A 57,671-nucleotide genomic window follows, 5' to 3' on the forward strand; every position below is an offset into this window, starting at 1 on the left:
TTGAAGAAATTGCAAAAGAAACACAAAAAGGAAAAACGGAGATTGAGCTATTAATTAAGTTTCATGCATAGCGCCTGTTAAAAACTATATGTAAAATAGTTGCACTTGACAGGGGTATATGATATATTATCTAACGGTGTTAACATTACACACGCATTTCGATGTAGTAAGTGGTGCTCATGTGCGCATGGGTTGCTTGTTATAGATGAAAAATGCGGAGGAAAAAAACCAAACATACTAGGAGGAAACACTCATGTCAGTAATTTCAATGAAACAATTACTTGAAGCTGGTGTACATTTCGGTCACCAAACTCGCCGTTGGAACCCAAAAATGAAGAAATATATCTTCGTTGAGCGTAACGGTATCTACATTATCGATTTACAAAAAACAGTTAAGAAATTAGAAGAAGCTTACGACTTCATGCGCCAAGTTGGCCAAGATGGTGGTAAAGTTCTTTTCGTTGGTACGAAAAAACAAGCTCAAGAAGCTATTAAAGAAGAAGCAGAACGTTCAGGTAACTACTACATCAACCAACGTTGGTTAGGTGGTACTTTAACAAACTTCGGTACAATTCAAAAACGTGTTGCACGTATGAAACAAATCGAAAAAATGGAAGAAGATGGAACTTTTGCAGTTCTTCCTAAAAAAGAAGTTATTCAACTTAAAAAAGAGCACGAGCGTTTAGTGAAATTCTTAGGTGGTATTCGTGACATGGCTGGTATTCCAGACGTAATGTTCGTAGTTGACCCACGTAAAGAGCGTATCGCTGTTGCTGAAGCTCGTAAATTAAACATCCCGATCGTTGGTATTGTTGATACAAACTGTGATCCAGATGAAATCGATTACGTAATCCCAGCAAACGATGATGCTATCCGTGCTGTTAAATTATTAACTGCGAAAATGGCTGATGCATTATTAGAAGCTAAACAAGGTGAATCAGACGCTCCAGCTGTAGAAGAAGTAGTAGCAGCTGAGTAATTTTACCCGTACACAAATGGTGATAAGTGGATGATCCCTCTTATCACCTTTTTTTAAGGTGTGAGATTTAGAGCACAATGCTCCTAAATATATGATTTTCAAAACTCAAGGAGGAAACTCAAATGGCAATTACTGCACAATTAGTAAAAGAACTACGCGAAAAAACTGGCGCAGGTATGATGGACTGTAAGAAAGCGTTAGTACAAACTGAGGGTAACTTAGAAGCTGCTATCGATTTCTTACGTGAAAAAGGCTTAGCTGCTGCTGGTAAGAAAGCGGATCGTATCGCTGCTGAAGGTACAACTTACATTTTAGAACAAGGTAACGAAGCGATTATTTTAGAAGTAAATGCTGAAACGGATTTCGTTGCGAAAAACGATAAATTCCAAGTTTTAGTTGCTTCTTTAGCTGAGCAATTATTAGCTGCTAAACCAGCATCTGTAGAAGCTGCTTTAGAATTAGAAAAAGACGGCGTAAAAATCGCTGATCAAATTTCTACAGCTATCGCGACAATCGGTGAAAAAATCACGCTTCGTCGTTTTGAAATCAAAACAAAAACAGATGCGGATGCTTTCGGTGCTTACTTACACATGGGCGGTAGAATCGGCGTATTAGTTCAATTAAACGGTACTACAGACACAGATGCTGCGAAAGACGTTGCAATGCACATCGCTGCAATCAACCCAACTTACGTATCTCGTGATGAAGTATCTGCTGAAGAAGTAGAGCGCGAGCGTAAAGTATTAACTGAGCAAGCTTTAAACGAAGGTAAGCCAGAAAACATCGTGGCGAAAATGGTTGAAGGTCGTCTTGGTAAATATTTCGAAGACGTTTGTTTACTTGACCAAACTTTCGTTAAAAACTCAGACCAAAAAGTACGTGACTTCGTAAAATCTACTGGTGGTACAGTAGATGGTTTCACTCGTTACGCAGTAGGTGAAGGTATCGAGAAACGTGAAGATAACTTCGCTGAAGAAGTAATGAGCCAAGTTAAAGGTAACTAATTTAAATACTGTACACACATCTGTGTGTTTACGAGTAGGGAACACATCTTTCGTGTTCCCTATTTTTCAAGCAAATAAAAGAAAAATACAATGAAATAGTCAGCTATTTCCTTTTAAATTAATGAGTAACGGAGGTTTACTATGAGTGTGGCACAATACAAACGAGTAGTAATTAAACTAAGTGGCGAAGCATTAGCTGGGGATGCAGGTTTTGGTTTATCGCCTGACATTATTAAATCTGTTGCTGAAGAAGTAAAAGAAGTTGTAGAGCTAGGCGTGGAAGTTGCTGTTGTTGTAGGCGGCGGTAATATTTGGCGCGGTAAAGTTGGTAGCGAAATGGGGATGGAACGTGCCTCAGCTGACTATATGGGAATGCTTGCAACGGTTATGAACTCTTTAGCACTACAAGATGCGCTAGAAAAATTAGACATCGAAACACGTGTACAATCATCAATCGTGATGACGCAAGTGGCCGAGCCTTATATTCGTCGTAAAGCAGTACGTCACCTGGAGAAAAAGCGTGTTGTTATTTTTGCCGCGGGAACAGGTAACCCATTCTTCTCAACAGATACAACGGCTGCATTACGCGCTGCAGAAATTAACGCAGATGCCATTTTAATGGCGAAAAATAATGTAGACGGTGTATACTCAGCAGATCCAAAAGTAGATACTTCTGCAGTGAAGTACGACACACTCACTTATTTAGACGTTATTCAACAAGGGTTGCAAGTAATGGATTCAACTGCTTCCACTTTATGTATGGACAATGATATTCCATTAGTTGTATTCTCAATTATGGAAAAAGGTAATATTAAACGCGCAGTGATGGGCGAAAAAATTGGAACTGTTGTTAGGAGGAATTCGTAATGGCGAAACAAGTTTTAGATCAAGCAAAAGAAAGAATGACGAAATCGCTTGCTGCTTTCAGTCGTGAATTAGCATCTATTCGTGCTGGTCGTGCAAATGCGGCCCTTTTAGACCGTATTACAGTTGATTATTACGGGGCACCAACACCTATTAACCAACTTGCAGGGGTATCTATACCTGAAGCGCGTCTATTAGTGATTACACCTTATGATAAATCTATTTTAGGCGAAATCGAAAAAGCGATTATGAAATCAGATATCGGTATTACACCGACAAATGATGGTAATGTGATTCGTTTAATGATTCCAGCTTTAACAGAAGAACGTCGTAAAGAACTTGTTAAAGTCGTGAAAAAAGAAGCTGAGGAAGCGAAAGTGGCTGTTCGTAACGTACGTCGTGACGCCAACGATGATTTAAAGAAACTAGAGAAAACTAGTGAAATTACAGAGGACGAGTTACGTAGCTACGGTGAAGATGTACAAAAGCTAACGGACGAGTTCATTGCAAAAGTGGACGACGCAGCAAAAGAAAAAGAGCAAGAAATTTTATCAATTTAAAATATTGAATTGAAAGCGAACTAAATGTGGATTAAGACGTCCTAAACTCAGGACGTCTTTTCTATCTTTTACGCAAAAAAGATGAAGTTGAAACATATACATAAAAAGACTGGGTTTTATTTTTAAGAAAAAAAGACATGCATAGCCGTTTTTGATATGATAGACATGCGGTCCTAATGTAAAGCAGTTGGAGGAATTACGATGTTTAACAAGCTATTTGGCAAAAAAATAAATAAGGAAGATAAGATGAATGAGCAAAAGGGCTTAGTTAAGGATGAATGTATCCCTTCACATATTGCGATTATTATGGACGGGAACGGTCGGTGGGCAAAGAAGCGTGCTATGCCCCGTATTAAAGGTCACCATGAAGGTATGAATACGGTGAAAAAAATTGCACGCTATGCGAGTAAATGCGGTGTAAAGGTGCTAACGCTTTATGCGTTTTCTACTGAAAATTGGCGAAGACCAAAAACAGAAGTGGAATTTTTAATGAGTTTACCAGGGCAGTTTTTACAATCATTTTTACCAGAACTCATGGAACTAAATATTAAAGTACAAATGATTGGGGATAAAGCGGAATTGCCGATGCACACGCAAAAAGCGTTAGACGCGGCCATGGAAGCTACGAAAGAAAACACAGGACTGATTTTAAACTTTGCCATGAATTATGGTAGCCGTGATGAAATCGTACGCGCGATGAAAGCCATGATGACAGAAGTACAAGAGGGGAAACTCGTAATTGAGGATATTACGGAAGAACGTGTCACAAACTATTTAATGACAGCACACCTACCAGAACCAGATCTACTCATTCGTACGAGCGGAGAAGTTCGCCTCAGTAATTTTATGCTTTGGCAGCTAGCCTATACAGAATTTTGGTTTACAGATACGCTTTGGCCTGATTTTGACGAGGCCTGCTTCCAGGAAGCCATTGAAGCATATCAAAACCGAAATCGACGGTATGGCGGGCTGAAAGGAGAAGAAACAAAGTGAAGACAAGAATTATAACTGGAATCGTAGCGGCGGCGCTTTTTATCCCGTTTGTTATTTATGGGGAATTGCCGTTTACGGTTTTAGTTTATGCAATAGCAGCTGTAGGTCTATATGAAATACTACGCATGAAAAAAATGACGCTATTCTCAGTGCCAGGCATGTTAGGTTTACTAGCTACATTTGCTATGTTAATGCCCACTCACTGGGAACAACAAGTACAAGTATGGACAAGTTATTCAAAATTAGAATTACTATTTATCGCAGCAATTTTACTATTAATTTATTCTGTTTTAATGAAAAATCGTTTTACATTTGATGATGTCGCATTTGTTGTGTTAAGTACGCTATATGTTGGGATTGGCTTCTATTATTTAATTGCCACACGTGAAGCTGGACTAGCGTATATTATTTTTGCGTTGCTCATTGTTTGGACGACCGATTCAGGTGCATATTTTACGGGGCGTAGCTTTGGGAAAAATAAGCTATGGCCGGAAATTTCGCCAAATAAAACGATTGAAGGATTTGTCGGTGGGATTGTCATTGCCGTCATTGCGGTCATTATTATGCAACTTATTGCGCCGTTTGACGTATCGTGGGTTGCCTTAATACTTGTAGCTATTGTGAGTTCTATCTTTGGGCAAATGGGCGATCTTGTAGAGTCAGCGATTAAACGTCACTATGATGTAAAGGATTCAGGTGCGATTTTGCCTGGTCATGGTGGTATTTTAGACCGCTTTGATAGTTTATTATTCGTTTTGCCATTGTTAAACTTACTGCATTTTGTTAGTTAATAAAGGAGCACATCATGAAGAAAATTAGTTTGCTTGGTGCAACAGGTTCCATTGGTTTGCAAACGATTGATATTATTTTAGCAAACCAGCAAGAATTTCAACTTGTTGCGTTTTCATCAGGAAGAAATATTGAAAAAACGCGAGAAATCATACGACAATTAAAACCAGAAATTGTTTCCGTACAAGAAGAGTCAGATGCATTAGCACTTGTAAAAGAATTTCCAAACGTACAATTTACATACGGTACGAAAGGGTTAATTGATGTAGCAACACATCCTGAAACGACCGTATTAGTGAATGCTGTGCTTGGGAGCGTAGGGCTAGAATCTACACTAGCGGCTATTCGTATGGGGAAAACAATTGCCATTGCCAATAAAGAGACGCTTGTTACAGCGGGGCACTTAGTGATGGCGGAAGCTAAAAAATATAATGCACCGATTTTGCCGGTAGATAGTGAGCATTCTGCGCTTTATCAATCGATGAATGGCGAGAATCCGAAAGCGATTGAACGATTAATTTTAACGGCCTCAGGTGGTTCGTTCCGCGATAAAACACGTGCGCAGTTAGAGGGTGTGACGGTTAAAGATGCACTGAATCATCCAAACTGGTCAATGGGGGCAAAAATTACAATTGACTCGGCTACAATGATGAATAAAGGGTTAGAGGTGATTGAGGCACATGTATTATTTGATATGCCATACGACCACATCGATGTGTTATTGCACCGAGAAAGCATTATTCACTCGATGGTGGAATACCATGATACGAGTGTAATGGCGCAACTTGGTACACCGGACATGCGTGTGCCCATTCAATATGCTCTTACGTATCCAGACCGTATTCCACTAGTAGGCGGGAAGCGTTTAAATTTAGCTGAAATTGGAAAGTTGCATTTCCAAGAGGTTGATTTTGATCGTTACCGCGCTTTAAAGTTAGCTTATGAAGCAGGGCGTACAGGCGGGACGATGTTAACAGCAATGAATGCTGCTAATGAAGCAGCCGTTGCGTTATTTTTACAAGAAAAAATTACATTCCTACAAATTGAGGACTGTATTGAGCGTGTAATGGATGCACATGACAATATATCGCTGCCAGATTTACAGACGATTTTACACGTCGATAGTGAGACGAGAAAAATGGTACAAAACATGGTAAAATGAAGCGCAACTTCAATCAATGGTAGTTCTTCTCTACGCTGTTGATTGTGAGTTGAACGAATTTGGCTTTTCCGGGCAGTTAATCTTTCCATCTCCAGTTGTGTTTTTATGGAGTCTTGTACCTGTCGCTTTACTTTTGGTACAGCTAAATTACTGCCTGTTAGTGCGGGATAAAAGATGTATGTAAATTTGCTCGTGAAGGTGGGATAGTATGCAAACAGTAATTGCATTTATAATCATTTTTGGCGCGCTCGTATTCTTCCATGAGCTCGGTCACTTTATTTTTGCGAAGCGTGCTGGTATTATGGTGCGTGAGTTTGCCATTGGGATGGGGCCGAAAATTTTCGGCATGACAAAAGGCGAGACACTGTACACAATTCGTCTGTTACCAATCGGCGGCTATGTACGTATGGCGGGTGACGATTTAGATAGTATTGAATTACAGCCGGGTTACCGTGTGGCCTTAGTGACAAATGAAGACAATGTCGTGCAGAAGATTATTTTAAATCAGAAAAACAATCATCCAAATGTTGTCTTTTTGGAAGTAGAGCGTGCTGATTTAAATAAAGGCTTATGGATTGAAGGATACGATGAGGATGATGACAGCGAGTACCCGCGCATTGTCCGTTATAAAGTAGCTCGAAATGCAGTCATTTCAGAAAATGGCAATGAAACGATGATTGCCCCTTATGATCGTCAGTTTAATTCAAAAACGGTTAGGCAACGGGCAATGGCGATTTTTGCCGGGCCACTTTTTAACTTTATTTTAGCGTTCTTTATTTTTCTAGCGATTGGTTTACTGCAAGGAAAGCCAACATATGAGCCTATTATTACAGAAGTGACTGATAATGGACCAGCGATGGAAGCGGGCATGCAAGATGGCGATTTAGTCACAGGTATTAATGGTGTTCAAATTACACAGTGGCAGGAATTATCAGCTGCTATTCAAGAAAATCCAGGCAAACCATTAGCGTTTGTTGTGGAGCGGGACGGGGCACCCGTTCATTTAACGGTAACCCCTGATGCTGTAACGGAAAAAGGACAGACGTTTGGGCGCATTGGTGTAATCTATCAAACGCCATTTAAATCAGCGCCATTAGAAGCTATTCCAAACGCAGCTGTCAATACGTATGACGTTACGGTACAAATTTTCAAAATGCTAGGTATGCTTGTAACAGGACAGTTTTCTATTGATGATTTATCGGGTCCAGTAGGGATTTATAAATATACAGAAGTTGTAGCAGAAGACGGTGTATATCAATTAATGCGTTGGGCTGCCGTATTAAGTATTAACTTAGGGATTATGAATTTATTGCCATTACCTGCGCTTGACGGTGGGCGTTTATTATTCTTTGCTTTTGAAGCGGTACGCGGCAAACCGATTAATCGTGAAAAAGAAGGGCTTGTACATTTCGTAGGTATCGTACTATTAATGGTATTAATGGTCGTAGTTACTTGGAACGATATTCAAAAATTCTTCTTCTAAAATAAAAGCTTTGGGCGCATTCTATTATATTTAGTGGCGCTCAAAGCTAAATTTGATTATGCTTATGTTATATTTTTAATTTAAAAGGTGGAGCAACTTTATGAAACAAAGTTTAACTTTCATTCCAACACTTCGTGAAGTACCTTCTGATGCGGAAGTAAAATCGCATCAAGTTCTTCTACGTGCTGGATTCATTCGTCAAAATGCATCAGGTATTTATTCGTACTTACCACTTGCACGCAAAGTATTATCGAAAATTGAGCAAGTCATTCGCGAAGAACTAGAAGCGATTAACGCGCAAGAGTTATTAATGCCAGCAATGCAATCAGCAGAGCTTTGGCAAGAATCAGGGCGCTGGGAAAAATATGGTCCAGAATTAATGCGTTTTAAAGACCGTCATAACCGTGACTTTGCGTTAGGGCCAACACACGAAGAAGTGATTACAACACTTGTACGTGATGAGATTAAATCGTATAAAAAATTACCATTAACGCTGTATCAAATTCAAACAAAATTCCGTGATGAGAAGCGTCCTCGTTTTGGACTGCTACGTGGTCGCGAGTTTATTATGAAAGATGCCTATTCATTCCATGCGTCTCGTGAAAGCTTAGATGCTACATATGAAGATATGTACCGTGCATACTCTAATATTTTCACGCGCCTTGGCTTGAACTTCCGTGCTGTAATCGCTGATGCAGGTTCAATCGGTGGGAAAGGTACACATGAGTTTATGGTACTTTCTGAAATCGGGGAAGATACAATTGCTTACTCTGATTCTTCAGATTACGCAGCAAATATCGAAATGGCAGAAGTGTTAGTAGATTATAAGCTATCTGATGAAGCAATGGTTGAGCTTGAAAAAGTAGCGACACCAGATGCGAAAACAATTGAAGAAGTTTCAAACTTCTTAAACGTACCTGCGTCAAATTGTATTAAATCTTTAGTATTTAAAATTGATGATGAGTTAGTCGTTGTGCTCGCACGTGGGGATCACGAAATCAATGATATTAAATTAAAAAATGCTTTAGATGCAGGTTCTGTTGAACTAGCAGAAGAAGCAGAGATTCAAGCGCTTTTAGGTTGCACAGTTGGTTCAATTGGGCCTATGAAATTACCAGTAAATGTGAAAGTTATTGCGGATAATGCGATTAAATCAATTCGCAATGGTGTCGCAGGAGCAAACGAAGATGGTTTCCACTATGTAAATGTTAATCCAGAGCGTGACTTCGCTATTAATGCTTATGCGGATATTCGCTTTATCCAAGAGGGCGACCCGTCTCCAGATGGACAAGGCATTATCAAATTTGCTGAAGGTATCGAAGTAGGTCATATTTTCAAACTTGGAACGACGTATTCTGCTAAAATGAATGCATTATACTTAGATGAGCAAGGCAAAACACAACCATTTATTATGGGATGCTACGGTATTGGTGTTTCACGTATCCTAGCAGCAGTTGCTGAGCAATGCCAAGATGAAAAAGGTTTTGTATGGCCAAAACAATTAGCGCCTTATGATGTACACTTAGTACCGATCAATACGAAAGACGAGGCACAAGTACAGCTTGCTGATGAATTATATGGGTTACTAAAATCATATCGTTATGATGTGCTATATGATGATCGTGCAGAACGTGCGGGTGTTAAATTTGCTGACGCTGACTTAATCGGTTTACCAGTACGTGTCACAGTTGGTAAAAAGGCAGCAGAAGGTTTAGTGGAAGTAAAATTCCGTGAATCAGGTGAAACATTTGAGTGGGCAAAGGAAGAAGTAATTGATCGTCTGAATGAATTCTTCCGTACAAATATATAATCAAAAGAAGGGGGAAGCGTCTAAATTTGTCGCTTTCCTTTCTTTTTCAGGAACAAGGAGGGAAAAAGGTGACACAACAAGCTACAGAGCGCTTTCGACTTTTACTTCAGCAGCTTGAATTAACGGATGATGTGTATATGTCATTTTTTGAGCGCGGAGAATTATCACGCATGACGGTTCATAAAAAAAAGCGCGTTTGGCAATTTGAAATTACGTTAGAGCAAATTTTACCTTACCAAGTGTATCAAGTAATGCGGATGCGAATGGTCGAGAAATTTGCACATATTGCCCAAGTGTCATTGGCTATTGAAACACGTGCACCACAAATAACGGAACAACTAGTTCACGAATACTGGCTGACGGTCATTGAAGCGATTGATGATATGTCGCCGCCATTACGTCAACAGTTAGCAAAGCAAATTCCTGTTTGGACAGGCAATAAAATCGTTGCGAATGTAGAGCAAGATATTCAACTCATGCAGTTAAAGGCGAAATATGTAGAGCGCATATCAACGGAATATAAATCGTTAGGCTTTCCACATATGCCAATAGACTTTCAGTTAGTGGATCCAAGTGAAGAAATGCTTGCAATGCAAGAAGCATTTTATGAACAACGTAGACAAGAAGAAGAACGACTTTCACAACAAGCGCTGGAAGATTTCCAACGCCGTGAAAAAGAAAAAGCGGCTAATCCAGCAGCTGTTGCCCAAGACCGTCCGTTCCAACTGGGCGGTATGATTAAAAATCCAGAAGTAGCAGAAATTCGTTCTGTTGTTGAAGAAGAAAGCTCAATCATTTTAGAAGGTTTTGTTTTCGCAACTGAAATAAAAATTTTAAAGAGCGGTCGTGCATTACTCGAATTTAAAATGACCGACTATACAGACTCCATGCTTATTAAAATGTTTTCGCGCGGTGATGACGACGTCGGGATGATGGAACAATTGAAAAAAGGAATGTGGGTACGTGTACGTGGCTCGGTGCAATGGGATAATTTTGCGCGTGATATGGTGATGATGGCGCGTGATATCAATGAAATTCATCGAGCGTCACGCAAAGATTTAGCACCTGAGGGTGAAAAGCGTGTAGAGCTTCATATGCATACGCCGATGAGTCAAATGGATGCTGTCACGTCGGTAGATCGTTTAATTGCACAAGCAGCAAAATGGGGGCATTCGGCTGTTGCTGTAACGGATCACGCGGTTGTACAGGCATTTCCAGATGCTTATGCCGCAGGGAAAAAGAACGGCATTAAAGTCATTTATGGGTTAGAGGCTAATCTTGTGGATGATGGCGCGCCAATTGCTTACGCTGAACAGCATATTCAACTAGAAGAAGCGACATTTGTCGTATTTGACGTCGAAACAACAGGTTTCTCCAATGTGTATGATACGATTATTGAGCTTGCTGCAGTCAAAATAAAAAATGGTCAAGTCATTGAACGGTTTGAACGATTTGCCAATCCTCATCGTCCGTTGACGGCTAAAATTATTGAACTCACGCATATTACAGATGATATGCTCGTCGGTCAACCAGAGATTGAACAAGTTGTGCAGGAGTTTTATGAATTTATTGGTGATGCCATTGTTGTTGCCCATAACGCATCGTTTGACCTTGGTTTCTTATATGTCGCCTATAAAAAAGCTGGAATTGAAGGGGTAGAGCATCCTGCAATTGATACAGTTGAACTGTCACGTCTCGTGAATCCAGGCCAAAAAGCGCATAATTTAAAAGCATTAACAAGAAAATACAATATCGAGTTATCGCAACATCACCGTGCCATTTACGATACAGAAGCAACAGGAGAATTATTACTGCATCTATTAAAACAAGCGTTTGATATGGGCATTGCTTATCACGATGAATTTAATGAGCATGTAGGCGGGACGGATGGATATAAGCAAGCACGTCCAAGTCATTGTACGATTTTAGCTGTTGATAATGATGGACTTAAAAATTTATTTAAGCTTGTGTCGATTGCTCACACGCAAACGTTTTACCGTGTACCACGCATTCGTCGCTCGGACTTAACAAAGTTACGACAAGGCTTAATTGTTGGTTCAGGTTGTTCTAATGGTGAGTTGTTTGAAACGATTATGAACAAGACACCCGAAGAGGCTGAAAAAGTAGCGAAGTTTTATGATTATATTGAAGTACAACCTAAGCCGGTTTATTCACCATTAATTGACGGTGGTGTCGTGCATGATGAGTGGAATTTAGAAGATATTATTCGTCGTCTTGTTAAGCTTGGCAAAAAGCTAGATATACCCGTTTGTGCAACAGGCAATGTGCATTACTTAGATGAGACAGATTATAAATTCCGTCAAATTTTAATTGGTTCTATGGGGGGAGCGAATCCACTAAACCGTAATCCCTTGCCAAAGGTGCATTTCCGCACAACAGATGAAATGCTTAAGGAATTTGATTTTTTAGGACCAGAATTAGCGAAAGAAGTTGTTGTAACAAATACACAAAAAGTAGCGGCCATGATCGGTGATGTTAAACCAATTAAAGATGATTTATATACACCGAAAATTGAAGGCTCCGATGAAGAAGTAACCAATTTAACGTATGAAATGGCGCATCGTATTTATGGTGAGGAGCTACCGGAAATTGTACAAGCTCGTATAGAAAAGGAATTAAAATCGATTTTAGGGCACGGATTCGGTGTTATTTACTTAATCTCCGCCAAGCTCGTAAAAAAATCACTCGCAGATGGCTATTTAGTTGGTTCCCGTGGTTCGGTAGGGTCATCGCTCGTTGCGACATTTATGGAAATTACCGAAGTCAATCCATTACCACCGCATTATGTGTGCCCGAACTGTAAGCATTCTGAGTTTATCGCAGATGGTTCCGTTGCGTCAGGCTACGATTTACCGAACAAAGATTGTGTGAACTGTGGCAGTGCCTACAAAAAAGATGGACAAGACATTCCGTTTGAAACATTCCTTGGATTTAAAGGGGATAAGGTACCCGACATCGATTTAAACTTCTCTGGTGAATATCAGCCACAGGCCCATAATTATACGAAAGTATTGTTCGGTGAGGACTATGTTTATCGTGCAGGTACGATTGGTACAGTTGCAGAAAAAACCGCATATGGATATGTAAAAGGGTACGCTAATGATCACAATATGACCTTTAGAAATGCGGAAGTAGACCGGCTTGTACAAGGATGTACGGGGGTTAAACGTACAACAGGTCAGCACCCGGGTGGGATTATTGTAATCCCTGATTATATGGAGGTATATGATTTTACACCAGTACAATATCCTGCAGATGCACAAGATGCGGAATGGAAAACGACACATTTTGATTTCCATTCTATCCACGATAACGTATTGAAATTAGATATTCTTGGACACGATGATCCGACAGTAATTCGTATGTTGCAGGATTTATCAGGGATTGATCCGAAAACGATTCCGACAGATGATCCGGAAGTCATGAAAATATTTAGCTCTCCTGAGTCGCTAGGTGTAACGGCGGAACAAATCGGTACAAAAACAGGGACACTTGGTATTCCTGAGTTTGGTACAAAGTTTGTGCGTCAAATGCTTGAAGATACGAAGCCATCTACATTTAGTGAACTTGTCCAAATTTCAGGACTATCCCACGGTACAGACGTATGGCTGGGGAATGCGCAAGAGCTAATTCATAACGGGATATGCGTCTTATCTGAAGTAATCGGCTGTCGTGATGACATTATGGTGTATTTAATTTACCAGGGACTTGAACCATCCTTTGCATTCAAAATTATGGAGTCGGTACGTAAAGGGAAAGGCTTAACTGAGGAAATGGAAGCCGAAATGAAGGATAAAAAAGTACCGGATTGGTATATTGATTCTTGTAAAAAAATTAAGTATATGTTCCCTAAGGCACACGCTGCTGCTTATGTATTAATGGCAGTGCGTATTGCATGGTTTAAAGTACATTATCCGATTCTTTATTACGCGGCCTATTTTACAGTGCGTGCGGATGATTTTGATTTGATTGCGATGACACAAGGTTCAGCAATGATCCGCCAAAAAATTGATGAAATTGCGATTAAAGGGTTGGAGGCATCGACAAAAGAGAAAAACTTAATGACGGTCCTTGAGATTGCGCTAGAAATGAGTGAGCGCGGGATAAGTATGCAGAAGCCAGATTTATATCGTTCGGAAGCGAGTGAATTTATTATCGAGGGGAATACGCTGATCCCACCATTTGATGCGATTCCGGGTCTAGGCACAAACGTAGCGAAGCAAATTGTTGCAGCACGTGTAGAAGGTGAGTTTTTATCAAAAGAAGACTTGCAGCGCCGTGGACGCGTATCTAAAACGTTAATTGAATATATGGATCAACTGGGTTGTTTGGAAGGGATGCCAGACGCCAACCAATTATCGCTATTCTAAGCAGAGAAATCCTGTTTAAAGCATGTTCGTTTGCATTACGCTATGAGGTATGTTATTCTAATGGTAATAATTTGTTGATAGCATTGCAGCAAAAGAGTGGGTTTCTCCCGCTCTTTTCTATTGTTTATGCCTACATACAAGTTTTTTACTCATAAACAACAGCTGTTGAGACCTCAAATTTCACCACTTGCTGGTGGAATTTGTGTTTTATTAGCGGATACGCCCGTATAAAAGTAGACAAATATCCGCATAAAAAGAATATTATCGCGTCCTAAATGGACCAACTGTGTTTTACGGATGAAAAAACGTGACGTAAGGAGGATACGATGAGCAAAGTTACGTCAATTATTGAAGAACTAGTAACACCGATTACAACAGAGTTAAACTTAGAACTTGTAGATGTCGAGTTCGTGAAGGAAGGTCGCAATTGGTTTTTACGTGTCTATGTTGATACACCAGAAGGTGGAATTGATATTGATCAATGTGCATTAGTAAGTGAACGTTTAAGCTTAATATTAGATGAAAAAGACCCAATTGAGCAAAACTATTATTTAGAAGTGTCTTCGCCTGGTGCTGAGCGTCCACTGAAAAAAGAATCCGACTTTGAAAAAGCGGTTGGCAAATATATTTATGTGAAAACGTATGAGCCAATCAAGGACATGAAAGAATTCGAAGGATACTTAATGGCATATAATGGTGAAGATTTATCGATGACCGTTCGTATTAAAACACGTAAAGTAAATGTAGAAATTCCAAAAGAAAAAGTCGCACAAGCTCGTTATGCGATTGATTTTTCAGATAAGCAAATTTAGGAGTGAAAATAAAAATGAATAGTGAGTTACTAGATGCTTTAACGGCACTGGAGGAGCAGAAGGGCATTTCAAGAGAGGTACTAATTGAGGCAATTGAGGCAGCATTAGTAACTGCTTATAAGCGTAACTTTAACCAAGCACAAAATGTACGCGTTGATCTGAACTTAAATACAGGTTCGATGGTCGTTTACTCTCGCAAAGATGTTGTAGAAGAGGTAGAGGATGATCGTCTGCAAATTTCATTGGAAGATGCCAAAGCAATTAATCCTGTATATGAAGTAGGCGATGTGTTAGAGCAAGAAGTGACACCACGCAACTTTGGACGTATTGCGGCACAAACAGCGAAGCAAGTTGTCACACAACGTGTACGCGAAGCAGAGCGTGGCCGCATCTACGAAGAATACGTAGATTCAGTAGATGACATTGTCGTTGGTACAATTGAACGTCAAGATCAGCGTAATATTTATGTGTCACTTGGTAAAGTAGAGGCAGCTTTACCGACGAATGAACAAATTCAAGGTGAAGTATATAAGCCACAAAGTCGCCTTCGTATGTATATCACGAAAGTAGAGCGTACGACAAAAGGTCCTCAGATTATCGTTTCTCGTACACACCCAGGCTTATTACGTCGCTTATTCGAAATGGAAGTTCCTGAAATTTACGATGGTACAGTAGAAATTAAGTCAATCGCTCGTGAAGCCGGTGATCGCTCGAAGATTTCTGTTTACGCTCATAATGAGGAAGTAGACCCAGTCGGCTCATGTGTAGGGGCAAAGGGAGCGCGCGTACAAACAATTGTTAACGAATTAAACGGAGAGAAAATTGACATCGTAGAATGGTCAGAAGATCCAGTCGTATTCGTCGCAAATGCGTTAAGTCCATCAAAGGTACTTGATGTTCAAGTGAACGAAGAAGAAAAATCGACAACGGTTGTTGTGCCAGATTATCAACTGTCACTTGCGATTGGTAAACGTGGTCAAAACGCACGTCTTGCAGCAAAATTAACAGGGTGGAAAATTGATATTAAGAGTGAAACAGAAGCGCGCGAATTAGGGCTTTATCCTAACGAAGCAAGCACATTTGTTCCGCAACTAGATGATGAAGAACTTGAGTACGATTTATATGCGGATGACGAAGAATAGTGAGTAAATAACAAGAGCGCTGTGCTAGTGTAGACATTGGATTTGGAACATACACAACTAGCATAAAAATTCGACAGCATATTATAAGTTGTTACTTTAGTGAGGTGAATTCTGATGACGACGAATAGGAAGATTCCTTTACGTAAATGTATCGCAACAGGCGAAATGCTTCCAAAAAAAGCGATGATTCGTGTTGTTCGTTCCAAAGAGGGTGAAGTGTCCGTCGATGTAACAGGTAAAAGATCTGGTCGCGGTGCTTACGTATCAAAATCAGAGGAAGCAGTAAATTTAGCGCGTAAAAAAAATATTTTAGAACGTCAATTAGAAGCGAAAATTCCTGATGAAATTTATGAGCAACTCATCACGCTAATTCGCAGGGAGTCGATTTTATGACAAACCAAGCGATTCTGCAACTGTTAGGATTAGCAGCAAGAGCGCGTAAAGTAATTTCTGGTGAAGAATTAGTCATTAAAGAAATTCGTAGTGGCAATGCCAAAATCGTACTCTTAGCATCTGATGCATCAGCGAATACTAGTAAAAAATTGACAGATAAATGTACGTATTACAATGTTGAGTTACATGTGTTTGGCGATCGTTATGATCTCGGACATGCTACAGGAAAAGAAGCTCGTGTCGCGTTAGCGATTACAGATAGCGGGTTTGCAAAGAAAATGTCTAGTCTACTCAACGAAAAATAATCGGGGGTGAGCAGATGAGCAAAGTAAGAGTTCATGAATATGCGAAAAAGGTAAATAAAACGAGTAAAGAAGTAATTGAACAGCTAGGAAAGCTTGACATGCCTGTGAAAAATCATATGGCTGTACTAGAAGCTGATACTGTTTCAAAACTTGATGCAGTCTTTAAGCAAACAGTAGAACGAATAAAAGCAACTCCTTCTAAACAACCTGTAAAAGAGCAGGTGAATAAACAAGACACGCGTTCACAAGCATCACAACAACCAAAAGCAGTAAAGCAACAATCTTCTCAAGCAAGTCAATCATCGTCTACGGGCGAAAAACAAAAGAATAAAGGTAGCCAAAATAGAAATATGACACAAAATAATAATCAAAATCATAACAATCGTAATAAAGGTGGCAATCAACAACGCCGTAAGCCAGGAATTCATGGTGGGAAGCGTCGTACACACAAGCCACAACAGCCGGTGCAAGTAGTACAAAAAGAATTACCAGAAAAAATTACATTCTATGAAAGTCTAACAGTAGCGGAGTTAGCGAAAAAATTACACCGCGAACCATCTGAATTAATCAAAAAGTTATTCATGCTAGGTGTAATGGCCACAATTAACCAAGAGCTAGATAAAGATGCCATTGAGTTAATTTGTGCAGACTATGGTGTAGAAGTAGAAGAAGAAGTACGTGTAGATATTACCGATTTAGAAACGCACTTTGAACAAACAACTGAAATGGATGAAGCATTATTAGAAGAGCGTCCACCAGTTGTAACGATTATGGGTCACGTAGACCATGGTAAAACAACATTACTTGATTCGATTCGTAATACAAAAGTAACTGCTGGAGAAGCAGGTGGGATTACACAACATATCGGTGCTTACCAAGTAGAAGTACAAGATAAGAAAATTTCATTCTTAGATACACCTGGTCACGCTGCGTTTACAACGATGCGTGCACGTGGTGCCAAAGTAACGGATTTAGCGATTATTGTAGTAGCAGCAGATGATGGTGTGATGCCTCAAACAGTGGAAGCGATTAACCACGCAAAAGCAGCAGAAGTGCCAATTATCGTTGCGGTAAACAAAATGGATAAACCTTCAGCAAACCCAGACCGTGTTATGCAAGAGTTAACAGAGCATGGCTTAGTACCTGAAGACTGGGGCGGCGACACAATTTTCGTACCAATCTCTGCATTAAAAGGAGAAGGTATTGAGCAATTGTTAGAAATGATTTTATTAGTTTCTGAAGTAGCAGAATTAAAAGCAAATCCTAACCGTTCAGCAATCGGTACAGTTATTGAAGCACAATTGGATAAAGGTCGCGGTTCTGTGGCAACATTACTAGTACAAGACGGGACATTACGTGTTGGGGATCCAATCGTAGTAGGTCATGCTTACGGTCGTGTTCGTGCGATGGTTAATGACATAGGTCGCCGCGTAAAAGAGGCGGGTCCATCTACACCAGTTGAAATTACAGGTCTGAACGATGTACCACAAGCAGGTGACCGTTTTGTAGTGTTCGAAGATGAGAAAACAGCTCGTCAAGTAGGTGAATCTCGTGCGATGACAGCAATCCAAGCACAGCGTTCTGAAAAGCAACGCGTAACGCTTGATAACTTATTCGAACAAATGAGCCAAGGTGACGTAAAAGAATTAAACTTAATCGTTAAAGCAGACGTACAAGGTACAGTAGAAGCGATGGCTGCATCATTAATGAAAATTGATGTAGAAGGCGTGAACGTGAAAATTATTCATACGGGTGCAGGTGCGATTACAGAATCGGATGTTACACTTGCTGCGGCTTCAAATGCCATTGTGATTGGTTTCAACGTTCGTCCTGATGTCAATGCAAAACGTGCAGCAGAAGCTGAAGGGGTAGACATTCGTTTACATCGTATTATTTACAAAGTAATCGAAGAAATCGAAGCAGCGATGAAAGGTATGTTAGACCCTGAATATGAAGAAAAAATTGTTGGTCAAGCAGAAGTTCGTCAAACAATCAAAGTATCAAAAGTAGGTACAATTGCTGGTTCTTATGTAACAGAAGGTAAAATTGTACGTGATGCAGGTGTACGTATTATCCGCGAAGGTATCGTTGTATTTGAAGGCGAGCTAGACTCATTAAAACGCTTCAAAGACGATGCAAAAGAAGTGGCAAGAGGTTACGAATGTGGTATCACAATTAAAAACTACAACGACATTAAAGAGGGCGACATTATTGAAGCCTTCATTATGGAAGAAATTAAACGCGTCTAATGATTGTCTACGCAGAAGTTGAATTCATTATTCACACTGCCCATTCGTTAAAAGAAAAGCGTGCCGTTTTGCAACGTATGACGATGCGTACGAAGCAAAAATTTAATGTATCTGTTGCGGAAATAGATCATCAAGATGTTTGGCAACGTACACGTCTTGCAGTTGTAACCGTTGCTTCTTCCAAAGAGGCGGCTGATCGTGAGATGAATCATGCATTGCATTATTTGGAGTCAAATCCACAATGGGAAATGCTTGATCGTTGGCGTGAATACTTATAAAGCAATAGGTTCATACCATGTGTAAGATGTGGTATGAATCTTCATGAGATATAGATAAAGGTGGTGACACGTATGTCTCTACGTTCTAACCGCGTAGCTGAGCAAATGAAAAAAGAGCTTGGTGAGATTATTGGTCGTAAAATTAAAGACCCTCGCGTAGGTTTTGTAACAGTAACAGACGTTGATGTAACAGGAGACTTACAACAAGCAACGGTGTATATTACTTCATTAGGAAATGAACGTGAGCGTGCAGAAACGTTGAAAGCATTAGAAAAAGCATCAGGCTTTATTCGCTCAGAAATCGGTTCTCGTATTCGTTTACGTCGTACACCGGAAATTTCCTTCACATTTGATGCTTCAATTGAGTATGGTAACAAAATCGATGAATTGTTACGTTCTCTACATGAAGAGAAGTGAAATTGTACTTGCTTTAGCGCAAAGCATCAACTATTAAAAGCCTGTCGCAATATTGCGCAGGCTTTTTTATTCATTGCAAAAGGAGCCGAAAGATGAACGGGATTTTACCTTTATGGAAAGAGCGCGGCATGACAAGTCATGATTGCGTATTTAAACTGCGGAAAATTTTAAAAACAAAAAAAGTCGGACATACGGGGACGCTTGACCCAGGTGTGGAAGGCGTTTTACCCATTTGTATCGGTCAAGCTACGCGTATCGCGGAATATTTAACGGATGCTGGGAAAACATATGAAGCTATCATATCGATTGGGCGCACTACAACAACAGAAGATGCAGAAGGAGAAACAGTCGAACAACATACGGCCTATAAATCTTTCACACGTGCTCAAATTTTGCAAGCACTGCAAACATTAACAGGTGACATTCAGCAAACACCACCCATGTTTTCAGCTGTCAAAGTAAACGGTAAAAAGCTATATGAATATGCACGCGCTGGTCAAACTGTTGAACGGCCAACACGCCAAGTAACGATTTATACGTTAGAATTGTTAAGTGAAGACGAAATTTTTGAAGGAGAAGAAGTCCGGTTTGCGATTCGCATTCAATGTAGTAAAGGCACATATATCCGTACACTGGCTGTTCAAATTGGTGAGGCGTTAGGGTATCCGGCACATATGCATGAACTCGTTCGTACTTCATCTGGCACATTTACGAAAGAACATTGTCTCACGCTAGCTGAAGTAGCAGCCAAGATGGAACTAGACGATCAAAGCTTCATTTTACCTGTTGAATATGCACTGAGTGATTACCCATATGTTGAAATCGACAATTCCAATCGCAAACAAATTTTTAATGGACAAGTCCTACCAATTCATCCATTATTAAAAGTAAATGAAAAAATTGTGTTTGGGGTTGAAGGGAAGGCATTCGCGGTGTATATCAAGCATCCGACAAAGGACGGTCAAATGAAGCCAGACAAAATGTTCCCTGAAATCGAGTAGGAGGAAATTATGGACGTTATTCATTTAAAATATCCACATCAATTGAAAGCAACAGAAGGACCGTACTCGTTAGCTGTTGGATTTTTTGATGGTGTACATCGTGGACATCAAGTAGTCATTCAGTCTGCTATTGATACGGCGAAAGAAAAAGGGTTAAAAAGCGCAGTCATGACGTTTGACCCACATCCATCAATCGTACTAGGTGGACGCAATGAAAAAGTATTTTATATTACACCGCTTCAGCAAAAGCTAGATACATTAAGTAAACTGGCCATTGACACTGTATTTGTTGTCAACTTTACATCTGATTTTGCGAAGCTTTCACCAGAGGATTTCATCCAATACTTTATTCGTGATTTAAATGTCAAACATGTAACAGCGGGATTTGATTTTTCATTTGGTGCATTTGGTAAAGGGAATATGGAGCTGATGTGCGAACTAGGCGGGCATGATTTCGATGTAACGATTGTTGAGAAGTGTGCGGATACAACGGAAAAAATTAGTTCCACGCGTATTCGTAGAGCGTTGCAAGAAGGCAATATGGAAGAAGCGCGTATGTTACTTGGCCGTGCTTTTGAAGTACCAGGTATTGTTGTACATGGGGATAAGCGCGGGCGTACACTTGGGTTTCCAACGGCCAATGTGCAGCATATGGAAGGTTGCTTCATTCCAGCCACAGGGGTATATGCAGTCAAAATTTTAGTGCAAAATGAATGGCTAGACGGGGTGTGTAATGTTGGCTATAAACCAACATTTAAAGATCCAAATAACAAACAATTAACAATCGAAGTACATATTTTCAACTTCGACAAAAACATTTACGGTGAAGAGGTAATTGTTGGTTGGTATCACCGTATTCGTAGCGAACAAAAATTTAATGGCATTGAAGCACTTGTCGCTCAAATTGAAAAAGATAAACAAGCTGCGATGGATTATTTAAATAAGCAAGCATAATAGTTGCTTGGCTATACAAAATATGTTAAGATTCATTAGTACGAAAAGCGTACGAACCTTAGCTCGGCTTTCCGATTCTCCGACGATTGCTGTGCTAGTGGGGATATTTTACTATTTAGGAGGTCCATTCACATGGCAATTACAAAAGAACGCAAAAACGAAATCATCGCTGAGTACCGCACTCATGAGGGCGACACTGGTTCTCCAGAAGTACAAATCGCTGTATTAACTGCAGAAATCAACGCATTAAACACTCACTTACGTACTCACAAAAAAGACTTCCACTCTGAGCGTGGTCTTTTAAAAATGGTAGGTCGTCGTCGTCACTTATTAAAATATTTACGTGAAAATGACGTACAACGTTACCGTGAACTAATCAACAAACTTGGATTACGTCGCTAATCTATTCGAAAGGCTTCAGCGTGCTCATTTAGCTCTGAAATGGGTAAATTGTGAGCATGTGACAGCTAGACATGACAAAAAGCGGGAATTTTCCCGCTTTTTCTTTATGTTTTAGTGATATAATCGTCTCCTAAATTGTCAACATTAAAATTCAAGTAATTTATTGAAAATATTTAGCATAGAGAAAGCTTTTTTGATACACTAACTATGGTACATAATAAAAGTAACGTAGTGTGTCTCAAAGTAGAAAGGGGTTCATTAGATGAACGACAAAAAAGTCTATTCATACGAATGGGCTGGCCGTCCTTTAGTAATAGAAGTAGGACAGTTAGCAAAACAAGCAAATGGCGCCGCTTTAGTGCGCTATGGCGAAACGGCAGTACTTGCTACTGCAACGATGTCAAAATCACCAAAACCATTAGATTTCTTCCCATTAACAGTGAATTATGAGGAGCGTCTATATGCAGCAGGGAAGATTCCAGGTGGCTTTATTAAACGTGAAGGTCGTCCTTCTGAGCAAGCAGTTTTAACAAGTCGTTTAATCGACCGTCCAATCCGACCAATGTTCCCAGATGGCTTCCGTAACGAAGTACAAGTGATTTCAATGGTTATGTCAAATGACCAAGATTGTCCATCTGATGTGGCAGCAATGTTTGGTTCATCTTTAGCTATTGCTGTTTCTGATATTCCATTTGACGGCCCAATTGCGGGTGTACATGTTGGGTATATTGATGGCGAGTTCGTTGTCAATCCAACGGTGGAGCAAGCGGCACAAAGTACAATTCACCTGACAGTAGCGGGGAATAAAGATGCAATCAACATGGTAGAGGCAGGCGCACTAGAAGTACCTGAAGAAATCATGCTTGAGGCCATTATGTTCGGTCACGAAGAAATTAAAAAATTAATTACGTTCCAAGAACAAATTGTCGCTGAGGTTGGAAAAGAAAAACGACCGATTGAATTATATGAGCTAGATGAAGAATTAACTGCTAAAATTAAAGACGCTTGCGAAGCAGATTTGAATGCTGCGATTCAAACAGTAGATAAGCAAGAGCGTGAAGAAAATATCACTGCCGTAAAACAACGCATCATCGAGGCGTATGAGGCAGAAGAAGTAGACGAAGAAACATTAAAGCAAGTAAAGATGATTTTAGATAAGATGGTGAAAGATGAAGTTCGCCGTTTAATTACAGAAGAAAAAATCCGTCCAGATGGTCGTAAACAAGACGAAATCCGTCCGTTATCATCTGAAGTTGGTTTATTACCACGTACACATGGTTCTGGTCTTTTCACACGTGGTCAAACACAAGCGTTATCCATTTGTACATTAGGTGCTTTAGGCGATGTACAAATTATTGATGGTCTTGGTGTAGAAGAGTCAAAACGTTGGATGCACCACTACAACTTCCCGCAATTCTCAGTAGGGGAGACAGGTCCAATGCGTGGTCCTGGTCGTCGTGAGATTGGTCACGGTGCTCTTGGTGAGCGTGCACTACTTGCGGTGATTCCAGATGAAAAAGATTTCCCGTATGCAATCCGCTGTGTATCGGAAGTACTTGAATCAAATGGTTCAACATCACAGGCTTCTATTTGTGCAAGTACAATGGCAATGATGGATGCAGGTGTACCGCTAAAAGCGCCAGTAGCAGGTATTGCGATGGGGCTTGTGAAAAAAGGCGAGCACTACACAGTATTAACGGATATTCAAGGGATGGAAGACCACCTTGGTGATATGGACTTTAAAGTAGCAGGTACAGCGAAAGGTGTAACAGCACTTCAAATGGACATTAAAATTGATGGATTGTCACGCAATATTTTAGAAGAAGCGTTAACGCAAGCAAAAATTGGTCGTATGCAAATTTTAGAACATATGATAGAAACAATTAATCAGCCGCGTGAGCAGCTTTCTAAATACGCACCGAAAATTGTGATGATTCACATTAATCCAGATAAAATCCGTGATGTCATCGGACCTGGTGGTAAACAAATCAACAAAATCATTGAAGAGACAGGCGTTAAAATTGATACAGAACAAGACGGTACAATTTACATCTCTTCAGCGGACGAAGCGATGAACCAACGCGCGAAAGAAATCATTGAGTCGATCGTACGTGAAGCTAAAGTAGGCGAGTACTACATGGCTACAGTGAAACGTATCGAAAAATTCGGTGCATTCTGTGAAATCTTCCCAGGTAAAGACGGTTTACTACACATTTCAGAAATTCAAGAAGAACGTACGAAACAAGTAGAAGACGTATTAAAACTGGGCGATCAGTTACTTGTAAAATGTATCGAAATCGATGCACAAGGTCGTGTAAATTTATCGCGTAAAGTAGTTATTAAGGAAGAAAAAGAACGCGCTGAACAAGCGTAATAGAGAAAAGAGAGGGTGTACTTCGGTACAGCCTCTTTTTAAATAAGAGAGGGAAATATGATAACAGTAACTTCATGTAAAAATGGTGTAAAAATTGTATCGGAGCAAATTGATCATGTTCGTTCGCTATCTGTTGGGGTTTGGGTGAATGTCGGCTCTCGTTATGAGCGTCCAGAAGAGAATGGCATTACACATTTTATTGAACATATGCTGTTTAAAGGGACAAAAACGCGTTCTGCTCGTCAAATTGCTGAAGAATTCGACCGCATTGGTGGGGAAATAAATGCGTTTACGTCCAAAGAGCATACATGTTATTATGCGAAAGTGCTAGACCATCACGGTGAACTAGCAGTGACGATTTTAGCAGATATGTTTTTTAATTCAGCATTTCTTCCAGAAGAAATTGAACGTGAGCGACAAGTGGTACTTGAAGAAATTTATATGAGTGAAGATGCACCGGATGATGATGTGCATGAAATTCTTTGGGGCGTGATGTATCCAGATGATGCACTTGGTCGACCGATTTTAGGGACAGCGCACACATTGGCAACATTTGATGCACAGATGATACGAAATTATATGGCTAAGCATTACATACCACAAAACATCGTCATTTCTGTAGCAGGCAATATTGAAGAAGGTTTACTTGCAACAATTGAGGCGTTATTTGGCTCGTTTGAAGCATCACCTTTAGCAGAAGAAGCGATGTTAACGCATCCGATGTTTCATGCGGGAGAGGTTGTCAAAACGCGTGATACAGAACAAGCACATATTGCAATCTCTTTCCCTGCAATTGGCGTGAAAAACCCGAATATGTATAGCTTTATTGCGCTAAATAATATTATTGGGGGCAATATGAGTTCACGGCTATTTCAAGAAGTACGTGAAGAGCGTGGTCTTGCATACTCGGTATTTAGCTATCAATCCAGCTACGCCGATGTGGGCGCATTTACGATTTACGCCAGTACGTCTAAGCAAAACTTAGACGCCTTGCAACATCAAATTGATAAAACATTATTTGACGTTGTCACAGGTGGTGTGACGGAAGAAGAGTTAGAAAATGCGAAAGAGCAGCTAAAAGGGAGCTTCGTACTCGGTTTAGAAGGGACAGAAGCACATATGAATCGCAACGGTATGAACGAGCTTGTACACGGGCAGCACCGATCTGTTGATGACATATTGGCTCGTATCGATGCCATTTCAATGCAATCGGTGGATGAACTGATTGAGCATATTTTAAAAGCGGAGCCGGCCATTGCGATTATTGGACCGTAATAAATAAGAGAGAAGGGAGCCGAAAAGTTGTTACTTTCTGGCTCCCTTGTTCTTTCTGCATCATTCATTTAGAAAAGCTCTCTCTTTTTATATGCTCGAATGGATATTTTTAAAATAATAACGTAAAATGCACAACTAATGATTGGCATAATCATCATTCGTATATAAAATGTTTCCTCAGGTCCGATTAAGCAAAATGCTGCATGTGGAGCCATGATGACAAATAGTGAACCAAATGTAGCTAATGCATGGTCCACTGAACTTTTCATGACTTTCTCATTTGTAAAAATAAAATACTGTTGTAAGGCAATTGCTACAATGGCGCTACCAAAAAAGCCAGTAAAAAATCCCCAATGCTCTTGTGGATTTTCATATGACATCCCTGTGTTCACCTGAAATAGTGCCAAAATCATAAAAATGATGGAGACAAATAGGAAAGAGAAAGTATAGCTACTTTTGACAATCGATTCCCTTTTAACCGGCATCGTATGAAGTGTGCGGTAAAAGGCATTGTTGGATAAAAAGGTTGAACTTGTGATTGCATTTATTGCCATAATATAAGTAAAAATCGGAATATTTGATGCAGGAAATAGAAAGCTAATAATAAGTAGTAATACGATTAAAAATAATAATGGTTTCTTATGTAATTCGAACTGTAATCGTACTAAAGCATACATACAGATCCCTCCTATACAAAGTCGCGGCGCTCATATAGCCGCACGAACAAGCGGAAATTAATAACCGTCACCCCAATCATCGCAACTATAAAAAGAATCAGGGCAATAGCATAGTCTGCTATAGACGGTAAATGTTTAAAGACAGGAATAATGAATCGATCCCCACCTAGCATGATAAGAAGGACAATCACCATTAAAAAAAGTCCGGATCCAGATTTTAATGTATATTCGAGTAGGAATAATACATTAAAAAATAATAGCGACCCACCAATTAATACGGAAATCGTTGTGAAGACAAGTGTAGTACTGACGTCTGCTCGCATAGCGGTATACAGTAAAAATAAGGATAAAAAGATGCCGCCATAAATGATACATACTTGAAGCATATAGGAAAGCTGCATTTTTACAATGGTCTGGGCGCTAATCGGCATCGTATGTAACATCGGACGGTATTTTTCCTGTATACTAAAAAAGTCTAACGTGATATAACCAACTGCAAAGAAATAGCCAGTTAACATTACGGTGCCTGTATCCGAAATGATGGTCAAAACAGTCGCGATGATCGCACTTATGGTTGCAGCTAAAATAAGCTGTGTTTGTGTTAGGGCGAAAAAGTAACGAGTTAACATATTTGCCATCCTCGATCACGCTCCTTTAACGAAAAACACCATCACATCATCAATCGTTGGCTTTTCCAATGTAAATGCAGGGCTGACAAGTGTACGTTTAACAAGTAGCTCTATACCAAATGCCGATTTTCGCTTCCCTAAAATCGCATGCTCCGAGATTTCTGTCGCTTGCGCCACTGTTCCTTTCCAAAGGCCGTAATCGTAGAGCAATACATCCTTGCTTTCACTAAACACAATTTCCCCTTTATGAATAAATGTAATGGTATCCGCAATTTTCTCTAAATCACTTGTAATATGCGAGGAAAATAAAATGGAATGCGATTCATCTTCCATAAAGACAAGCAACATATCAAGCACTTCATCTCGTACAATCGGGTCGAGGCCGCTTGTCGGTTCATCTAAAATGAGCAATTTCGGATGATGGGATAAGGCAAGTGCAAGCGATAGCTTCATCTTCATTCCTCGTGATAAATCTTTTACTTTTGTATATTTTGATACATCCAACTTTTCAAGCAAGTTAAAAAAATATGTGCTATCCCAATTTTTATAGACGTTGCCGTAAAATTTATTTAAATCAATACTAGTTAAGCTATCTGGAATATGGAGTTCATCAAACACAACACCAATGTCTTCCTTCATTTCGACTTCATGCTGTATATGATTTTTACCAAATACAGAGATTTCTCCGGTCGTAATTTTCAACAAATTCAATATACACTTAATCGTTGTCGATTTACCCGCCCCGTTTTGGCCGATAAAACCCATGACAGTTCCTTGCTCCAAGCTAAACGATAGATCACGTAGCTCGAATTCCCCTATTTTTTTATAAACATGTTTTACTTCAATCGCATTCATTTCCCCTCATCCTCCAATAACAATGTCATCAGTTCGAGTAATTCGGCGTGCGACATGCCCGCCGTACGCGCAAGTCCCGCAGCTTTCATCAAATGTTCTTCTAATTGTCGAATTAATGCTTCTCGTAAAAAATCTTGATTACGCTCCGCAACAAAGCTCCCTTTCCCCGCAACTGTTTCGATAAAACCATCTCGCTCTAAGTCTGCATACGCCCGCTTTGTTGTCATCACGCTAATCTTTAATTCTTTTGCAAGCATGCGAATGGAAGGGAGTGCATCACCAGGAAGCAATGCCCCACTTAAAATAGCCTGCTTCATTTGTTCGGTAATTTGTTCATAAATTGGCTTTTCGCTCGCATTACTTAGTTTAATGATCACGGATCTATCCTCCTTCAGCCTAACTGTATATATACAGTATATACAGATATTGGGGTTTCGGTCTAGGGAAAAGAATTATAGTTCTCGTCACACAATAGGAAATCGTATGCATATAGTAGTGTTAAGCTCGTTACTGAGGAGGGAAATAATGCGATTATCTGAGTTGGCAGAAAAAGAACTAATCGAAGTGGAAAATGGCGTAAGATACGGTTATTTAGCTGAATCGGAATGTTTATTTGATACAAAAACAGGAAAAATTCATGGTTTTGAATTAACAGCACCAATGCGTTTACCGTTTGCCAAAAAGAAACAAGAACATGTATTTATCCCATGGGATGAAATTTTACTGATTGGTGAGGACCGCATTTTATTTCAAAAAATTCGAATCAAAAAGTATGATCGAAAATGACAGAGCGTTGGTTAGTAATCGGTATGGACGCTCGGATGAAGGAACTTGCCAAGAAAATGTCATCACCAAATCGAACAATTTTTTATAAAAAGGCGACAGGTTGGGATGCAGGGGTCAATGCAACAGTACTTGATTTTTGCCCAGATAAGGTTGTACTCCCAATTCAGCCATTAACACTGGATGTGCCACTTCTTCTTGGTACAAAACATGTCACATTTTTTACAGGTCGTTTAACAGATGATTGGCGCGGAATGCTCAAGCAAGAAAAAGTCGTTCCGTATTTAGAAAATGAATCATTTATTTGGAAAAACGCGGGACTAACAGCAGAGAGCTTTATTTCGTATCTTTATGAAAAAAGGCAAACGATTCGCGGTAAACATTTTATTGTGACAGGTTTCGGACGTGTCGCGAAGTTGCTTGCGCAAGCATTAACAGGCTTACATGCCAACGTTACAATTGCTGTACGTTCTCACACACAAAAATATGAAGCAGCGATGCTCGGATATGAGGCAATCTATTTACAGCCTCAATATATAAAAGAAGCGACAGCACTGATCAATACAATACCTGCACAATGGCTAACACAGTCATTTAGCGAAGTGATTAAGATGCCGATTTATGATTTAGCTTCAGCACCAGGGTGTTTATATTATGTGACACGTAGTGACTATGAGTTACTGCTTGCATTACCTGGGAAGTACTTCCCTGATGATGCAGCACAGCTCTTATATGACTCAATTGTGGAGGGGTGTGAATGTTAGAGGGAAAACGAATTGGGCTCGGTATTACAGCTTCACATTGCACATACGAAGATGTCGTGCCCAAAATCAAATACTTTACAGACGCCGGTGCAACGGTCGTGCCGATTATTACGCCATCCGTTTTGCACGCAGCAACACGTTTTGGCACAGGTGAAGAGTGGATTCAAAAAATAGAAGCAGTGGCGGGGGAAAAAGTCGTTTCATCCATCGTAGAGGCGGAACCTTTTGGACCAAGAAATCCACTTGATTGTATGGTGATTGCACCAATGACAGGTAACTCGATTAGTAAGTTTGCCAACGCAGCAACCGATTCCCCCGTACTAATGGCTGCCAAAGCAACATTGCGCAATGGAAGCCCGGTCGTATTAGGGATATCGACGAATGATGCACTTGGTTTAAACTTTATGAATATAGCGAAGTTGATGAATGCTAAAAATGTATATTTTATACCATTTGGGCAAGATGACCCTATCAATAAACCTACGTCAATGATCGCTGATTTCAGTAAAATGCTCGATACTGTTCACTATGCGCTCGCTTATAAAAAACAATTGCAACCTATAATTATACAGTTTTTGAAATAATCAAATAACCGTACACAACTCACGTTTTTTATGATACAATATCCAACATTATGTAACTAGATTTTTATAGGAGAGATGAAATAATGACAAAGCAATATAATGTCGCTGTAGTTGGTGCAACTGGCGCAGTTGGTTCGAAAATGATGGAGCAATTAGTGAAACGTAATTTCCCAATCGGTTCTATCAAATTTTTAGCATCAGCACGTTCAGCTGGTAAGCCAATGGACTTTAATGGCACAACATATACAATTGAAGAAGCAACACCAGAAGCTTTTGAAGGTGTGGATATCGCTTTATTTTCAGCAGGTGGTTCTGTATCAGCAGCATTAGCGCCAGAAGCAGCAAAACGTGGTGCAATTGTAATCGATAATACGAGTCATTTCCGTATGGATCCAGAAGTACCGCTTGTTGTACCTGAAGTAAATCGTCATGTATTAAAAGATATTCCGAAAGGCATTATCGCCAATCCAAACTGTTCAACAATTCAAATGGTCGCAGCACTTCAACCAATTCGTGAAACATTTGGTTTAACAAAAGTAGTTGTATCTACATACCAAGCAGTTTCTGGCTCAGGTATTGCCGCAATTGAAGAACTAAAAGCGCAATCTGAACAGTGGGAAAAAGGCAAGGATGTAGAGGCAAATGTTTTACCTGCTAAAGCAGATAAAAAACATTATCCAATCGCACGCAATGTTATTCCGCAAATCGATAAATTTACAGACAATGGTTACACATATGAAGAAATGAAAATGATTAACGAAACGAAAAAGATTATGGAGCTACCGGCTCTTCATGTTGCTGCAACTTGCGTACGTGTACCAGTTGTGTCAGGTCACTCTGAATCAGTCTATATCGAGCTTGAGAAAGAAGCAACAGTTGAAGAGATTTTTGCTGCATTAAAAGATGCGCCAGGTATCGTATTACAAGATGATATCACGAACCAAGAATACCCAATGCCAATTTATGCGGAAGGTGAAGAACCAACATACGTAGGTCGTATCCGTCGTGATTTAGATAATCCAAAAGGCTTCCACTTATGGATTGTTGCTGACAACTTATTAAAAGGTGCGGCACTAAATTCAATTCAAATTGCAGAAGCGATGATTGAGGATAACTTATTATAAAGGAGTGCGGAGTATGAATATAGGTCGTATCGGAACGGCAATGATTACACCGTTCAAAAAAGATGGCACGATTAACTATCCAGAATTAGAACGCATTATTAATCATTTAATAGACAATGGGACAGATGCGATTATTGCATGTGGTACAACATCAGAAAACCCAACGATGTCTACTGAAGAGAAAATTGAAGTAGTTCGTTTTACAGTCGAAAAGGTTGCAGGTCGTATTCCGGTCATTGCAGGTACTGGCGATAATGAAACAGCTTACTCGATTATGATGACACATAACGCGGAAAAAAATGGTGCTGACGGCATTATGCTCGTAACGCCGTACTATAATAAGCCAAACCAACGTGGTATGTATGCTCACTTTAAAACAATCGCGAAAGAAACGTCGCTACCGGTTATGCTTTATAATGTCCCTGGTCGTACAGGGGCTAACATTGCAGCCGAAACGGCCATCGCTTTAAGTCGCGATGTCGAAAATATTACATGCATTAAAGAAGCAAGTGGTAACTTAGATCAAATGGGTGACATTATTGAAAATGTAGAACCGGATTTCAAAGTATACAGTGGGGATGATGGTTTAACATTACCGCTATATGCCATTGGTGGTGCAGGTGTTATTTCTGTCGCATCACATGTTATAGGTAGTGATATGCAATTAATGTTAAAAGCGTTTGATGAAGGCAACCATGAATTAGCTGCAAAAATTCATCGAGCATTGCTTCCACTTGTGCGTGCACTATTCGCACAGCCAAACCCATCACCGATTAAATATGCAATGACAAAACTTGGATTTGATACGTTAGACGTGCGCATGCCAATGATGGAAATGCTACCTGAAGAAAAAGCAGCATTCGATCAAATTTGGGATACGTACCAAGAAAAAGCAAAGCACTTCCGCGAATTAGCGGTACAATAATAAAATTTTACAAGCCAGCGTGAAGAGTATTCATGCTGGCTTTTATATTGCGGAAGAAAAATATAAAATGAAGGTTCCTTCTATAAAATACATGGTGAACTAATTTCATCCTATTGATATTTTGAAAAATTATCAAGTTCATTGTTTTTTTAATTTGTGCTAATGCTCAACTCCACGTATAATGAGATTTAAGTGGTTGCTGTTCGGGATAATTTCATCATAAATAAAATTTTTATATAGAGAAATGTCTAGGTGTTCATGCTATTTGTTGGAGTGCTTGTGCTACTCACAGATGAGCGAGCATGAATGCGCTTTTCTTAGGAGGAAATATAGTGAATAAAACGAAAAATGAAGTAATCCGAATTATTCCGCTTGGTGGAGTAGGGGAAATCGGAAAAGCGATGTATGTAGTTGAAATCGACGAGGAGCTTTTCGTTGTAGACAGTGGGTTAATGTTCCCTGAAGACGAAATGCTAGGGATTGATATTGTCATTCCAGATATTACGTACTTAGAAGAAAATAAAGAACGTGTAAAAGGGATTTTCTTAACACACGGACATGAAGATGCAATTGGTTCACTTGCATACGTATTACAAAAAATAAAAGCACCAGTATACGGTTCAAAACTAACGATTGCGCTTGCAAAGGAGCATTTAAAAGAATTACCTGCACCGCATCAAGTAAAATTCTTTGAAGTAACAAATAAAAGTCGCATGAATTTTCATTCGACATATGTAACTTTCTTCCATACAACACATTCAATTCCGGACTCATTAGGTGTTGTATTCCATACGTCAGAAGGAGCGATTGTGCATACGGGCGAATTTAAATTCGATCAATCGGCACAAGGCAAGTTCCGTCCAGATTTAGCGAAAATGGCACAGCTTGGTGAAGAAGGCGTATTTATGTTATTGTCTGATTCGACAGAAGCAGAACGTCCAGGCTATACGACGAGCGAGACGGTTATTGCGGAGCGTTTAGCAAAAACGTTTCATGCGGCACCAGGGCGTATTTTAGTTGCTGTATATGCATCGAACTTTATTCGTATTCAGCAAGTTTTTACGCAAGCGCAAAACTCATTCCGAAAAGTAGCGGTAGTGGGCAAATCGCTTGAAAAAGTTGTAGACCTTGGGGTGAACTTAGGTTATTTAGATCTTGATGAAGATATGCTTATTCCTGTAAGCGACATTCATAAATATCAAGATGATGAAATTGTCATTATTGCGACAGGTAATCAAGGGGAGCCATTAGAAGCACTTGATAAAATTGTACGCAAACATCATCGCGATATTAAAATTAAAGGCACAGATACAGTACTCATTACATTTACGCCATCACCAGGGATGGAAGTGCAAATGTATAACACGATGAACCAAATCGCAAAAGCAGGAGCGCAAGTGTTAGCAGCCGATAAAAAAGTACATGTGTCGGGTCATGGTAGCCAAGAAGATTTGAAGTTAATGTTAAATCTGATGCGACCAAAATATTTTATCCCTATCCAAGGCGAGTACCGTATGCTCATTGCGCACTCGAAGTTAGCCCAGTCAATCGGTATGAAAAAATCACAAATCTTTATCGCGGATAAAGGGGATATTGTCGAATGTAAAAATGGCAAAATTCGAATGAGTGGCCGTGTACAAGCTGGCAATGTTTTAATTGATGGTATCGGTGTCGGAGACGTGGGCAATATCGTATTACGTGACCGAAAATTGCTTTCGCAAGACGGTATTTTTATCGTTGTTGTGACGTTAAACCGCGCACAAAAGAAAATTGCGTCAGGTCCCGAAATTTTATCACGCGGATTCGTTTATGTGCGTGAATCAGAAGAACTTATGATTGAAGCTTCAGAGATCGCGCGTACAGTAATTGAAAAGTATGTAAATAAAGATACGTTTGAATGGACAAATATTAAACAAGAGATCCGTGACGAACTAAATACTTACTTATTCCAAAAAACGAAACGCCGCCCAATGATTATCCCAATTATTATGGAATATTAAGATGCAAAAAAGGATTTTCTTTCGCTCACATGGCAGAAAGGAAATCCTTTTTTTTCGAATGGGTATGTAGAGGATGTTGATTCAAGAAAGTAGGTGAAATGATGGCCAGAAAAAAGAATAAAAAAAGAGAAACAGGACAAACAAAAGCAAGTAAAGAGCTGCATCCGTTAGCGTATGAAATTATAGGTATCATGCTCATTGCTTTTGCGATGATTGCATTTTTTGAACTCGGTTTAGTTGGGCAAGTCGTTTATACGGTGTCGCTGTTTTTGCTAGGTAATTTACATTTCTTTGTGCCATTTTTATGTGTGTTTATCGCGGGTATGTTAATGGTTAGAAGACGCGGTGTGAAGCTGAATAATCGTATTATTATCGGTCTCATGCTCATGTTAGGTAGCTTTATGGTATTTAGTCATTCTATTCTTTTTGAACAGCTGCATAAAGGGAAGTTATTGTTAAGTGATTCCGTTCTCCGTGAGACTTGGCGTATTTTAATTGATTCAGATGGAGTAATCAATCGTAGTGATTCTCTTGGTGGTGGTTTAATTGGTGCTTTTCTCTTTAGTATGTTTCATGTGTTATTTGATGCAACGGGTGCGAAAATTGCGGCAATGGTGTTAATGATTGTAGGACTAATTTTAATTACAGGAAAAGCACTCGTTCCCTTCATTATAGAAAAAGGACCGACTGTGAAAGATAAGCTTAAAGGAATGAAAGCGGAAAAACCCACCGGACGCACCAAACGAAAAACCCGAACCGAAGAGGAAGCGGCGGTCGCAGCAGTAGAGACAGTCGCAACGGTAGAGACGATTGACTATTATGAACCTGTGATTTCGGCCTTTACCGAAAATGTGGAGCAAAGTGGACGGGATGAGTTTGGTGCAGATGAAGATGATGGACATGTAATAGATGAAACGATCGATGTCACAAACTATGCTGAAAATGCCTTTTATAAAATGCCTTCCTTACAATTATTAAATGCACCACCAGAACATGATCAAAGCGGAGAATATAAAGTCATTCAAGGGAATGCTAAAAAATTAGAACAAACCTTTCATAGTTTTGGTGTAAAAGCGCGTGTCACACAAGTACATCTCGGTCCAGCTGTGACCAAATATGAAGTACAGCCCGATGTCGGTGTAAAAGTTAGTAAAATTGTGAGTTTGCAGGATGATTTAGCGTTAGCTCTAGCAGCAAAAGATATTCGCATTGAAGCACCGATTCCTGGGAAGTCTGCAATCGGTATTGAAGTGCCGAATAGTGAGATTGCGATTGTCACGTTAAGAGAGGTACTAGAGTCTAAAGAAAATAATCGCCCAGATGCAAAATTATTAATCGGTTTTGGGCGTGATATTACAGGGCAAGCCAAGTTAGCAGAGCTAAACAAAATGCCACACTTACTCGTTGCAGGTTCTACAGGGAGTGGGAAGTCCGTATGTATTAATGGGATTATTATCTCAATTTTAATGCGGGCAGCACCGTATGAAGTAAAAATGATGATGATTGACCCGAAGATGGTAGAGTTAAATGTGTATAATGGCATTCCGCATTTGCTTGCGCCTGTCGTGACAGATCCTCGTAAAGCAGCACAAGCTCTTCAAAAAGTAGTGTCTGAAATGGAACGGCGATATGATTTATTTTCCCATACAAGTACGCGAAACATCGAAGGGTATAATGAATACATTGACCAACATAATTTAGAACATGAAGAAAAACAATCGAAACTTCCATACATCGTAGTAATCGTAGATGAGTTGGCTGATTTAATGATGGTTGCGCCAGGTGAGGTAGAGGATTCGATTACGCGTCTTGCGCAAATGGCACGTGCGGCGGGGATTCATTTAATTTTAGCGACACAACGACCGTCAGTTGATGTCATTACTGGTATTATTAAAGCGAATATACCATCGCGTATTGCATTTGCCGTATCGAGTGCGATTGATTCGCGCACAATACTAGATATGGGCGGTGCTGAACGGCTACTTGGCCGAGGCGATATGTTGTTTTTACCAGCAGGCGCTTCAAAGCCAGTACGTGTACAGGGCGCTTTTTTATCAGATGGAGAAGTACGAGCGGTTGTCGATTATGTCATTTCACAACAAAAAGCGCAATATGAGGAGGCGATGATCCCTACGGATGAACCGGTACAAGAAATGGCCGATGAAAAAGATGCTTTGTATGATGAGGCGGTTCAACTTGTCATTGATATGCAAAGTGCATCCGTGTCCATGTTACAACGTAAATTTCGAATCGGTTATGCACGAGCCGCACGGATTATGGATCAAATGGAGATGAGGGGTGTAGTAAGTCCGCCTGATGGAAGTAGACCTAGACAAGTATTAGTCACAAAATCAATGATAGAATAAAGAGAAGTGACAGTATATTTCGTCTTTTATGAATTATGTCTAAAAAGAGCTTATTCCACCATAATAAACAAATTAATATATACTTTTTGCTGAAATGTGTTTTCATCAGAAGCTAAAAGTGTTATATTATTCAACGAATTAGTAGGAATGTTGTACATCAGATGTCTGATCTCTAATTTGGTGGTGGTTAATGTGACAATAAAAACAGATCATCGTCATTTGTACTTACAAGTAATTGATCGTTTAAAATCAGATATTGAAAAGGGGATTTATCAAGAAAACCAAAAACTTCCTTCTGAATTTGAACTGTCAAAATCGCTTGGAGTCAGTCGTGCAACTTTACGTGAGGCGCTAAGATTGCTGGAAGAGGAAAACGTTATTGTACGTCGTCATGGCGTAGGAACATTTGTCAATCCGAAACCAGTTTTCACATCAGGAATTGAACAGCTTTCGAGTATATCATCAATGATTGAAAAGGCAGGTATGGAGCCTGGCTCAATTTTTATGAGTGCAGTGGAAGATGAACCAACAGAAAACGATTTAAACCGATTCCAAACCGACATTGATGACAATGTAATTACAATTGAACGTGTTAGAACGGCAGATAGTGAACCGGTTGTGTACTGTATAGATAAAGTACCATCAAGCTATTTGCCAAAGCAATTTTTGAAAAATGAAGATTTATCTATTTTCTCTGCCCTTGAAAAGTCGGGACAGATTCGTGTAGCGTATGCCATCACATATATTGATCCAGTAGGCTATCATGAAGTCGTTTCACCGATTTTAAAATGTGGGCCAGAGACAGCTTTACTCGTATTAAAACAACTGCACTACGATGATAATGATAAAGTAGTGCTATATTCAAAGAACTATTTTAGAGCTGATAAATTCAGTTTCCATGTAGTTCGTAAAAGGGTGTAGAACATATTTTTATTTCCTACTAATTAAAAAATGAAAAATTTGGGGGGACTAGATTATGAAAAAACGTAAATTTGGTTTATTAATCTCATCTGTGGTAGCAACTGGTGCTATTTTAGCGGCATGTGGTAGCGATGACGATGGAGCAAAAGATACTTCAAATAATGACACAACGGGTGATAACGGCACAACAGAAGAAGCCGCTGGGGACTTTTCTATTGCTATGGTAACAGACGTTGGTGGTGTTGATGATAAATCATTCAACCAGTCTGCTTGGGAAGGTATCGAAAAGTGGGGTACTGACAACGGGCTAACAAAAGGCGATGGTGGTTTCGACTATTTACAATCAAAATCAGATGCTGACTACAATACAAACTTAACTGCATTATTACGTCGCGATTTTGACTTAGTATTTGGCGTAGGTTATTTAATGAACGATGCAGTGCTTGAAATTGCGGAGCAACGATCAGATGCAAAACTTGCCATTATTGACTCTGTCGTAGATGCACCAAACGTAGCATCTGTCCTGTTTAAAGAGCAAGAAGGGGCATTCCTTGCAGGTGTCGTAGCTGCAACAATGTCTGAGACAGGTAAAATCGGTTTCGTAGGTGGACAATCCATTCCAGTAATCGAACGTTTCCATGCAGGTTATGTGGAAGGTGCAAAAGCTGTGAACCCTGATATCGAGATTGATGTGTACTATGCAGAAGCATTCGATAAAGCAGAATTAGGTAAAACAGCTGCAAATCGTATGTACTCTTCAGGTGTAGACATTATCTTCCACGCTGCAGGCGGTACGGGTAATGGTGTATTCACAGAAGCAAAAGAGCGTAAAGAAAAAGATCCAAATGCGAACGTATGGGTAATCGGTGTAGACGCTGACCAATACGCAGAAGGTCAAGTAGGTGACCAAAACATCACATTAACTTCTATGCTAAAAGGCGTAGGGCATGCGGTAATTGATATTGCAAACCGTGCAAAAGAAGGTAAATTCCCAGGCGGTGAAACAATTGTTTACGGTTTAGCGGAAGATGGTGTTGGTTTAGCTGACTCTCGCGGTGCCATCCCAGAGGACGTATTAAAAACAGTAGAAGACTACAAAGCAAAGATTGCTTCTGGTGAAATCGTAGTACCAGAAAAACCAAAGGAAGCTAAATAATCAATATGTTTTGTCCATCATCATAGAGATTCTCGGTAATCTCTATGATGATTTTGTAATTAAAGAATGCCGTTCGATAATTCTGTGAATTTAAATGTAAGCGTTCTACTTAGGCGTTAGAGCAGGATTTTAGTAGTGTTTGGCGAAAATTAATAGATGAAAGGTTTTTATGTAAAAAACCTTTCTTGTGTTAATTTTATTACTTTCATATAAATGAGCCTAAAGGAGTGAATCGAGTGGAATACGTGATTGAAATGCTCGGCATTCGTAAGGAATTTGGCGGATTCGTAGCAAATAACAACATCACTCTCCAACTGAAAAAAGGCGAAATTCATGCACTACTAGGTGAAAACGGTGCAGGTAAATCGACTTTAATGAACGTACTTTTCGGACTTTATCAGCCAGAAGCTGGTGATATTAAAGTGCGCGGGGAATCGGTAAAGATTACAGACCCAAATGTAGCGAACGATCTTGGGATTGGGATGGTTCACCAACATTTTATGTTAGTGGAAAACTTTACAGTTACTGAAAATATTATTTTAGGTAGCGAGCCGACAAAAGTAGGTGTCGTGAATATTAAAGACGCTGCCAAAGATATTGCCAAGCTATCTGAAAAATATGGTTTAGATGTAGATCCATATGCAAAAATTGAAGATATTTCAGTAGGAATGCAGCAACGTGTGGAAATTTTAAAAACACTTTACCGTGGAGCTGAAATTTTAATATTTGACGAACCTACTGCTTCTTTAACGCCTCAAGAAATCACGGAGCTGATCCAGATCATGAAGCGTCTTATTAAAGAAGGTAAATCTATTATTTTAATAACACACAAATTAAAAGAGATTATGGAAGTTTCTGATCGTGTCACGATTATTCGTAAAGGGGAAGGGATTGGAACAGTGGTCACAGCTGAAACAAATCCAGACCAACTTGCCGAATTAATGGTCGGACGTCAAGTCACTTTCAAAACAGAAAAAGGTTCAGCGAATCCAACAGATGAAGTATTAAACGTGAAAGATTTAGTTGTACTTGATTACCGTGGAACAGAGAAAGTGAAGGGGCTAAATTTATCCGTTCGTAAAGGTGAGATTGTCGGGATTGCCGGAATTGATGGGAATGGTCAATCTGAATTAATCGAAGCGATTACGGGTTTACGTAAAGTAAAAAGCGGACAAGTGATCATGAATGGGGTCAATGTAACGAATAAAAAGCCGCGTGAAATTACAGAAACAGGTTTAGGACATATCCCGCAAGACCGTCATAAACACGGACTTGTACTTGATTTTTCAGTTGGTCATAATATAGCGCTTCAAACGTACTACACAGATGAATTTTCAAAGTTTGGCGTAATCGATTATAAGAAAATCTCGAAAAAGGCGAATAAAATTATTGAAGAGTTTGACGTGCGGACAGGTCATGGGGAAGCAACACCCGCACGTGCGTTATCAGGTGGTAACCAACAAAAAGCGATTATTGGACGTGAGGTAGACCGAAATCCTGAGCTATTAATCGCAGCGCTACCGACACGCGGTCTTGATGTAGGAGCGATTGAATTTATTCACCGTCGTTTAATCGAGCAACGTGATAAAGGAAAAGCAGTTTTATTAATTTCATTTGAATTAGATGAGGTCATGAATGTATCGGACCGCATTGCCGTTATTTATGATGGGCAAATTGTCGATACATTAGATCCGCGTGAAACGACTGAGCAAGAGCTTGGCTTATTAATGGCAGGTCAGTCAAAGAAAAGGAAGGGGGACGAATAATTTATGTCAAATCGGTTGATTAACATTCTCGTTCCTGCTATCTCTGTTGTGTTAGGGTTAATCGTAGGGGCGATTGTAATGGTTGTGTCTGGTTACGACCCAGTTGCAGGTTACATCGCACTTTGGAACGGTATTTTTGGAGATGTTTATACTATTGGTGAAACGATTCGCCAAATTACACCGTATATTTTAGCTGGTTTAGCGGTAGCATTTGCTTTCCGTACAGGGTTATTCAATATCGGGGTTGAAGGTCAGCTAATTATGGGATGGGTAGCCGCAGCATATGTCGGTTATGCATTCGAAGGCTTACCTAAGTTTATTCACTTACCATTAGCATTACTTGCTGCAGCAGCTGCAGGTGCTTTTTGGGCATTTATTGCTGGTTTCTTAAAGGCTAGATTTAGTGTGCATGAAGTTATTGCGACAATTATGTTAAACTACACGGCACTTCATATTACGAATGCATTGATTAAGTACTGGTCCGGTGGCGACCGTACAGAAAAAATTCAAGAATCCGCGTCCTTGCGTTTTTCTTGGTTTGAGCAAATAACAGATTATTCTCGTCTTCACTGGGGAATTGTTGTCGCATTAATCATGGTATTTGTCATGTGGTTCTTACTAGAGCGCACAACACGCGGCTTCGAATTAAAGGCAGTTGGGTTTAATCACAATGCAGCAGAATATGCAGGGATGAGTGTTAATAAAAATATTATTTTAGCGATGACGATTTCAGGTATGTTCGCCGGTCTTGGCGGTGCGATGGAGGCGCTTGGTACATTCGGTTATGCCTCTGTTAAAGGTGGATTTACAGGGATCGGATTTGACGGTATTGCGGTTGCCTTACTTGGTGCAAATACACCGCTTGGGGTAGTGTTTGGTGCATCATTATTCGGTTCATTAAAATTCGGTGCGTTAAATATGCCGAATGCTGCGGGTATTCCGACAGAAATTGTATCGATTATTATTGCATTAATCATTTTCTTCGTAGCATCGGGTTACGTCATTCGTGTATTATTAGAAAAGTTTGGTAGCAAAAAGGAGGGCAACTAATATGAGCTTTTTAGAAGTATTATATTTCATCGTCCCTTCTGCTATTTTCTACGCCGCTCCGCTAATTTTCGGTGCGATTGGTGGCGTATTCTCAGAGCGTTCGGGTGTTGTCAACATCGGGATTGAAGGGATCATGGTGATTGGTGCCTTTGTAGGGATTGTCTTTAACTTATTTACAGCGGATATGTTCGGTAGCTTTACACCATGGGCTTCTCTTGTAGCCGCTATGGTAGTGGGCGCTATCTTCTCGTTATTCTTAGCGGTAGCGGCTATTTCATTCCGCGCTGACCAAACCGTTACAGGGGTAGCATTGAACTTATTAGGTATAGCAATCGCGCTATTCTCTGTGAAAATGTTGTTCGAGGGGAAAGGCCAAACGGATTTCATTTCAGAACGCTTTGCACGCTTTGATATTCCGTTATTATCAGATATTCCATTCCTTGGACCATTATTATTCCATAATTTATATGGTACATCGATTTTAGCCGTTGCGCTAGCGGTTGTGGCATGGTTTATTATTTATAAAACACCATTCGGCTTACGTCTGCGCTCGGTTGGAGAACACCCGATGGCGGCAGACACAATGGGGATTAATGTTACCAAAATGCGCTATATAGCCGTGATGATTTCAGGTGGGTTAGCAGGAATCGGTGGTGCGATTTATGCGCAAACGATTACAAATGATTTCGGACACGCTACAATTAACGGCCAAGGGTTTATGGCGATTGCTGCGATGATCTTTGGGAAATGGCATCCAGTTGGTGCAATGGGGGCAGCGCTATTCTTCGGTTTAGCGCAAGCGTTAAGTATCGCAGGTGGTACTATTCCATACGTAAAGGAAATTCCACCTGTATTCTTAACGATTTTACCGTATGTGTTAACGATTTTAGCTTTAGCTGGATTTATTGGAAAAGCGACAGCACCAAAAGCAACGGGTACGCCTTATATTAAAGGCAAACGATAAGATTTTAAAACAATATATATTTCGTCCGTGTGTTTAGTAAGGGAACATGTTTGCCAAAATAACAGTTCAACTGTATAGCTATAAAAGTCGTCTCAGCTTGAGGCGGCTTTTTCTCATGATGAGCATATGCTGTTTTACTAAAAGTTGTATAATACTTTTGCAATATGCGCATATTCACATGTATAGTAATAGAGAGTATATATGCATTTCATTAGGTAGTCAGGAGGGGTTTTTTTGTTTTTAACAACACAATTAGCGAAGGGCGTTGCTTTACATACCCGACAAACGACGCAATTTAAAACGGTCAACTTTTCGATCAAATGGCGACGCCCATTAACAGAAAAGGATGCGGCGGAACGTACGGTGTTATCGAATGTGCTACAACATTCAAATGAAAAGTTCAAAACATCCGCAGCATTTCGTAGCTATTTAGATGATTTATTTGGTACGGTGCTTTATTTTGATACAATGAAACGTGGAAACGAGCATACAATTTTATTAAATGTAGAAACGGTGAATGATCAGTACTTAGCCAACTCAAATGTATTACAAGAAGTACTGCGTTTAATGCACACAGTTATTTTTAGCCCTAATCTAGAAAATAATGTATTTGTGCCATCCATTGTAGAACGGGAAAAAGAAATGGTATTGGAACGCATTCACTCCATTTTTGATGATAAGGCACGTTATGCACAGCACAGACTCACACAAATTTTACGTCCGAATCATCCAGCATCTATTTCGGCAAATGGTACAATTGAAGCAGTAAAAGCTGTAACTCCGCAGTCACTAAAAGCAGCATACGATGCCATGTTACAAAATGATAGCGTTGATATTTATGTGGTTGGTGATATTGACGTAGAACAAGTGACAGAGCAGCTTCGTCAAGCATTATCGTTTGGTGATCGCGCGTTGCATGAAAAGAAACCAAAGATTGAAGTGGATACAGCCCCAGAACCATATACGAAAGAACAGCAGGAAATGAAACAAGGAAAGCTCCATATCGGCTTTTCAACACCGGTGTATTTCGGGCATGAAGATTTCCCTAAAATGCAAATCTTTAACGGCATTTTTGGCGGATACGCGCACTCAAAATTATTTATGAATGTCCGCGAACGTGAAAGTTTAGCCTATTATGCATCCAGTTCCTATGCGTCACATTACGGGCTTGTCTTTGTGACGTCTGGTATTGAACCGTCTAATGAGAAAAAGGCAATCGATGTGATTAATGAACAATTAACAACGATGCAAAACGGTGAAATTTCAGAGTTAGAGCTCACACAAACAAAAGCGATGTTAACGAATCAGTTAAAAGAGGCGCTTGATTCCGCGCGTGGTCAAATTGAAATATACGACCAATATAAAGATTTAAATGAACCATTTTCAATTAATACGTGGGCAACTCGTTGGCAAGAAGTCACGAAAGAAGATGTTCAACAAATGGCTAAACAAGTAAAACAAGAAGCAATTTATTTCTTGTGCGGTAAGGAGGACTAATTTTGCAAAAGATTGAATTTAACCAGCTTGATGAGACATTATATTATAAGCAGCTAGACAATGGTCTTGACGTCTACATCTTACCGAAAAAAGGTTTTTCTAAAACATATGTAACCTTTACAACAAACTATGGTTCGATTGATCGTACATTTATACCGATTGGTGAGTCTGAGCCGATTACCGTTCCTGACGGTATTGCGCACTTTTTAGAGCATAAAATGTTCGAAAAAGAAGAAGGGGATGTGTTCCAAAAGTTTAGTGAAGTCGGTGCACAAGCAAACGCTTTCACGTCTTTTACACGTACAGCGTATTTATTTTCCGCGACAGACCATATTTATAAAAGTACCGAAACATTATTAGATTTCGTCCAAAGCCCGTATTTCACAGAAGCGACAGTGGAAAAGGAAAAAGGAATTATTGGGCAAGAAATTACAATGTATGATGATTTACCAGATTGGCGCTTATATTTTGGGGCGATTGAAAACATGTACCAACATCATCCGGTGAAAATCGATATCGCAGGAACAATTGAATCCATTGATAAAATTACAGCGGATCATTTATATACATGCTATAACACATTTTATCACCCATCCAATATGTTGTTATTTGTAGTGGGTGGTGTAGATCCGGTGGAAATGATGTCACTGATTGAAGCGAATCAAAGCAAGAAAGAATTTCCAGAGCCACCTACACTAGAAAGTTTATTTGATGAGGAGCCGGCAGCAGTAGCGATGAAAGAACGTGAAATCTTTATGGCGGTACAAAAGCCAAAAGTATATGTCGGGTTAAAGGCAAAAACAGTAGATTTAGTAGGCAATGACATGTTAAAGCATGAGCTTGCAGTCATGATTGCTCTAGAATGCTTATTTGGTCGTGCATCTAGTTTTTATATGGATATTTATGAACAAGGCATCATTGATGAATCGTATGCTTATGATTTCTCACTTGAAAAAGGGTTTGGTTTTGCTTTAATCGGCTCAGATACGAATAACGCTGAAAAATTGATTCAAGCGATTAAGAACCGTTTAAAAGAAGCCGAAGATTGCGCTCTTTTCACTACGGAAGATGTAGAACGCATTAAGCGAAAAAGAATTGGGTACTTCTTACGTGCGTTAAATTCGCTAGAATTTATCGCCAACCAATTTACACGTTATAAGTTTAATGAGATGAATTTATTTGATGTCGTACCTACGATTGAACAATTAACGGTAACTGATATTCAAGAGGCGTTTACATCACTACAAGGTGAAGAACAACAAACCGTATTTAAAGTGCTGCCTGTGAGTGAACGTAAATAATGAAAAAATTTGCTTTAGTATGTGGCGCGTCTGGTGCAATCGGACGCGCGATTTGTGATGAATTAGCGCAAGATGGTTGGTCTCTTTATCTACACTTTCATTGTGGGATTGAACGCGTGCAGCAGCTTGCTTTGACCCTTCAACAACAGTATCCAACACAGGAGTTCATTAGCGTGCAAGCTGATTTTTCCAAAAGCGATGCAGCAGACGAATTAGCGAAACAACTCTTTTCGGTACAGGCTGTGATTTTTGCCAATGGGCATGCATACACTCAGTTATTAGAGGATACACCTATTGATGAGATGGAAAAACTGTGGCGAGTACATGTCCAAAATCCGATGCGCCTTATCGCGACTATTTCAAATAAATTGCGTGCAAATGACACAAGTTATATATTATTTATCGGATCCATCTGGGGTGCTGTCGGTGCTGCCGGTGAAGTCGTTTATTCGGCTGTGAAAGGAGCGCAGCATGCCTTTGTAAAAGCGTATGCACAAGAAGCGGCTTATAACGGGGTGCGTGTGAATGCCATTGCGCCTGGTTTTATTGATACGGAGATGAATAATCATTTAACAGAGCAAGAAAAACAAGTGCTTGTGAATGAAATTCCATTGCAACGATTAGGAATTGTGACAGATGTCGCGCAAATGACACGGTTTTATGTAAGTGGTGCAGCTGATTATGTAACGGGGCAAATTGTTCATGTAAATGGTGGTTGGTACATATAATTCGCATTCTCGCACATACTAGTGGCGAGAGGAGGCGAAAACATGGGTATTTTAGAAAACTGGCAACAGTGGACGCATTTCTTAGGTGAAAAAGTAGAAGATGCGAAAAGCGACGGGATGTCATCTAAAATGATTGACCGTGCAGCTGTTCAAATTGGGGAGTATTTAGCCAAAAATATCGAACCTCAAAATGAACAAGAGCGTGTTCTTGCAGATTTATGGTCTGTTGCTTCATCTGACGAAAAGCAAGCGATGGCACGCTGTATTGTAAAATTAGTGGAAAATAAAGTGTCTTAAAATGGACAACAAAAGGGAGCCTCGAAGGTTTCCCTTTTGATTTTCCTTAAAAATTTGATAAAAAGCCCCTGATATTGCCCAAATTTAAAATATTGATATAAAAACCGTTGTTTCCAACTTTTCAATACATATAAAATCAGCTATCATGGAACTTATAAGAGTTTAAGGCGTTTCTAATTAGAGAGGACAGATACATTCATGGGTGAATGGTATTTTGAATACGAAATTCAGGTAAATCGTCCGGGGCTTTTAGGTGATATTGCGTCATTACTAGGTATGCTTCGTGTAAATATTGTGACGATTAATGGGGTAGATGAAGGGCGTCGAGGAATGCTTGTGAAAGCAGAAAAAGATGAGTCGATTGAGCGGTTTATTTCCATTGTATCAACGATGGAAAATATTCATGTAACGAAGTTCCGCGTACCAAAGTTACGTGATCGTTTAGCGGTTCGTCATGGTCATTATATTCCAAAAGATGCGGATGAGAAAAATACCTTCCGCTTTGTTCGGAGTGAATTAGGAATTTTAGTGGATTTTATGGCGGAGCTCTTTAAAAAAGAAGGCAATAAGCTTATTGGTATTCGAGGGATGCCACGTGTTGGAAAAACGGAGTCTATTGTGGCAGCGAGTGTTTGTGCAAATAAGCGTTGGATTTTTCTTTCTTCCACCATGATTAAGCAAACAGTTCGAAATGCACTTATTGGTGACGAGTTTCACGGTAATAATATTTTTATACTAGACGGGGCGGTCACAAGACGATCCAATGATGAACGACATCAGCAATTAGTACGTGAAATGATGGGCATGGACACAATCAAAGTAATCGAACATCCCGATATTTTCGTGCAGCATTCGGAATATAAAATCGAGGATTTCGATTATATTATTGAATTACGTAATAATCCAGACGAAGAAATTACGTATGAAATCATTGAAAAAAACAATATAATGTCTTCAGTAAATGATTTCGGGGGCTTTAATTTTTAAATAAAAGTAGGTGTTATTGTTGACAGAATTAGGAGCTCGCCTCAAGGAAGCGAGATTAGCTAAAGGATATAGCTTAGAAGATTTACAAGAAATAACGAAAATCCAAAAGCGTTATTTAATTGGTATTGAAGAGGGAAACTATTCGATTATGCCGGGTTCTTTTTATGTTCGAGCCTTCATTAAACAATACGCTGAAGCAGTCGGACTAGACCCAGAGGAATTATTAAATCAATTTAAAAAAGATGTACCGGGTTCTCAAACGGAAGAAGTAGTGCAGTCTTATACGCAAAGTCCGAGTCGTCGTAAACTAGCCAATCGTTCTTCGAATAAAACGATGGAAATGATGCCAAAAATTACTGTCGCATTATTTATCATTGTGATTATTGCTGTTATTTCAATTTTATATTGGGCAAAATCAAAAGAATCTCCAAGTATCGTGGATGAGGAATCACCACCAGTAGAGTATGTCAAACCACAAACAAATGAACCGAATACAGATGATGCGGAAGGTACTGTAGGTGAAGAAGGTGCAGAAGAAGAGCCTGTAGAGGAAGAAGAGCCTCCGACTATTGCACAAGCTATTTCACAAGGTGCAATCAATGGGGATGATGTCAACTTTGAAGTATCCGGTACGAATGAGTTGAAAATTCGAGTTGAAATCACAAGTAATGCAAGCTGGATTGCATTCCGTAATACACAAGGTGTCGACAACTTAGGAAGAGTATACAATCCAGGTGAAACGGTTGAATACGATGCGACAGCAGACGGCTATGTACGTATTCGGGTAGGTAGTGTACCGAGTGCGAAAGTGTATATAAATGATGAACTATTAACATCACCGTCAGACCGTACAACGCAAAACTTTATCATTCAATTCGTTCAAGAACAGCAAGCTGAGTAGTCATCTTCAGATGACTACTTTGTTTCAAATGAAAGGTGTTTAACAAATGAATATTCCAAATAAGATTACAGTCTCTCGTATTTGCTTAATTCCCGTTTTTATGATTGTAATATTGTTTGACTTTGGGTGGGGAACGATGGAACTGTTTGGGGCAGAAATGCCCATTAATCATTTCGTCGGTGCAATCATTTTTATACTTGCTTCAATAACGGACTGGGTGGACGGTTATTATGCAAGAAAATACAATTTAGTCACGAATATGGGGAAATTTTTAGACCCCCTTGCGGACAAATTATTAGTATCAGCAGCCTTTATTTTACTAGTAGAGCTTGGGCTTGCACCTGCTTGGATTGTTATTCTCATCATTTCGCGAGAATTTGCCGTAACAGGTCTACGCCTTATTTTAGCTGGTCAAGGAGAAGTAGTTGCTGCCAATCAACTTGGTAAAATTAAAACATGGGCTCAAATCGTAGCGATTTCAGCGCTGTTTTTACACAATACGATTTTTGCATTAATGGGCATTCCATTTGATGATATTGCCTTATATGTGGCACTATTCTTTACCGTTTGGTCTGGTTGGGACTATTTTTATTTAAATCGTCGTGTGTTATTAGACTCTAAATAAAGGAGGTCATTTATGAACGCAGAAATTATTGCAGTAGGTTCAGAACTACTACTAGGACAAATTACAAACACAAATGCAAAATTTATTTCGAGTCAGCTTTCTGAACTTGGGATTAATGTATACTATCATACAGTTGTTGGCGATAATCCACAGCGTTTAGAGGATGCCATTCGTATTGCGGAAAAACGGGCAGATTGTATTATTTTCTCTGGTGGATTAGGGCCTACGAAAGATGATTTAACAAAGGAAACAATTGCACGTCATTTAGGTGTTGACTTAACATTTGATCCAGTGGCATTAAGCTATATCCAAGATTTTTTTGCTAGTCGTGGACGTGAGATGACGGAAAATAATCGGAAGCAAGCACTTGTGCTAGAGGGATGTGATGTACTAGCAAATCATCACGGGATGGCTCCAGGGATGTTGCTTGAGCGCGGTGAACATACGTATATTTTATTGCCAGGACCACCGAAAGAATTGCATCCGATGTTTCAATTTGAGGCAAAGCCACGCCTCGCTAAAAAAATGACACAAGGTGCGATGATTGTTTCTCATGTCCTGCGATTTTATGGGATTGGGGAAGCGGAGCTAGAGGTGCGTGTACAGGATATTTTAGATCAGCAATCTAATCCAACTGTTGCCCCACTTACATCCGATGGAGAAGTCACATTACGCATTACGGCAAAAGCAGACACTGAAGAGGAAGCATGGTCATTAATCGAAGCAAAAAAGACAGAGATTTTAGACATTGTTGGAGAGTACTGTTACGGGGTAGATGATGACTCTTTAGCATCTAAAACAGTGGAAATGTTACTTGAAAATGGCTTAACGATTGCAGCAGCAGAAAGCTTAACAGCAGGGCTATTTCAATCCGAATTAGCAGAAATTCCAGGTGTGGGTCAGGCATTAGTAGGCGGTCTTGTAACCTATAATGAGCAAGTGAAAATGGAGCAGCTAGGTGTGTCCGCAGAAACATTAGCTCACTATAGTGTAGTGAGCAGTGAATGTGCAGCTGAAATGGCATTCAAAGTACGTGAAAAATTCGGCACAGATATTGGTGTCGGTTTAACAGGTGCAGCAGGTCCTGAAGCGCATGGTAATGAGCCGCCTGGTACCATTTGGATTGGTTTAAGCATTGGGCAAGAGCCACCTATTACATATCGTTTACAGCTATCAGGTTCGCGTAATACGAATCGCCTCCGTGCAGTAAAATTTACATTTAGTTATTTAATGCGCCAACTTGTAGAAAAGGGCTATCGAAAAATATAAGAAAATAGAAATTTGGGTATAAAAAATGGCCCAAATTTTTATTTTGGCTAATAAACGAAAATATGTTCGCTTTTTTCTTGTGGTTTGTCTCAATAAGAAGTATAATAAAGACATAACGAAAGCAGTTCGTAATTAAAGGAGGACACATTTGTGAGTGATCGTAAAGCTGCCTTAGATATGGCGTTAAAACAAATTGAAAAACAATTCGGCAAAGGCTCAATTATGAAGCTAGGAGAAACGACTGACCGCCAAATTGAAACTTCTTCAAGTGGATCATTAGCGCTTGATGCAGCACTTGGTGTAGGTGGCTATCCACGTGGTCGTATTATCGAAATTTATGGACCGGAATCTTCAGGTAAAACAACAGTAGCTCTACATGCGATTGCTGAAGTTCAAGCAAACGGTGGACAGGCTGCGTTTATCGATGCAGAGCACGCATTAGATCCTGTCTATGCACAAAAACTAGGTGTCAATATTGATGAGTTACTATTATCTCAGCCAGATACAGGGGAGCAAGCTTTAGAAATTGCAGAAGCATTAGTACGTTCTGGTGCGATTGATATTCTCGTCATCGACTCTGTTGCAGCATTAGTACCAAAAGCAGAGATTGAAGGAGAGATGGGTGACTCACACGTTGGTTTACAAGCGCGTTTAATGTCACAAGCATTGCGTAAATTATCAGGCGCTATTAATAAATCAAAAACATTAGCTATTTTTATTAACCAAATACGTGAAAAAATTGGTGTCATGTTTGGTAATCCTGAAACAACACCTGGTGGACGTGCATTAAAGTTTTACTCTTCTGTACGTTTAGAAGTTCGCCGTGCTGAAACAATTAAGCAAGGGACTGAAATGGTCGGAAATAAAACAAAAATTAAAATTGTAAAAAATAAAGTAGCGCCACCATTCCGTACAGCTGAAGTGGATATCATGTATGGTGAAGGGATTTCAAAAGAAGGCGAAATTGTAGACTTAGGAGCAGAGTTAGACATCATTCAAAAGAGTGGCTCTTGGTATGCATATGGGGATGAGCGTCTAGGGCAAGGGCGTGAAAATGCAAAGCAATTCTTAAAAGAAAACCATGCAATTCGCGATGAAATTGCAGATAAAATTCGTGAAGCTTACGGCATTGGCGCGGGCAATTCATATACAATTGGCGGCCACGACGAAGATGAAGAAATGGACGACGAATTACTACTTGATTTAGGCGAAAAATAATGGCTCAACACCAAAATATGTTCTTGATTAAAAAGAGGAGCACTTTAAAAGCACATGGAGTGAAGGGCGGTGACTCCTGCGGGATAAGCTTGAGCGGAAAGCCCCGCAGGAACGCAGTGACGAGGAGATTGAAGCCAAGCCCGCGGAAAGCGTCCGCCCGTAACGGAATGTGCGGTCAAGTACACGTTTTGGTGAAGAGTCAAAATAATTTCAAGTAAAACTTAAAACAGTCTGTCCCCACTCACTCAGAAGTGAGTGGGGTTTTTAGTTCGTACCGAAAGTGTAGCCTAGACAGGGGGGACATAAAATGATTGTTGATTGACGTAGTAAGTGGGGGAATACCGTATATGTAAACTCAAAGAATATGGCTTCGATTTAAATAAAGAGAATTCATTGTTAAACTATTAAGAATTATTTACTTTTGTCCTAGCTCAGAAGCTAACATAATTTTAATATTTTTTAACATTTACCTAGTGTTTTTTAGGTTTTATTTTTCCTCGTCATGAGTTAAATCTATCTTTTCAATTAGACACATGCACGCCAAAATAATTAAATACATATAGATATATCTAGTAAAATACATATGGTACCGCCAAGCACAAACGGCGGGAATCCTTGACAGACCTAGTATTGAACTATACAATTAATCATGTATAATTTCTTACATTTGAAATGAAATAGGCACATATTAGTTTATTCTAATATTCGCTAACTGGAACATCAGACATAATGAGCAAGTAGGAGGGATTAAATGATGGAAATGATTATTCCTGCTTTGCTTGGATTCATCGTCGGTGCCGCTGTTATCTATTTCTACATGAAACAAGTGAATGAATCAAAAGTAACTGGTGCAAAACATCAGGCGAATGCGATTGTTGAAGAGGCAAAACGTGAAGCTGATGCATTGAAAAAAGAAGCACTGCTTGAAGCAAAAGATGAAACTCACAAATTTCGTACTGAAGCTGAGAATGACATTCGGGAACGTCGCTCAGAACTTCAGAAACAAGAGAACCGTTTATTGCAAAGAGAAGAAAATCTTGATCGCAAGGATGATGCTCTGAATAAGAGAGAAACAGGCTTAGAGCGTAAAGAGGAAGCTTTAGCCGAGAGACAACAGCATATTGAACAGATGGAAAGCAAAGTGGAAGAGCTTGTTGCGGCTCAAAAGTCAGAATTAGAACGTATTGCTGCTTTAACACGTGAAGAAGCGAAAGATATTATTCTCAAAGAAGTTGAAAATGAATTATCAACTGATATTGCGCTTATGACCAAAGAAGCGGAAACACGCGCTAAGGAAGACTCTGACAAAAAAGCACGCGAAATTTTATCACTAGCGTTACAGCGTTTTGCCGCAGATCATGTAGCAGAAACGACTGTATCGGTTGTGAATTTACCGAATGACGAAATGAAAGGTCGTATTATCGGTCGTGAAGGTCGTAACATTCGTACGCTTGAAACACTTACGGGTATCGATTTAATTATTGATGATACACCGGAAGCTGTTATATTATCTGGTTTTGACCCAATTCGCCGTGAAACAGCACGTCTAGCACTTGAAAAACTAGTGCAAGATGGTCGTATTCATCCAGCTCGTATTGAAGAAATGGTGGAAAAATCACGCCGTGAAGTGGACGAGCAAATTCGCGAAACGGGTGAGCAAACAACTTTCGAGGTTGGTATCCACAATTTACATCCAGATTTAATGAAGATTTTAGGACGTATGAAGTATCGTACAAGCTACGGTCAAAACGTATTAAAGCATTCCATCGAGGTAGCTCATTTAGCAGGTCTACTTGCTGCTGAACTAGGGGAAGATGTAACGCTAGCGAAGCGTGCAGGGTTACTGCATGACATCGGTAAAGCAATCGACCATGAAGTAGAAGGTAGTCACGTTGAGATCGGTGTAGAGCTGGCAACGAAATATAAGGAGCATCCAGTTGTTATTAACAGTATTGCTTCTCACCACGGTGACACAGAAGCGACTTCTGTTATTGCTGTATTAGTTGCTGCAGCGGATGCTTTATCAGCTGCACGTCCAGGAGCACGTAGTGAAACACTTGAAAACTACATTCGTCGTTTAGAAAAGCTTGAAGAGATTTCTGAAAGCTACGACGGTGTTGAAAAATCGTATGCGATCCAAGCAGGCCGAGAAATCCGCATTATCGTTCAACCAGATAAAATTGACGATCTTGCCTCTCACCGCCTAGCACGTGATATTCGCAAACGCATCGAAGAAGAGCTTGATTATCCTGGTCATATTAAAGTAACAGTCATCCGCGAAACACGAGCGGTAGAATACGCGAAGTAAAATGTTAAAAGGTAATTTCTTGTTTAAAAACAAGAAATTACCTTTTTCTATTTAGTGAACAGAAAATGAAATCATGCCATAATGGTGATTATGCGGGATATGTATGATTCTGGCTCATCACCGTAACTTGGGGTTGATTTCCGTTCCAAATTAATTTGCGACGAAAGCGGAGCATCAGGAGCAGCTGGGCGCTTTCCGGGGGGCGTCCGATGAGCCGCTTCCCTCGCTACGCTCAGTCCAGGGGCTCATCTAGGACGCTAATCCCCCCAGGAAAATAATCTGTTCCACAGTGAAGGGAACAGATTATTTCTGCATCGAAAGGCGTAGCCGTCAGATGCACTCTCCCAGCTTCCACTCCAATCAACAAACACTTTATTTCATCAATTCATAATGAACGAAAAATACAAAAATAGTAAAAATTATTGTAACCTTTATACTTCACCACAGCACGTTTCCGTTGTGAAGTAAAGCTTGGCTTCTATGACAATAAATAGTACGCTATGGCAAAAATGAATACTTCTTCATCAGAATCTGTGTTCCACCTATAGCAAAATCATTTTTATAGCAAATAATTTATGTAGAAGTAGGTAGCACACGGAACGGAGAGCGGTGACTCCAGCGGGACAAGCGAGCAAAGGCTAAAAGTCGCCACGTCACGAGCGCAACGCCTTTGTGAGCAACATCATGTTGCCCCGAGCTGAAGGCGCCCCGCAGGCAATTTATTTGCGCCTAAGCGTGCGCGACAGGAGCAGTGAGGGACGAACGACGAGGAGACTGAAGCCATGCCCGCGGAAAGCATCCGCTCGGAGTGGAGTGTGCCATGTATATAAGGCAACCCCCGACTTTTGGTGATGAACCATGATTATTAATAATATGGGTAATATAAACATAATTTAAGGCATCCATCCAATACATATGATGATTGGAAGTTATTTTTAGTGCGAAAAATAATAAATATATAGGAGGGGTACGCGTGATTGATATCCATACACATATTTTGTGGGATGTTGATGATGGTCCAAGCTCCATAGAAGAAACTATGCACATGTTAGTACAAGCGGTGCAGGAGGGAATTACCGAAATCATTGCTACTCCGCATAGGCATCATCCTCAATATGATGTAGAGTATGAGAAAGTGAATGACCAAATTTATACGTTACAAGATGAGCTAAAAAAAAATAAGATTCCATTAACACTTCATACTGGGCATGAGGTACGATTATCGGAAAAAATACTTTCACTTCATAAGGAAAAGAAAATCCACACATTAGCCCATTCTAACTATCTCCTATTAGAGTTACCATCAGACCATGTACCTTACTATACGATGAATATCATTCGTCAATTATTAGTAGAGGGAATCATCCCTATAATCGCACACCCAGAACGAAATAAAGCAATTGCTGACAGGCCTATTTATTTAGAACGACTTATTCGTGAAGGGGCTGTAGCACAAATAACAGCTGGCAGTTTAGCAGGACATTTTGGACGTACGATACAAAAGATCTCATTTCATCTAGTAAAGACCAATTTAGTGCATACGTATGGTTCAGACGCTCACAATTTAGCCTGTCGTCCTTTTTTATTTGACGCAGGTCTTCGTTATTTAGAAAAAAGAAAAGCATTAGATGCTGTTGATATTTTACTTGAAAATAATGCACGAGTCATTCAAAATAAGCCTCTTCTTATTCAAGAACCAGGTGAGATAGCTAGATCTAAGTGGTGGAAAACATTTAGTTTGTAACAGAATGAACTTGTATAACGACTGTGGAGGACAGCGATGAAAACAGTAGTGAAATGGGTAGCAATGATAGTGGCGGGATTAGGCATGATTAGTTTTCTATTCCTCTTTCAAGTATATCAAGATTTCAAAAGTACAGCAGAAGAAGTGTATACGCCGATTCAAGATGGGGTATCTGAAAAAAGGGGTGAGGCGGTGGATGTTGCCTCAAAAGATCCTTTTTCCGTGCTTATTTTAGGTGTGGATGAACGAGAGGGAGATAGTGGTCGCTCGGATACAATCATCGTGCTAACAGTCAATCCGACGCTTAAGACAACTAAAATGTTAAGCATTCCACGTGATACGTATACAGCTATTATTGGAATGGATATAAAAGATAAAATTAATCATGCTTATGCTTTTGGCGGTATCGAAATGTCGATGAAAACAGTGGAAAACTTTCTGGATATCCCAATAGACTATGTTGCACAAGTCAATATGGAAAGCTTTATAGATATTGTAGATATTGTCGACGGTATTTCTGTTGATAACACGTTCGATTTTTATTACGAGGGTGAACATTTTCCAATTGGTGAACTTGAATTGGATGGAGAAACAGCATTGAAATATGTGCGTATGCGCTACGAAGATCCAGCAGGTGACTTTGGTCGCCAAAATCGTCAAAAACAAGTCATACAAGGTGTTCTAAAGGAAGTCATTTCATTGAATACGGCATGGAACTACCAAGCGATATTCCAAGCATTAGAAAAAAATGTACAAATCAATATAATGTTTGAAGAGCTTTTAGACATGCGTAAAAATTATGCCAGCAGTTTAAAAAATATCGAACAACTTTATTTAACAAATGGTTCAGGGACGATGATGAATGGTATCTATTATTACATGCCAAATGAAGCGGAACTGGAAACAATTCAAGGGCTGTTGCAGGAGCACTTGGAGCTTTAAGGACAAAACGTATGAAAATTCCCCTTGTTTTTCTCCACAAGATGAAGCATATATGGAAGTATGTCTTCATCTTGTCTTCTTTTTATAGATAGCCTCTACCATTTCTTATGTCTTCTTTGACAAGTACACCTCAATCCATTTCATACTATTTTTTGAAATACATATTGGATAACACCCCATTTTTTAAAATCTCCTACTCTACCTTTTCAGTAAAACCTCCATAAGTTCATACAGGTAAGTCGTTTTTCCGTATTACTCGACAATGTATGGACAGGCTACACTCACTTATTTGAAGTGGAGTATATATCTTCTAGATGTAAAATATGGGCATTGGGTAATGAACTGCAAATAGTTATAAAGAACTACGTGTTAATTTATCATTTTGTAATATTTGTTGATTAATATTAATAAAGTGGATAAGAACATCTGAAAATGATTGCTTTTTGTGATTTATAAATATTTTTTTGTTTTGATTTGCAAATAGGTAATCTAAATGTACCGTTTTTATACAGTGAGGATTTTTAATCACTTTCTGAGCGATTCATGCGGAATGGGGGCCTACCTTAATAGGCAATAAGAAAGAAGATTGCTTCAGGACTTGAGAAATACCAGAAGAATAAACCAGAAATTAACTGAGCCTAAAAGTCTAGTTCATGAAGTCTAACAAAAAGTGAGAGAGGAAAACTCAACTATTTGCAAGTTCACTTTATTAAAACTCGAAAGCTGAAAAATGAAGTGAAGCTATGGGCTATACAGAGGGAATTGATTGCGTGCATGTATAACGCCGCATGAGTGCAGCAAATGAGACTCACAAGAAGGGAGAGGAGTAAGCCGTTCTGAAGAGGAACATACGGAAAATGTGTGGTTAGCACAACTGTTTTTGTGAAAATTTTATTCTAGATATAGAAATGAAGCGTATTGAAAAATGAATAGTTAAGTGTATATAAAAGAGGGGTAGATAGTGAATTATACGTTAAGATACTCGGTTTTTTTTATGTTAGATTCACTCATTGTGTTAACTGCGATCTTTATTAGCTATTGGTTATTAAATGCTTCATACGATGCTTATTTGGATTCATTAATTATCGTAAGTTCATTGGCGCTGCTAATTAGTCACCACATTATGGCGTATTTCTTCCAGTTATACAATCGTATTTGGAGTGTAGCCTCTGTGAGAGAATTATTAGCGATAGGCTATGCGATTACTATTTCTGTTATTGTCGCAAGTGGAATTCAACTATTAGTCAAAGGTGATATTTATTTTCGCATTATGACAATCACGTGGCTATTGCATATTGTGTTAATTGGTGGCTCTCGGTTTTTATTACGCATTTTGCACGATCAAACGTTAATTAAAACACAAGACAATTTAAAACGAGTATTAGTCATTGGCGCTGGAGAAGCAGGCACAATGCTTGTGCGTAGTATGAAGCGAGATCCATCGACGGAATATAAAGTGGTTGCGATTGTCGATGATGATCCAAATAAACAAAAGTTGAAATTGATGGGGATTAAAGTATGCGGCATGACAAAAGATCTTTTACGGATTGTTGAAGATAAAAGAATTGATGAAATTTTTCTAGCCATCCCATCTCTTGGGAAATTTGGCATTCGGGACATCTATGAGCGCTGTTTAAGTACTCAAATCCCGAT

General features: G+C 39.6%; 52 protein-coding genes (2 of these 52 only partly in view). 48 read left to right on the forward strand and 4 right to left on the reverse strand.

Annotation, left to right across the window (positions count from 1 at the left end; genetic code table 11):
* From AAGS61_RS01150 to AAGS61_RS01260, 23 genes are all read left to right on the forward strand, one after another.
* Positions 1-71, forward strand: partial view of a DUF6115 domain-containing protein gene (locus tag AAGS61_RS01150; RefSeq protein WP_391366451.1) — the end only. It extends 562 nt beyond the left edge of the window; only the last 71 of its 633 coding nucleotides appear in the window; the start codon falls outside the window, past its left edge; the stop codon is at positions 69-71.
* Between the two features lie 182 nt (positions 72-253).
* Positions 254-979 (forward strand): 30S ribosomal protein S2, encoded by a 726-nt coding sequence (gene rpsB / locus AAGS61_RS01155; RefSeq protein WP_391366453.1) that lies wholly within the window; start codon positions 254-256, stop codon positions 977-979.
* Positions 980-1,101: 122 nt separating this feature from the next.
* A complete protein-coding gene (tsf, locus tag AAGS61_RS01160; RefSeq protein WP_391366455.1) occupies positions 1,102-1,983 on the forward strand; it encodes a translation elongation factor Ts in 882 nt (293 codons plus the stop codon).
* A gap of 141 nt (positions 1,984-2,124) precedes the next feature.
* Positions 2,125-2,850 carry a UMP kinase gene (gene pyrH, locus AAGS61_RS01165; protein ID WP_391366457.1) on the forward strand — a complete coding sequence of 242 codons (726 nt, stop codon included), beginning with the start codon at positions 2,125-2,127 and terminating at the stop codon, positions 2,848-2,850.
* Positions 2,850-3,407: a ribosome recycling factor gene (frr, locus tag AAGS61_RS01170; RefSeq protein WP_391366459.1), complete on the forward strand. Its 558-nt coding sequence runs from the start codon at positions 2,850-2,852 to the stop codon at positions 3,405-3,407. The genes pyrH and frr overlap by 1 nt, the downstream gene beginning before the upstream one ends.
* 201 nt (positions 3,408-3,608) lie before the next feature.
* Positions 3,609-4,400, forward strand: a complete 792-nt coding sequence (locus AAGS61_RS01175) for an isoprenyl transferase (RefSeq protein ID WP_391366461.1) — start codon at positions 3,609-3,611, stop codon at positions 4,398-4,400.
* Positions 4,397-5,191 (forward strand): phosphatidate cytidylyltransferase, encoded by a 795-nt coding sequence (locus AAGS61_RS01180; protein WP_391366463.1) that lies wholly within the window; start codon positions 4,397-4,399, stop codon positions 5,189-5,191. The genes AAGS61_RS01175 and AAGS61_RS01180 overlap by 4 nt, the downstream gene beginning before the upstream one ends.
* 14 nt (positions 5,192-5,205) lie before the next feature.
* The gene (gene dxr / locus AAGS61_RS01185) at positions 5,206-6,351 is read left to right on the forward strand and encodes a 1-deoxy-D-xylulose-5-phosphate reductoisomerase (RefSeq protein ID WP_391366465.1); all 1,146 of its coding nucleotides are present in this window, start codon (positions 5,206-5,208) and stop codon (positions 6,349-6,351) included.
* A gap of 208 nt (positions 6,352-6,559) precedes the next feature.
* Positions 6,560-7,834: an RIP metalloprotease RseP gene (gene rseP, locus AAGS61_RS01190; protein WP_391366467.1), complete on the forward strand. Its 1,275-nt coding sequence runs from the start codon at positions 6,560-6,562 to the stop codon at positions 7,832-7,834.
* A 100-nt stretch (positions 7,835-7,934) separates the two neighbouring features.
* Positions 7,935-9,644 carry a proline--tRNA ligase gene (locus AAGS61_RS01195; RefSeq protein ID WP_391366469.1) on the forward strand — a complete coding sequence of 570 codons (1,710 nt, stop codon included), beginning with the start codon at positions 7,935-7,937 and terminating at the stop codon, positions 9,642-9,644.
* Between the two features lie 68 nt (positions 9,645-9,712).
* Positions 9,713-14,035, forward strand: a complete 4,323-nt coding sequence (locus AAGS61_RS01200) for a PolC-type DNA polymerase III (protein ID WP_391366471.1) — start codon at positions 9,713-9,715, stop codon at positions 14,033-14,035.
* A 326-nt stretch (positions 14,036-14,361) separates the two neighbouring features.
* The gene (gene rimP, locus AAGS61_RS01205; protein ID WP_391366473.1) at positions 14,362-14,847 is read left to right on the forward strand and encodes a ribosome maturation factor RimP; all 486 of its coding nucleotides are present in this window, start codon (positions 14,362-14,364) and stop codon (positions 14,845-14,847) included.
* A gap of 14 nt (positions 14,848-14,861) precedes the next feature.
* Positions 14,862-15,989: a transcription termination factor NusA gene (gene nusA, locus AAGS61_RS01210; protein ID WP_391366475.1), complete on the forward strand. Its 1,128-nt coding sequence runs from the start codon at positions 14,862-14,864 to the stop codon at positions 15,987-15,989.
* 114 nt (positions 15,990-16,103) lie between these two features.
* A complete protein-coding gene (gene rnpM, locus AAGS61_RS01215) occupies positions 16,104-16,382 on the forward strand; it encodes an RNase P modulator RnpM (protein ID WP_391366477.1) in 279 nt (92 codons plus the stop codon).
* A complete protein-coding gene (locus AAGS61_RS01220; RefSeq protein WP_391366479.1) occupies positions 16,379-16,687 on the forward strand; it encodes a YlxQ family RNA-binding protein in 309 nt (102 codons plus the stop codon). Before rnpM ends, AAGS61_RS01220 begins: the two co-directional genes overlap by 4 nt.
* Positions 16,688-16,701: 14 nt before the next feature.
* On the forward strand, positions 16,702-18,936 hold the full coding sequence (gene infB, locus AAGS61_RS01225; RefSeq protein ID WP_391366481.1) for a translation initiation factor IF-2: 2,235 nt from the start codon (positions 16,702-16,704) through the stop codon (positions 18,934-18,936).
* Positions 18,936-19,214 carry a DUF503 domain-containing protein gene (locus tag AAGS61_RS01230; protein ID WP_391366483.1) on the forward strand — a complete coding sequence of 93 codons (279 nt, stop codon included), beginning with the start codon at positions 18,936-18,938 and terminating at the stop codon, positions 19,212-19,214. The genes infB and AAGS61_RS01230 overlap by 1 nt, the downstream gene beginning before the upstream one ends.
* Before the next feature lie 72 nt (positions 19,215-19,286).
* Entirely contained in the window at positions 19,287-19,631 is a 345-nt protein-coding gene (rbfA, locus tag AAGS61_RS01235) for a 30S ribosome-binding factor RbfA (RefSeq protein ID WP_391366484.1), read from the forward strand.
* Positions 19,632-19,723: 92 nt separating this feature from the next.
* Positions 19,724-20,632, forward strand: a complete 909-nt coding sequence (truB, locus tag AAGS61_RS01240; RefSeq protein WP_391366486.1) for a tRNA pseudouridine(55) synthase TruB — start codon at positions 19,724-19,726, stop codon at positions 20,630-20,632.
* Positions 20,633-20,641: 9 nt separating this feature from the next.
* A complete protein-coding gene (locus AAGS61_RS01245) occupies positions 20,642-21,586 on the forward strand; it encodes a bifunctional riboflavin kinase/FAD synthetase (protein WP_391366488.1) in 945 nt (314 codons plus the stop codon).
* Positions 21,587-21,718: 132 nt separating this feature from the next.
* Positions 21,719-21,988: a 30S ribosomal protein S15 gene (gene rpsO / locus AAGS61_RS01250; protein WP_391366490.1), complete on the forward strand. Its 270-nt coding sequence runs from the start codon at positions 21,719-21,721 to the stop codon at positions 21,986-21,988.
* A 262-nt stretch (positions 21,989-22,250) separates the two neighbouring features.
* The gene (gene pnp, locus AAGS61_RS01255; protein ID WP_391366492.1) at positions 22,251-24,362 is read left to right on the forward strand and encodes a polyribonucleotide nucleotidyltransferase; all 2,112 of its coding nucleotides are present in this window, start codon (positions 22,251-22,253) and stop codon (positions 24,360-24,362) included.
* Positions 24,363-24,419: 57 nt separating this feature from the next.
* Entirely contained in the window at positions 24,420-25,637 is a 1,218-nt protein-coding gene (locus AAGS61_RS01260) for a M16 family metallopeptidase (protein ID WP_391366493.1), read from the forward strand.
* Positions 25,638-25,705: 68 nt separating this feature from the next.
* Here the strand turns inward: AAGS61_RS01260 and AAGS61_RS01265 are convergent, their stop codons facing one another.
* From AAGS61_RS01265 to AAGS61_RS01280, 4 genes are read right to left on the reverse strand one after another with little or no spacing between them, the layout of a single operon-like run.
* Positions 25,706-26,314: an ABC-2 transporter permease gene (locus AAGS61_RS01265; RefSeq protein WP_391366495.1), complete on the reverse strand. Its 609-nt coding sequence runs from the start codon at positions 26,312-26,314 to the stop codon at positions 25,706-25,708.
* Positions 26,315-26,325: 11 nt separating this feature from the next.
* Positions 26,326-26,952, reverse strand: coding sequence for a hypothetical protein (locus AAGS61_RS01270; protein ID WP_391366497.1), 627 nt, complete (start codon positions 26,950-26,952; stop codon positions 26,326-26,328).
* A gap of 6 nt (positions 26,953-26,958) precedes the next feature.
* Positions 26,959-27,798: an ABC transporter ATP-binding protein gene (locus AAGS61_RS01275; RefSeq protein ID WP_391366499.1), complete on the reverse strand. Its 840-nt coding sequence runs from the start codon at positions 27,796-27,798 to the stop codon at positions 26,959-26,961.
* Positions 27,795-28,175: a GntR family transcriptional regulator gene (locus AAGS61_RS01280; RefSeq protein WP_391366501.1), complete on the reverse strand. Its 381-nt coding sequence runs from the start codon at positions 28,173-28,175 to the stop codon at positions 27,795-27,797. Before AAGS61_RS01280 ends, AAGS61_RS01275 begins: the two co-directional genes overlap by 4 nt.
* Before the next feature lie 148 nt (positions 28,176-28,323).
* Between AAGS61_RS01280 and AAGS61_RS01285 the strand changes: the two genes are divergently transcribed.
* From AAGS61_RS01285 to AAGS61_RS01405, 25 genes are all read left to right on the forward strand, one after another.
* On the forward strand, positions 28,324-28,584 hold the full coding sequence (locus tag AAGS61_RS01285) for a YlmC/YmxH family sporulation protein (RefSeq protein WP_391366502.1): 261 nt from the start codon (positions 28,324-28,326) through the stop codon (positions 28,582-28,584).
* Positions 28,581-29,345, forward strand: a complete 765-nt coding sequence (locus tag AAGS61_RS01290; RefSeq protein WP_391366504.1) for a dipicolinate synthase subunit A — start codon at positions 28,581-28,583, stop codon at positions 29,343-29,345. Before AAGS61_RS01285 ends, AAGS61_RS01290 begins: the two co-directional genes overlap by 4 nt.
* Positions 29,339-29,929: a dipicolinate synthase subunit B gene (locus tag AAGS61_RS01295; protein ID WP_391366506.1), complete on the forward strand. Its 591-nt coding sequence runs from the start codon at positions 29,339-29,341 to the stop codon at positions 29,927-29,929. Before AAGS61_RS01290 ends, AAGS61_RS01295 begins: the two co-directional genes overlap by 7 nt.
* 83 nt (positions 29,930-30,012) lie before the next feature.
* Positions 30,013-31,053, forward strand: coding sequence for an aspartate-semialdehyde dehydrogenase (locus AAGS61_RS01300; protein WP_391366508.1), 1,041 nt, complete (start codon positions 30,013-30,015; stop codon positions 31,051-31,053).
* A gap of 13 nt (positions 31,054-31,066) precedes the next feature.
* Entirely contained in the window at positions 31,067-31,978 is a 912-nt protein-coding gene (dapA, locus tag AAGS61_RS01305) for a 4-hydroxy-tetrahydrodipicolinate synthase (protein WP_391366510.1), read from the forward strand.
* Between the two features lie 332 nt (positions 31,979-32,310).
* The gene (locus tag AAGS61_RS01310) at positions 32,311-33,978 is read left to right on the forward strand and encodes a ribonuclease J (protein ID WP_391366513.1); all 1,668 of its coding nucleotides are present in this window, start codon (positions 32,311-32,313) and stop codon (positions 33,976-33,978) included.
* A gap of 98 nt (positions 33,979-34,076) precedes the next feature.
* Entirely contained in the window at positions 34,077-36,344 is a 2,268-nt protein-coding gene (locus AAGS61_RS01315) for an FtsK/SpoIIIE family DNA translocase (RefSeq protein WP_391366515.1), read from the forward strand.
* A 192-nt stretch (positions 36,345-36,536) separates the two neighbouring features.
* Positions 36,537-37,265: a GntR family transcriptional regulator gene (locus AAGS61_RS01320; RefSeq protein ID WP_391366517.1), complete on the forward strand. Its 729-nt coding sequence runs from the start codon at positions 36,537-36,539 to the stop codon at positions 37,263-37,265.
* Positions 37,266-37,320: 55 nt separating this feature from the next.
* Complete coding sequence (locus AAGS61_RS01325; RefSeq protein WP_391366518.1) at positions 37,321-38,421, forward strand: BMP family lipoprotein; 1,101 nt, start codon at positions 37,321-37,323, stop codon at positions 38,419-38,421.
* Between the two features lie 236 nt (positions 38,422-38,657).
* On the forward strand, positions 38,658-40,187 hold the full coding sequence (locus AAGS61_RS01330) for an ABC transporter ATP-binding protein (protein ID WP_391366520.1): 1,530 nt from the start codon (positions 38,658-38,660) through the stop codon (positions 40,185-40,187).
* 3 nt (positions 40,188-40,190) lie between these two features.
* Entirely contained in the window at positions 40,191-41,237 is a 1,047-nt protein-coding gene (locus AAGS61_RS01335) for an ABC transporter permease (RefSeq protein ID WP_391366521.1), read from the forward strand.
* A gap of 1 nt (position 41,238) precedes the next feature.
* A complete protein-coding gene (locus AAGS61_RS01340) occupies positions 41,239-42,201 on the forward strand; it encodes an ABC transporter permease (RefSeq protein ID WP_391366523.1) in 963 nt (320 codons plus the stop codon).
* A gap of 234 nt (positions 42,202-42,435) precedes the next feature.
* A complete protein-coding gene (gene yfmF, locus AAGS61_RS01345) occupies positions 42,436-43,698 on the forward strand; it encodes an EF-P 5-aminopentanol modification-associated protein YfmF (protein WP_391366525.1) in 1,263 nt (420 codons plus the stop codon).
* A gap of 2 nt (positions 43,699-43,700) precedes the next feature.
* Positions 43,701-44,999: an EF-P 5-aminopentanol modification-associated protein YfmH gene (gene yfmH, locus AAGS61_RS01350; protein WP_391366527.1), complete on the forward strand. Its 1,299-nt coding sequence runs from the start codon at positions 43,701-43,703 to the stop codon at positions 44,997-44,999.
* Positions 44,999-45,727 carry an elongation factor P 5-aminopentanone reductase gene (ymfI, locus tag AAGS61_RS01355; protein WP_391366529.1) on the forward strand — a complete coding sequence of 243 codons (729 nt, stop codon included), beginning with the start codon at positions 44,999-45,001 and terminating at the stop codon, positions 45,725-45,727. Before yfmH ends, ymfI begins: the two co-directional genes overlap by 1 nt.
* 42 nt (positions 45,728-45,769) lie before the next feature.
* Positions 45,770-46,024: a DUF3243 domain-containing protein gene (locus AAGS61_RS01360; RefSeq protein WP_391366530.1), complete on the forward strand. Its 255-nt coding sequence runs from the start codon at positions 45,770-45,772 to the stop codon at positions 46,022-46,024.
* Between the two features lie 198 nt (positions 46,025-46,222).
* Entirely contained in the window at positions 46,223-47,011 is a 789-nt protein-coding gene (locus tag AAGS61_RS01365; RefSeq protein ID WP_391366532.1) for a DUF3388 domain-containing protein, read from the forward strand.
* Positions 47,012-47,021: 10 nt separating this feature from the next.
* On the forward strand, positions 47,022-47,912 hold the full coding sequence (locus AAGS61_RS01370; RefSeq protein WP_391366534.1) for a helix-turn-helix domain-containing protein: 891 nt from the start codon (positions 47,022-47,024) through the stop codon (positions 47,910-47,912).
* Positions 47,913-47,958: 46 nt separating this feature from the next.
* On the forward strand, positions 47,959-48,537 hold the full coding sequence (pgsA, locus tag AAGS61_RS01375; RefSeq protein WP_391366535.1) for a CDP-diacylglycerol--glycerol-3-phosphate 3-phosphatidyltransferase: 579 nt from the start codon (positions 47,959-47,961) through the stop codon (positions 48,535-48,537).
* Positions 48,538-48,549: 12 nt separating this feature from the next.
* Complete coding sequence (locus AAGS61_RS01380) at positions 48,550-49,806, forward strand: competence/damage-inducible protein A (RefSeq protein WP_391366536.1); 1,257 nt, start codon at positions 48,550-48,552, stop codon at positions 49,804-49,806.
* A 150-nt stretch (positions 49,807-49,956) separates the two neighbouring features.
* The gene (gene recA, locus AAGS61_RS01385; RefSeq protein ID WP_391366538.1) at positions 49,957-51,024 is read left to right on the forward strand and encodes a recombinase RecA; all 1,068 of its coding nucleotides are present in this window, start codon (positions 49,957-49,959) and stop codon (positions 51,022-51,024) included.
* Between the two features lie 754 nt (positions 51,025-51,778).
* Entirely contained in the window at positions 51,779-53,332 is a 1,554-nt protein-coding gene (gene rny, locus AAGS61_RS01390; protein WP_391367291.1) for a ribonuclease Y, read from the forward strand.
* A gap of 973 nt (positions 53,333-54,305) precedes the next feature.
* Positions 54,306-55,076 (forward strand): tyrosine-protein phosphatase, encoded by a 771-nt coding sequence (locus AAGS61_RS01395; RefSeq protein WP_391366540.1) that lies wholly within the window; start codon positions 54,306-54,308, stop codon positions 55,074-55,076.
* Between the two features lie 36 nt (positions 55,077-55,112).
* Positions 55,113-56,018 carry an LCP family protein gene (locus tag AAGS61_RS01400; RefSeq protein ID WP_391366542.1) on the forward strand — a complete coding sequence of 302 codons (906 nt, stop codon included), beginning with the start codon at positions 55,113-55,115 and terminating at the stop codon, positions 56,016-56,018.
* 961 nt (positions 56,019-56,979) lie between these two features.
* Positions 56,980-57,671, forward strand: partial view of a polysaccharide biosynthesis protein gene (locus tag AAGS61_RS01405; RefSeq protein ID WP_391366544.1) — the start only. The gene runs 1,147 nt beyond the window's last position; only the first 692 of its 1,839 coding nucleotides appear in the window; it begins with the start codon at positions 56,980-56,982; its stop codon lies beyond the right edge, outside the window.

Source organism: Lysinibacillus sp. KU-BSD001 (assembly GCF_042920265.1).
GTDB lineage: Bacteria > Bacillota > Bacilli > Bacillales_A > Planococcaceae > Lysinibacillus_B.

Bases quoted from the DNA above. Each gene is read 5' to 3' on its own strand.
- rpsB (WP_391366453.1), top strand. From the start codon at position 254: ATGTCAGTAATTTCAATGAAACAATTACTTGAAGCTGGTGTACATTTC.
- tsf (WP_391366455.1), top strand. From the start codon at position 1,102: ATGGCAATTACTGCACAATTAGTAAAAGAACTACGCGAAAAAACTGGC.
- pyrH (WP_391366457.1), top strand. From the start codon at position 2,125: ATGAGTGTGGCACAATACAAACGAGTAGTAATTAAACTAAGTGGCGAA.
- frr (WP_391366459.1), top strand. From the start codon at position 2,850: ATGGCGAAACAAGTTTTAGATCAAGCAAAAGAAAGAATGACGAAATCG.
- AAGS61_RS01175 (WP_391366461.1), top strand. From the start codon at position 3,609: ATGTTTAACAAGCTATTTGGCAAAAAAATAAATAAGGAAGATAAGATG.
- dxr (WP_391366465.1), top strand. From the start codon at position 5,206: ATGAAGAAAATTAGTTTGCTTGGTGCAACAGGTTCCATTGGTTTGCAA.
- rseP (WP_391366467.1), top strand. From the start codon at position 6,560: ATGCAAACAGTAATTGCATTTATAATCATTTTTGGCGCGCTCGTATTC.
- AAGS61_RS01195 (WP_391366469.1), top strand. From the start codon at position 7,935: ATGAAACAAAGTTTAACTTTCATTCCAACACTTCGTGAAGTACCTTCT.
- rimP (WP_391366473.1), top strand. From the start codon at position 14,362: ATGAGCAAAGTTACGTCAATTATTGAAGAACTAGTAACACCGATTACA.
- nusA (WP_391366475.1), top strand. From the start codon at position 14,862: ATGAATAGTGAGTTACTAGATGCTTTAACGGCACTGGAGGAGCAGAAG.
- rnpM (WP_391366477.1), top strand. From the start codon at position 16,104: ATGACGACGAATAGGAAGATTCCTTTACGTAAATGTATCGCAACAGGC.
- AAGS61_RS01220 (WP_391366479.1), top strand. From the start codon at position 16,379: ATGACAAACCAAGCGATTCTGCAACTGTTAGGATTAGCAGCAAGAGCG.
- infB (WP_391366481.1), top strand. From the start codon at position 16,702: ATGAGCAAAGTAAGAGTTCATGAATATGCGAAAAAGGTAAATAAAACG.
- AAGS61_RS01230 (WP_391366483.1), top strand. From the start codon at position 18,936: ATGATTGTCTACGCAGAAGTTGAATTCATTATTCACACTGCCCATTCG.
- rbfA (WP_391366484.1), top strand. From the start codon at position 19,287: ATGTCTCTACGTTCTAACCGCGTAGCTGAGCAAATGAAAAAAGAGCTT.
- truB (WP_391366486.1), top strand. From the start codon at position 19,724: ATGAACGGGATTTTACCTTTATGGAAAGAGCGCGGCATGACAAGTCAT.
- AAGS61_RS01245 (WP_391366488.1), top strand. From the start codon at position 20,642: ATGGACGTTATTCATTTAAAATATCCACATCAATTGAAAGCAACAGAA.
- rpsO (WP_391366490.1), top strand. From the start codon at position 21,719: ATGGCAATTACAAAAGAACGCAAAAACGAAATCATCGCTGAGTACCGC.
- pnp (WP_391366492.1), top strand. From the start codon at position 22,251: ATGAACGACAAAAAAGTCTATTCATACGAATGGGCTGGCCGTCCTTTA.
- AAGS61_RS01260 (WP_391366493.1), top strand. From the start codon at position 24,420: ATGATAACAGTAACTTCATGTAAAAATGGTGTAAAAATTGTATCGGAG.
- AAGS61_RS01265 (WP_391366495.1), bottom strand. From the start codon at position 26,314: ATGTATGCTTTAGTACGATTACAGTTCGAATTACATAAGAAACCATTA.
- AAGS61_RS01270 (WP_391366497.1), bottom strand. From the start codon at position 26,952: ATGGCAAATATGTTAACTCGTTACTTTTTCGCCCTAACACAAACACAG.
- AAGS61_RS01275 (WP_391366499.1), bottom strand. From the start codon at position 27,798: ATGAATGCGATTGAAGTAAAACATGTTTATAAAAAAATAGGGGAATTC.
- AAGS61_RS01285 (WP_391366502.1), top strand. From the start codon at position 28,324: ATGCGATTATCTGAGTTGGCAGAAAAAGAACTAATCGAAGTGGAAAAT.
- AAGS61_RS01290 (WP_391366504.1), top strand. From the start codon at position 28,581: ATGACAGAGCGTTGGTTAGTAATCGGTATGGACGCTCGGATGAAGGAA.
- AAGS61_RS01295 (WP_391366506.1), top strand. From the start codon at position 29,339: ATGTTAGAGGGAAAACGAATTGGGCTCGGTATTACAGCTTCACATTGC.
- AAGS61_RS01300 (WP_391366508.1), top strand. From the start codon at position 30,013: ATGACAAAGCAATATAATGTCGCTGTAGTTGGTGCAACTGGCGCAGTT.
- dapA (WP_391366510.1), top strand. From the start codon at position 31,067: ATGAATATAGGTCGTATCGGAACGGCAATGATTACACCGTTCAAAAAA.
- AAGS61_RS01315 (WP_391366515.1), top strand. From the start codon at position 34,077: ATGATGGCCAGAAAAAAGAATAAAAAAAGAGAAACAGGACAAACAAAA.
- AAGS61_RS01325 (WP_391366518.1), top strand. From the start codon at position 37,321: ATGAAAAAACGTAAATTTGGTTTATTAATCTCATCTGTGGTAGCAACT.
- AAGS61_RS01335 (WP_391366521.1), top strand. From the start codon at position 40,191: ATGTCAAATCGGTTGATTAACATTCTCGTTCCTGCTATCTCTGTTGTG.
- AAGS61_RS01340 (WP_391366523.1), top strand. From the start codon at position 41,239: ATGAGCTTTTTAGAAGTATTATATTTCATCGTCCCTTCTGCTATTTTC.
- ymfI (WP_391366529.1), top strand. From the start codon at position 44,999: ATGAAAAAATTTGCTTTAGTATGTGGCGCGTCTGGTGCAATCGGACGC.
- AAGS61_RS01360 (WP_391366530.1), top strand. From the start codon at position 45,770: ATGGGTATTTTAGAAAACTGGCAACAGTGGACGCATTTCTTAGGTGAA.
- AAGS61_RS01365 (WP_391366532.1), top strand. From the start codon at position 46,223: ATGGGTGAATGGTATTTTGAATACGAAATTCAGGTAAATCGTCCGGGG.
- pgsA (WP_391366535.1), top strand. From the start codon at position 47,959: ATGAATATTCCAAATAAGATTACAGTCTCTCGTATTTGCTTAATTCCC.
- AAGS61_RS01380 (WP_391366536.1), top strand. From the start codon at position 48,550: ATGAACGCAGAAATTATTGCAGTAGGTTCAGAACTACTACTAGGACAA.
- rny (WP_391367291.1), top strand. From the start codon at position 51,779: ATGGAAATGATTATTCCTGCTTTGCTTGGATTCATCGTCGGTGCCGCT.
- AAGS61_RS01400 (WP_391366542.1), top strand. From the start codon at position 55,113: ATGAAAACAGTAGTGAAATGGGTAGCAATGATAGTGGCGGGATTAGGC.